Here is a 57,671-nt window from a genome sequence, read left to right as displayed (position 1 = left end):
GATCGTAGAACGGCGTCCCGACTGCGATGAGTTGACAACCCACACGGGCAGCGGCGTCGGCGGTGACGGCACGCGACTCACAGAGTTGATCACGAAGATCACGAATATGGTTTCCGATCGACGTGGACGTCTCCACCTGACAGCGCGTGAGTTCGAGTTGCAGCGAGATACCGAGTTCCCGCCCGGCGGCAGCAACCTCGGAGTTGCGCAGAGTGGGATGTCCAGTCTGCGGATCACAGAGCAAGAACTCCTCTTCGACACCGAGAGTCGGTGTACCTACCGAGAATATGTCGGGAGTCGGCTTCGCGTTCATAGGGCTTCCTCGCACCGGTTTTCATCCACATCCGATACTTCGAGCGTACGACCTTCTACCCCTTTCGGCACTACTCCAACCGTTTCATCCAGTGGCCGATCGGGTAGTTGCCCTGTGAACCGACGACGAGCGAAGAATCGCAAGTCTTCATGAGCTCAGGATGGAGTGTGCCGTGACAAACGCGAGCGAAAGTTCACCGGTAGATGACGAACACACAAATCGATCGCACGTAGGGGAGGCAATCAGCGACGGTCGCAACTATCCCGGATACCTGCTGATCGGGCTGGGCCTGGCAACACTCGGATTGACCTTGGTGGCAGCAGGTTACGGATTTCGTGGTTGGGCAGTCATTGCCGGCGTCGTGTGCGTGGTGTCCTTCATCGTCGGAACACTGGCCATCTTGATGGAACACCGACGGGTCAAACGACTGGAAGGTCAGGAACTCTTCGATCAAGAAGGGCACTGAACCGACCGCTCGAGTCGTATTCTGCACAAGCAGAATACGACTCGAGCAGAACACAGCTCAGTGAGTGCGGAGTTGCTCGATCAGCTCACCCTTGTTCAGCTTCGAATAGCCGTGCAGATCGAGTTCCTTGGCACGTTTCTTCAGCTCGTCGACTGTCCACTCCTCGTACGGCGAGGATTGTCCGCCGGACTTGGCGACATTCGACCGCCCTCGATTGGCGGCCGCATTGGAGATTCGGGCCGCCTTCTCCTTGGAATCGCCCTTCTCGCGTAGCTCTTCGTAGAGTTCTTGATCCTTGAGTTGAGGTTGTGAGTCCTTGCGAGCCACTGTTTCGTCCCTTCACTCGTCTTCACTCCGACGGTGTGGCCGAACTGGCAATTCGGCCACACCGCAGGTTCGAACGTACGTCGGCACTCAGGATGTAGGCGGCACCTCGAAACGCCCCCACACGCGGTGCGTCTTCAGAAGCTGAGCCAGCGAGGCGAGCGCTCCTTCCGCGTCTGCATCGACGACGACTCCCAATGCAGACTCGTCGATACCGGCCGCAGCCAGCGCACTCATGCTCTCTCCCCAACCACCAATTGCCTTGCTGTGACGATACATTTCGTTCAGCAGAGTCTCCACCCGTGGATCCAACTTGCCCTCGCCGATCCGAGAAACGTCGCCGCTCAGCAGGATTGCATCGAATTCGATCGAACGAGCTGTGAGGTACGTTCGCTGCACCGTCACCGCGTCGTCACCGTCCCCGATGGTTCCGCCGTGCGGGCCGAGGATCAGCGGCACCATGCCGGCGTCGAAGATCTTGTCTCGAACGGCGACAACCGTTTCGAGATCGGAGTTCTCATCGACCAGTAGTGCGATGATCCTTCCGTCTACCGGCCATTCCGCACCGACCTGGGACAGTGCAGGGCTGAGCTCCGGATCACTCAACGGCTCGGTCGGTTCGGGTACCGGAAGGCCAAGCCCCCCTGCGACGATCGACACGAGACCCGCATCGATGTTCGCCAAGATGCCCAGATTCCGGGTCTTGATGTTCTCCTCGTAGCACTTGCCCAATTCGAAGGTATACGCCTGCGCGACGTGCTCCTGTTCGACAGGGGAGAGACTTCGATAGAAGAGTCGAGCTTGCGAGAAGTGATCGTCGAACGACGCCGGCGCCTGCCTCACCTTTCGCCCTGAAACTTGCTCGGGCACCTCGATATAGGCCGCGCTGTCCGCCGAGGCCAAGAACGGGCACCCACCGTCCAACGAATTGGGATGGTACGGCGCGACTCCGGTATGCACACCGTCCTGATGAAAGCCGTCGCGAAGCATGTCGTTGACAGGCGCGTGAGGACGGTTGATCGGGATCTGATCGAAATTGGGGCCACCGAGTCGCGTGATCTGGGTGTCGAGGTACGAGAACAAACGTGCCTGCAGGAGACGATCGTTGGTGATGTCGACACCCGGAACCAAGTGGCCCGGATGGAATGCAACCTGCTCGGTCTCGGCGAAGAAGTTCGTCGGATTGGCGTCGAGTGTCATCGTTCCGATGACCTGAACCGGCGCGAGTTCTTCGGGCACGATCTTGGTGGGATCCAATAGATCTATGCCTTCGAACATTTCGTCTTCGGTATCAGGGAACACCTGCACGCCCAGATCCCAGGACGGATACGCACCCGCCTCGATGGCGTCGGCAAGATCGCGTCGATGGAAATCCGGATCCACACCGCCGGCGATCTGCGCTTCCTCCCACACGAGTGAATGCACTCCGGCGGCCGGCTTCCAGTGGAATTTCACCAGATTCGTCTCGCCCTCGGCATTCACGAGCCTGAACGTGTGAATACCGAAGCCCTCCATCATGCGATAGGAGCGCGGGATGCCGCGATCGGACATGTTCCACAATGTGTGCGCCGTGGCCTCGGTGTGCAGCGACACGAAATCCCAGAAAGTATCGTGCGCGCTCTGCGCCTGCGGAATCTCGCGGTCCGGGTGGGGCTTCGCGGCATGGATGATGTCCGGGAATTTGATGCCGTCCTGAATGAAGAACACCGGGATGTTGTTGCCCACCAGGTCGAAGACACCTTCGTCGGTGTAGAACTTGGTGGCGAAACCGCGTGTGTCGCGTACGGTGTCCGCCGAACCTCGTGAACCCAGCACCGTCGAGAACCGCACGAACACCGGGGTTCGAGCACCGGAAGCGAACACCGATGCTTTACAGATGTTTTCGGCCGCGCCATTCGCCAGGAACGTTCCGTGTGCAGCCGCCCCGCGGGCGTGGACGACGCGCTCCGGAATTCGCTCGTGATCGAAGTGTGTGATCTTCTCACGCAGGTGGTGGTCTTGAAGAAGAGTCGGGCCGCGCTCGCCGGCAGTGAGTGAGTGGTCGGTCTCGTAGAGACGTGTACCGGTTGCGGTGGTGAGGTACTCCCCCCGCTGGCCGCGACCGTTTCCCTTCACCTTCTCCTCGGCACCCGCGACGGTACGCACCTCCGGCTGCCGCTGGTCATCTTTGGGCGGCAACGGCTGTCGAGGCTTGACCGGCTCTTTCAGGTCGGGCGCTTTCGGGGCCGGTGCACCTGGAACGGACTGAGATGAAGGCATCGAACAGCTCCTCTTGATCGTCATGCTGGGCGCAAGAATCTTGTTACGCCTTATGTAAGTAGAGATTTCAAACTGAACGCGGAGCCACGACTCACCCCCGGGCTGGGATCAATCCCAGGCCGAGGGTGACGAGTGCGTCAGGGCTATTGCTCGGACTTCTGTCGCGCTTCGTCCGCGGCCGCTTCTGCGCGAGCCTTCTCGGCTTCTGCCTCTTTCTTCGCGACTTCTCGCTGGCTTTCGGCCTTGTCCTGCTGGGCGCGGCCCTCTCGGGTCAAACTGTCGTTTCCGGAAACCGCACCCACGGCTTCCTTGGCCTTACCCTTGACGTCCTCTACGACGCCTTTGATTCCCTCGCTGGGACCGCTCTTGTCATCTGGCACGTTGACCCTCCAATACGTTTCGGATTGTTGCTCAGGGATCCCACCCAGGTAGGACTCCCACACAGAAGGCCCTACCCCGTCGAAATTCGCATAAACATCCGTGCACCGACACGGCGCAACGCGTACAAGAAGCGGCCACCGAGAGGAGTGCCGTTCACTCTCGTGTGTTATTCAGTGCTCATGAGCCAGTTACAGACCGATCCCCCCGTGGGCGGAACGCTGTCCACGATTCGCGCGCTTGCGCCCAACCTGGCTCCGAGCGAGCGACGCGTCGCGGACATCTGCATAGCCCGGCCCAAGGAGTTCGCCTGGTGGTCGGCGGCAGATGTGGCCGAGCACGCGTCCACGTCGACAGCAACGGTTATTCGAGCGTGTCAGAATCTCGGATTCAAAGGCTTTCAGCATCTGCGGATGCTGCTGCTCAGAGATCTCGGCGCTACGGAATCACGCGTGCAGGATGCATCGCACACCAAGGACAGCATCGGGCTGATGCAAGCGGTATTCGGCGAAGTGGCGGCCGATCTCGGCGGAGCACTCACACCACTGGATCGCGATGCTTTCGACCAGGCCGTCGAAGCCATCGCCGACGCCGACCGCGTACTCGTTGTGGGAAACGGGGTATCCGGGCCGTCGGCATCCGCGGTGGCTGTGCGGTTCATCCTGAACGGACGGACCGCGGAAGCACCCACCGATGCAGTGATGCAGCAGCTGACAGCCCGCCACCTCACCTCTCGAGACGTCTGTCTGGCGATCAGTGACAGTGGACTCAACTCGTTGACCCTCCAACCGGCCAATGCCGCGAAAGAGGCCGGCGCCACCGTCATCGGCGTGACCGGATACGCACGTTCCCCACTGGTGGAACTGGCCGACATGGGCCTGGTTCTCGGTGGCGGAACCGGGCCGTGGGGCGCGCACGGCGCTTCGGCAACCGTCATCCAGCTGACCTTTCTGATCGGCCTCCAGATCGCCGTCAGTGAACGACGCGGCGGGTCGGCGGAAGCTGCCGCCCAGACCCTCGAGCATGTGATCGGAATCCTCAATCACGGTTCCACTAGCTGAAATTCGGATCCTCCCTACGTTCCGGCCCGAATAGTTGCCCTGAGAATTACGGACATTTACGACGGCGTTCGATCGCCGTTCACCTTCGACTGGCTAACTTCCGATGTAACGAAAATTCCCAATTCGATGCGATTGGGTAACGTCATTTCATCGGGAGAAGCCAATGGGCAGGATTCGAATAGAGAATCTGAGTCGGAAGTTCGCAGATGTCACCGCAGTCGACAACATCGACATCGATGTTCGTGACGGCGATTTCCTGGTCCTCCTCGGGCCCAGTGGCTGCGGTAAGACGACACTGCTGAGGATGCTCGCCGGCCTGCTGGAACCGACCAGCGGCCGGATATTGCTCGACGACGAAGACATCACCACCGCTCCCGCGCGTCGACGCGACGTCGCCATGGTGTTCCAGAACTATGCGCTCTACCCGCACCTCTCCGTGGCAAAGAACCTCGGATTCCCCTTGAAGGTGAAGAAGATCGACAAAGCCTCCGCAGTAGCGCGTGTCGAGGAGGTAGCACAGCAGCTCGAGATCGCACATCTGCTGGAGCGCAAGCCGAAGGAATTGTCTGGTGGCCAGCGCCAGCGAGTGGCGGTGGGACGCGCGATCGTTCGAAATCCGAAGGCGTTCTTGATGGACGAACCTCTGTCGAATCTCGACGCGAAGCTCAGAACGGCGACCCGTCGTGAGCTCACCGACCTCCACCGACGGTTGGGCGCCACCTTCGTCTACGTCACCCACGACCAGGTCGAGGCAATGACAATGGCGACGCGTATCGCACTGCTCAACCATGGCAGGCTCGAGCAACTCGGCACCCCGGAGGATGTCTACGATCGTCCGGCATCGGTGTTCGTCGCAGGATTTCTGGGCAGTCCAGCCATGAATCTTGTTGATGCGAAAGCATTCTCGACTGACGGGCAAGTGAGGATTTCGACAGAAGGAATCGAAGCCTCACTCTGGTCAGGGGAGACCGATTCGCGCGACGTCGTTCTCGGCATTCGTCCCGAACACCTCACACCGATACATCCAGGCACGGATTCCGGAACCAGTGCGCGTATCACCGTCGACGTCACTTCGGTCGAGAACCTCGGAAGCGAGCAAGTGGCCTACTGTCTGGTCGGGTCGACCACGATCTGCGTGCGCGCTCCGCGACCGATCGCACTTCACGAGGGTCGGCCCGCGGTGCTGTCCGCCGAACTGCGCCATCTTCACCTCTTCGACCGATCCAGCGGACGGCGACTCGAATGGCTGGACATACCAGCAACATTGGATCTTGATTCATCCGTTCTCAGCTGAACCTTCAACTCATCCTCTGACACTGCATTCCACCACCAGGAGATTTGTCATGCGCAAAACACGATGGAAGATCGCCACAGCATTGGCGGCATCCCTCGCCCTTGCCGGATGTGCCACGGGAGGTGCCACCACCGGCGGCTCCGATTCCGCAGTACAGGTTCCGGAACTCGACCCGAATCAGCAGGTCGACATCGTCTTCGAGTCCTACAACCTTGCACAGGCAGGTTTGTGGACAGACACCGTCACCGGTCTCATCTCCGACTTCGAGGCCGCCCACCCGAACATTCACGTCAAAGCTCAGCCGCCGCAGAGCGGTGGTGCGGCCGGTTCCGGCACCGCGAGCAGCGTGCAAACACAGATGCTCGCCGGTTCGCCACCCGATGTCGCTCAATTGACCTTCGACACACTTGATTTCGCCGTCACAGCGCTGAAAGCAAGAAATCTCGACGAACTCGTCGGCAAGGACGCAGTGCAGGCGAACTTCGGCGGCGACCATCCCTTCCACCCCAGAGCTGCAACACTCGGCGACTGGAATGGGGAAACCTACGGCGTTCCGTACGTGTTCTCCACCCCGACATTGTTTTACAACTCCACCGCACTGACCGAGGCCGGGCTCCCGGCCGATACCGATCTCTCCACCTGGAGCAAGGTTGCCGCTGCCGCAAAGGCAGTGACCGCCAAGACAGGAAAGCCGTCGCTCGGAGTGAGCTGTTCGGTCAAGGGTGGCAGCTGGTGTATGCAGGCACTCTTCAAATCGGCCGGAGGGGGTGTGTTGTCCGAAGATCGCAAGACCATCGAATTCGGTGAGCCTGCCTCAGTGTCGGCAGTCACCATGCTTCGTGGACTCTACGAGGACGGAGTCTTGGTGAACGCGGATTCGGCCACACAGTACGAAGGTTTCGCAAAGGGCGACATCGCGATCGATCTCAACACGTCTGCGCTGCAAGGCATGTTTGTCAGTTCTGCGGCCAAGGCGGGTTGGGATCTGCGCGCTACCGCAATGCCTGCCTTCGACGATCACGCAGCGGTTCCCACCAATTCAGGTTCGGTCCTCTCCGTCTTCTCGCAAGACCCGGCAAAGGCCCGCGCTGCTTGGGAACTGATCAAATTCATGACCAGCGATCACGCGTACACACAGATCTCCACCAAGATCGGATACCTGCCTCTCCGCTCTTCGCTGACACAGGATCCTGCTGCACTCAAGCCATGGGCCGACAGCAATCCGCTACTGGCGCCCAACCTCAAGCAGCTCGACTCGCTTCAGCCGTGGCAGTCGTACCCCGGTAACAGCTACGTCCAGGTCGACGACATTCTCGCGCAAGCCATCGAGGAATCCGTGTTCTACGGCAAGGACCCGAAAGCGACCATGCAAGCCGCGCAGCAACGGGCTCAGGACTTGATCGGTTGACACGGCCCATTCCAATTCCAGCGAACATCACTTCCGAATCGGGAACAACTATGACTACAGCTCTTCCGGTTCAGCGGGCCAATCGTCGGCTCGACCTGAACGGCACCTACAACTTTCGCGACGTGGGCGGATACGCTACCCGCGACGGCCTCAGCACCAAGTGGAACAAGCTCTTTCGGGCGGACGCTCTTCATCGACTCGATCAAGCTGACCGCGAGATTCTCCGCGCCCGTGGGCTGGCCTTCGTCATCGACCTGCGCGAGCAGGAAGAGTTGGACACAGCACCGAATGCTCTCGGAGGACTGGACCTCCAGCAATTCCACCTGCCCATCTTCGAGAGCGAAATTAACTCTCGAGAAACAAGTTTGGACCTTGCAGCAATCTACGCGAAGGTCATCGATCAATGCGGTGTCCGACTGGTTCGAGCTGTACGCGCAATAGCAGAGTCCGACGACAGCGCAGTACTCGTGCACTGCACGGCAGGCAAAGACCGTACCGGCCTCGTCGTTGCACTCGCTCTGGGAGCGGTCGGCGTTGACTACCGCGACATCGTCGCGGACTATTCGCTCTCGGAGGTCATGTTGGCCGGCGAGTGGGCATCGGCGATGGCCGTCAAGATGCGCGAATACGGCATCGGCGACGGGGAGAACCTCGCCCAGCTCGTCGGGGCAAGCCCGGCTGCGCTCATGCGGGCAAGCCTGCAATCCATCGACGATTCGTACGGAAGTGCCTCCGATTACCTTCTTGCCCACGGAATGAGCTCCGCAGAACTCGACCGCCTACATCTTGCACTGGTCAACTGACACACACTTGAAGGAGAATTTTTCATGTCCCAGTACGGCGAACCCGATCACTACATCTTGCACCTCAGCGATACTCACTTCGTCACCGACGGAGATCTTCTCCACGATTCCGTGGACAGCGATGCCAATCTGGCACGCATCTTCGAGCGACTGGAACGGACTGGCCAGCGTCCTGAGGCTATCGTCTTCACCGGCGATCTGGCCGACATGGGGGAACCCGAGGCATACGTGCGACTGCGCCGGATCGTCGAACCGGCCGCCGAACAGCTAGGCGCAAAGGTGATTTGGGTCATGGGGAATCACGACGCACGCCCGGCATTCCGTAGCGGCCTGCTGGATACCGCTCCGACCCAGGAATCCGTCGACTCGGTGGTCGACGTGAACGGCCTCCGCATCGTCGTGTTGGACAGCACTGTTCCCGGAAGCCATCACGGCCTGATCACCGACGAACAGCTCGCTTGGCTCGAAGAGGTTCTGGCTGTACCCGCACCACACGGAACCCTTCTCGCGCTGCACCATCCGCCAGTCCCGTCGGTTCTGGATGTGCTCACTTTGGTGGAACTGAAGGAGCAGAACAGACTTGCCACGGTACTCGAGGGAACCGATGTTCGCGGTATCCTCGCTGGCCACCTGCACTACTCGACCACCTGTACCTTCGCCGGAATTCCCGTCTCGGTTGCCTCAGCGACCTGCTACACACAGGATCTTCTTGCGAACAAGGGCAGCATGCGCGGCCGCGACGGTGCACAGGCATTCAACATGGTCCATGTGTTCCGAGATCGGGTTCTGCACACGGTAGTTCCGGTAGAGGAGTCGGCAACTGTATACGAAGTGAGCGCGGAGTATCTTGCGGAGGCGATCTCCAAGCTGGTTCCTGCGAGCAATTCGTCCAGTCCCTCTGCTGCACTGGCGAATTGAGTTTCGAACATGTTTGTCGAAGTTCCAAGCACCGGCGGGTCGGAGCGTGCCGTAGCGGCGCGCCCGGCCCGTTCCGGGTGGGCGCCCCGCGCCTTGGTGCCTTACCTGTACCTGCTGCCGGCTGTGGTGCTGTTGATCGCGTGGATCTACAAGCCACTCGGCGAGACTGTCAATCTGTCCTTCTACAAGTGGAACATGGTTCCCACCACTCCCAAAGTGGCTGTAGGACTGGATAATTACACGCGTGTTCTGTCGTTGCCCGAGTTGCATCAGGCACTACGAAACACCGTGGTCTACACACTCGCCTTCATGGTGTTCTCGCTGTTGCTGCCGATCGTCATCGCGTTGGTGTCCAAGCGGATATCCGGACGGTCCAAGACGATCTATCAAGCTCTGATCTTTGTCCCGTTCCTGGTGACACCGATCGCGGGCAGTGCCGTCTGGCGTTGGCTCTTCAATCCCGACGGCGGCGCAATCCCACGGGTGGCCGCAACGTGGGGAATAGAGATGGGCAACATCTTTCGTGATCCGAAATTCGCACTGCTAGGCGTCGTCGTGATCGTCGGATGGCAAATGCTCGGGTTCGGTGTCCTGGTCATCTCGGCTGGGCTTGCCGGCATCAACCCGGACTACGCTTCGGCAGCGTCACTCGACGGCGCATCCGAGGCGACGATCACCCGAAAGATAACGCTGCCACTGCTCTCCCCGACACTGGTCTTCCTCGCCCTCATGACGATTCTGCTGGGTGCGCAGTGGGCGTACCCCGTGATCGACATTCTCACCCAGGGTGGACCGAGCGGTGCGTCCACGAACATCTACTACCTGTTGTACCAGTTCGGTTTCCAGAACTTCGACGCCGGACTGTCAGCAGCCGCAGGCACTCTCTTCTTCATCGGCTTCGGAATCATCGCCGTCATCTTCGTCCGCCTGTCGGACCGACTGAGCTTCTACGACAATTAGGAACTGACATGGCATTTGTTCTGGTCGACGCACCCAGCCAGACGCATGGTCCCGGTGCAACTCCGGCGGTGGAACACCTCGACACACGGAGCAAGAGCAATGACGGACCGGTCCGGTCCCGCTCTCGAACGCGGCGAGTGCTCGGGCATGTTGTCCTCGCGGCCGTGACCGTGTTCAGCATTTTCCCGATCTACTGGCTGTTCACCACGGCCTTTCGTCGCCCCGACGATTCTCTGTCGGCGAGTCCCCTCCCCTCGCCTTTCAGCCTCGAGAACTTCCGCTACGTGTGGAACACGATCCCGATGGCGTCGATGATGGTGAACACCTTCACCATGGCTTTGGCCATGTCGGTCAGCCAGCTGTTCGTCGCAATCCTTGCCGCGTACGGGTTCGCGCGGTGGAACTTCTTCGGCAAACAAGCGTTGTTTCTGCTCTTCGTCGGGTCGTGGCTGGTTCCGTTTCAGGTCACGATGATCCCCAACTACCTTCTCATTTCCCAGATGGGCTTGCTCAACACCGTCGCAGGCATCGTGATCCCGAACTTGTGCTCGGCTTTCGGAGTTCTGCTGATGCGTCAGCATATGGAGGCATTTCCACGGGAGTTACTGGACGCCAGTCAGATCGACGGACAGAACTCGTGGGCAACGCTGTGGAAGGTTGTGTTGCCCAACATGAAGCCCGCTCTCGCTGCACTCGGCATCATGCTGTTCATCTCGGCCTGGAACGAGTACCTTTGGCCCGCGCTGATCATGCGTCAGTCGAATTCCGTGCTGCAGATCGGTATCCGTAGCTTCCTCGGCGCCGAGGGGAACAACTGGGGTGCGATCATGGCGGCGTCCGGACTCGCGTGTCTGCCGATCTTCCTGATCTATCTCTTCCTTCAGCGCTACGTGCGCGACGCGTTTGTTCAGTCCGGCCTCAAGTAGCGATCACCCGTTCTCAGAAACTGTTTACCGGGCACAGGAATTGGCGGGACTCGTTCCAGAAGGGGAAGAGGTCGGTGGTGGTGGCCGTGGGGTGGTCGATCTCGGCGAGAGTGTAGAAATCGAGAATCGTCCGCCCGGCGGTTGCGCTGACCTCGCACGCCTGCAAGCTCAGTTTCGCCTCCGCCACGAAGCCGATACTGCGGGCGAAAGGTCCGAGGGTCCCGGCATTGACAAAACCCTCGAGGTTTTGTCCCCACTGGTTGTAGTCCGACTGCAAAGCAAAGCTGCATGTTTCACCGAACAACTCGGTGCAGGTTGTCGGCTTCCCACCGATCGTGTGAACCGTATCGGCGAGCTCGTGCGAAGTACCTTCGCGCGGTGATCCGGAAAGGAGAAGCAAGACGGCGACGGCCAAGGCAACCACCAGAAGGATGCTCGCGGCCGTTGCCAGTATCGCCTTCACAATCCCTCGATCCACGTAAGTTCATGAGGGGAACCGATTTTGGAACACCGGTCACTGGATTTGTACCCGTGGCACTCGGGGTCCAAACATCGACCAGGCGCGGAGCCGTGCACCAGTCTGGGGGTTGCGAGAGGATCTGTGGGAAAAAGCGGGGGAGGATCGACACTCCCTTCCACTATCAATGTATATCTCACCGGGGGCCTTGCGGCAAGGCCCGGGTAGTGCCGCAGAATGGCTCTTCCGATCCCGCACGACCTACTACGGGATCGGAACAGTCAGCGGAAGTGAGGGCACGTGCCAATCCAGGGATACGAAGAAGAACTGCGTTCCGAGCGGAACTATGTGGAGGGGCTCTACGCACGCCTCGATGCGGAGCGCGCCCGAGTCAAGGGCAGGTACAGCACCGCTCTGCGCGGAAACGGCGAAGCACTCATGGAACGCGATGCAGAGGTGCGCGCGCTTGCCAAAGAGGTGAAGAGGCTGGACGTAGCCGACAACGGCCTGTGCTTCGGCCGGTTGGACTCGCTGACTGGTGAGACTTCGTACATCGGCCGAATCGGCCTTCTCGATGCGGACAACGACTACGAACCGGTGCTGCTCGATTGGCGGGCGCCGGCATCTCGCCCGTTCTACGTTGCCACCGCTGCCAACCCGGAGAACATGCGTCGACGCCGTCAGTTCCACACACGCAGTCGACACGTGGTCGATTTCACCGACGAGGTACTCGGGCGCCCTGACGGCGCAGAACACGACACCCACAGCGATTCCGCCTTGCTCGCAGCAGTCAATGCACCCCGCGGTGAGGGAATGCGGGACATCGTGGCGACCATCCAGGCCGAACAGGACGACATCGTCCGACTCGAACACCCCGGGGTGCTGGTGATCGAAGGTGGCCCCGGTACCGGGAAAACCGTCGTCGCCTTGCACCGCGTCGCCTACCTGCTCTACACCCAGCGAGAGCGAATGGAACGTCACGGCGTCCTCGTGGTCGGGCCGAACCCGGCATTCCTGAACCACATCGGCCGCGTACTGCCCTCACTGGGCGAGTCCGACGTGGTGTTCATGACCACCGGTGATCTCGTTCCCGGCTTACGCGTCACCGCCGAGGACGCTCCTGAGGCCGCTGGGCTCAAAGGCTCGCTGAAGATCCTGGACGTTCTCGGCGCAGCGATTGCCGATCATCAGCGATTGCCCGAGAACCCGTTGTTGATCGAATTGGCGGACGTCACAGTGCGAATCGACGCCGAAACTGCGGAGTGGGCCCGAGAAGAAGCTCGTTCGAGCGGACTCCCCCACAACGACGCTCGGACTGTGTTCACCGAAATCGTCACCTGGGCACTGACCGAGCGGGCGATAGCGCGGATCGGCAAGGGGTGGTTGACACGCAGTGACCGTGAAGCCTGGGAGCAAGTGCGGACGGACCTGACCGCAGAGTTGGCGGAGAATGACGCATTTGCCGCCGCGCTCGACGCACTCTGGCCGATCCTCACACCGAAAGAGGTACTGACACAGCTGTTTACTTCGTTGGAACGTCTGCACAAGGCAGGCGCAGACGAGACACTGTTGCGCCGAGAGGGTGATGCCTGGACGGTGTCCGACGTTCCTCTCCTCGACGAGTTGGTGGACATGCTCGGCCGGGACAAGCCCGTCGACCAGAGTGCCGAACGTGAACGCCGCGACGAGGCCGCGTATGCAGCGGGCGTGCTGGACATGATGATCAGCCGCGAGGATCTGATGGACGACGAGGACCACCTTCTCGCCCAGGACATGCTGTACGCCGAGGACCTGGCGGATCGTTTCGTCGAACGCGATACCCGGGAGCTCGCCGAACGCGCTGCTGCTGACCGAGACTGGACGTACAGGCATATCGTGGTCGACGAGGCACAAGAGCTGTCCGAGATGGACTGGCGAGTCCTGATGCGCCGCTGCCCGGACCGGTCTTTCACGGTGGTAGGTGATCTCGCGCAACGACGTTCACCCGCAGGTGCTCGCTCGTGGGCGACGATGATGGAGCCGTACGTCCCCGGCCGCTGGATCTACCGATCCCTGACGGTGAACTATCGCACCCCCGCCGAGATCATGAGCGTCGCCGCCGCCTTGCTCGCCGAGTTCGCGCCAGACGTCCAGCCACCCGAGTCCGTCCGCGCCTGCGGGGTCCAACCGTGGTCCAGACAAATATCCGCCGACGAACTAGCCTCCGCCATCGACGAATTCAATCAGGACGAGGCCGGACGCGAGGGTACGAGCGTCGTCATCGGACCTGCGAGTGTGCCCGGCGCTGTGCCGGTTTCGGAAACGAAGGGCCTGGAGTTCGATGCCGTGCTCGTCGTGGAACCGGAGCGAATCATCGCCGACGGCCCACGCGGTACGTCTGAACTCTATGTCGCCCTCACCCGCGCAACCCAACGTCTCGGCGTCTTACACGAGGGGCCATTGCCGCACGCATTGACCGGGCTCGTCCGGGTCGGGACGGCCAGATCACCGCAATCGTTCGCGGCGAGCGATCGTGCTGTGTAGGCCTTCGGCAGCAGCGCGCACGTAGGACACCTGACTCTCGGGGACGAAGCGACTGGTGGGACCGGTGACACTGATGGCCGCGACGGGTTTGTCATTGGTTCCGAATACCGGCGCCGCAACGCACGCGAGACCCGGCGCTGATTCCTCGCGCTCGAACGCAATACCGGTCTCGACCACTCGGTTCAGTTGGGTGTTGAGAATGCCGGGCGCAACAATTGTGTGCGGGGTTCGGCGCGTCATCGGCTCCGACAGCACCTCGCGGCGAAACTCGTTGTCGGAGAATGCCAGGAGCGCCTTGCCGATTGCGGTGCAATACAGCGGTATCCGGCCACCGGTCCGGGACGGCGAGTTGGCTTGCCGGTGTCCGCCGATCTTCGCGACGTATACGACGTCGTGGCCGTCACGGACCCCCAGGTGGACTGTCTCGTGGGTCCGCTCGTACAGGTCCTGGAGGAACGGCATCGCCATCTCCAGGAGGCTCCGTTCGAGAGAGGCGAGCATGCCGAGTTCGAAGAGGCCGCCGCTGAGCCGGTAGCCACCGTCGATACGGTCGAGTAGCCGGTTCGCGACCAGTTCGTTGGCCAGGCGGTGCACCGTCGCCTTGTGCAGGCCCGTCCGCTGGACCAGGGTGGCGAGAGGCAACACGTGGTCGTCGGCCCGGAAGGCGCGCAGGATCGTCACCGCCTTGCCGAGCACGGTGTCGAGGTTTGCGCTGCCAGTCACCTCCCCAGCGTATCGCTGAGTGAGACAGTTCCCTGGCGCAATCTCGGTGCCGCGGCGAAAGTAGTGGCCATGAGCCAGCCCACGAATACCAGTACAGCTAGCGAGACCGACATCGCAGCTGCTGCGGACCGCCTCGCAGCCGCCATCGCGAGCGGCACTCCCTGCGCGCCCGTGCGCGATCTGATCGGCGCCGACGACCTCGTCGCCGCCTATGCCGTCCAGCGCCGCGTCGACGAAATCCGTCGGCAGGCGGGGGCCGTGGTCGTAGGCCGCAAGATCGGCCTGACCTCGGTGGCAGTCCAGCAGCAGCTCGGTGTCGACCAGCCCGACCTCGGCGTGCTGTACGCCGACATGGAGTTCCCCGCCGGCGGCGCCATCCCCATGAGCCGTTTGATCCAGCCCAAGGTCGAAGCGGAAGTTGCCTTCGTGCTCGGTGCCGACCTCGTGGACGGACCGCTGGACAGTGCGCAGGTGCGCGGTGCGATCGACTACGCCGTCGCCGCGATCGAGATCTGCGACAGCCGCATCGAGTCGTGGGACATCAAGTTCGGTGACACCGTCGCCGACAATGCGTCCTCGGGCGTGTACGTCCTGGGAACCGAACGACGCACCCTCGACGAGGTGGAACCCGCCGGCGTCGTCATGTCGATGTCCGTCGACGGCACCGAGGTGTCCACCGGCGTCGGAACCGCCTGCCTGGGCGATCCGATCGAAGCCGTCGTCTGGCTCGCCCGCACTGCACGTGAGTTGGGGCAGCCGCTGACCGCAGGGCAGGTGATCCTGTCCGGCGCTCTCGGCCCCATGGCACCGGTCACCGCAGGCAACGTAGTCACCGTGACCGTCTCCGGGCTCGGTTCCGTCACCACCAGTTTCTCCAGCGAAGAGGACAACGCATGAGCAAGGTCAAGGTCGCGATCATCGGATCGGGCAACATCGGCACGGATCTGATGATCAAGGTGCTGCGCAACTCCGACTACCTGGAGATGGGCGCGATGGTCGGTATCGACCCCGCGTCGGACGGCCTCGCTCGCGCCGCGCGTCTGAACGTGCCAATCACGGCAGAAGGCGTCGAAGGCCTTGTCGGTCTGCCGAACTTCGACGAGATCGAGATCGTCTTCGACGCCACCTCGGCAAAGGCTCACGTGGCCAACAACGCGCGGCTGGCTCCCCTCGGCAAGCGCATGATCGACCTGACGCCTGCCGCGATCGGACCGTACGTCGTACCGGCTGTCAACGCGGACGAGCACTTGGACGCACCCAACGTCAACATGGTGACGTGTGGCGGCCAGGCCACCATCCCGATGGTTGCCGCTGTTTCTCGGGTCGTCCCGGTGGCGTATGCGGAGATCGTCGCGTCCATCGCCTCCAAGTCGGCCGGCCCCGGAACGCGCGCCAACATCGACGAGTTCACCGAGACCACGTCCGAGGCGATCGTGGCAGTCGGCGGCGCTCGTCGCGGCAAGGCCATCATCATCCTCAACCCCGCTGAGCCGCCGCTCATCATGCGCGACACGGTCTTCTGCCTCGTCGACGCACCGGACCCGGCTGTTCACGACGAGATCCGTCAGTCGATCGAGAAGATGGTCGGCGACGTCTCCGCGTATGTCCCCGGCTACCGACTCAAGCAGGAAGTCCAGATCACCGAGATCCCGGCCGACCAGCCCGTCGAGACGTTGCTCGTCGACGGCAATCGCCCCACCCACCAGGTGTCGGTGTTCCTCGAGGTCGAGGGCGCGGCACACTACCTGCCTGCGTACGCCGGCAATCTCGACATCATGACGTCCGCCGGAATGCAGATCGCGGAGCGCATCGCCCAGCAGAAGGAAGCAACCAAGTGAGCAACCGCAAGATCTTCGTCCAGGACGTCACCCTTCGTGACGGCATGCACGCTGTCCGCCACCGCATTTCGCCCACCGACGTCAAGCGGATCGTCACAGCTCTAGACGCTGCCGGCGTCGACGCGATCGAAGTAGCACACGGTGACGGCCTCGCCGGCGGCTCGCTCAACTACGGCCCCGGCTCGAACACCGACTGGGAATGGATCGAAGCAGCGGCCGAGGTACTCGAGCACGCTCGTCTCACCACGCTGCTACTTCCGGGTGTCGGCACGATCAGTGAACTCAAGAATGCCTACGACCTCGGTGTGCGCTCGGTTCGCGTTGCCACGCACTGCACCGAGGCCGACGTCTCCGCGCAGCACATCGAAACCGCCCGCGAGATCGGCATGGACGTCTCGGGCTTCCTGATGATGAGCCACATGGCGCCTGCCGAGGAACTGGCCAAGCAGGCCAAGTTGATGGAATCGTATGGCGCGCACTGCGTCTACGTCACCGACTCGGGTGGACGTCTGGTGATGAACGACGTCGCGGATCGTGTTCGTGCATACCGCGACATCCTCGACGAGGGCACCGAAATCGGTATCCACGCCCATGAGAATCTCTCGCTCTCGGTTGCCAATTCCGTTGTTGCAGTGCAGAACGGCGTCACCCGCGTCGATGCTTCGCTTGCCGGTCACGGCGCCGGTGCCGGCAACTGCCCCCTCGAGGCCTTCATCGCCGTCGCCAACATCGAGGAGTGGGAGCACGGCTGCGACCTGTTCGCCCTGCAGGATGCCGCCGACGACATCGTCCGACCGCTGCAGGACCGGCCGGTCCGCGTCGATCGCGAAACCCTCACTCTCGGCTACGCCGGCGTGTACTCGAGCTTCCTGCGCCACGCCGAAGCTGCGTCGGAGCGCTACGGAATCGACGTTCGCACACTGCTGCTCGAAGCTGGACGCCGCCGTCTGGTGGGCGGTCAGGAGGACATGATCGTCGACATCGCGCTCACCCTCGCAGCGCAGGCGACAAAGGAAGCAGTCTGACGCGCTGCCGAGTTCGCTGACACCCGAGTCCCGCTCCCGCCTCCGGACGGGGGCGGGACTTCTCAGTTCCGCTGAGAACATTTCGCCTCGCTGTCATACGCGCGATCAGCCTGAACCCGCCGGCAGAGTACTCGAACAGTTGATCGGGCCCTTCCCACCGCGCCTCCGACTGCCGGAACTGAACCTTCTCCGCTGCAGTCGAATTCAGAGAGACTCGTCATCCGAGTAAGATCCGTCTACCGCGAGGAATTCGGTACGGATTCAGTTTCCGAGCACGGGGAGGTCCGCTCAACGTTCATCGCGCCCCACTGCTCGTTGGGACGCGGACGGTAGGCTTCGTCGGCATTCCGGTCCACATACCCAAGTGCGCGGTGTGTGGTGGACAAGTACTTCCAGGGTTGAGGATGGACGCTACCGGCAAGTGCTCCGCCTTCTGTGAGTTAGTTCAGACAGGGGCGTACCCGGCGATTCGGATGATCGCGTCGACTGTCGCGGTTCTCGTGCCACCGGGCCAGAAGGCTTTGAATTCCTCCGATTTGGTCAACATGCAGCGACGTTGGGTACATGCGGTGAATGCGGCGCGGCTCGCAGTGGGCCGTTATGTCACCAGATACGACGCCCGATTGCGGCACTCGACTTGCAGCTGCCGCAATCTGTCGACCAGACAGAGCTTGCTCAGGCGATCAACCGCCTAATCGATTACTCCGCGCCCAACGCCCAGGTCACGTTCCATCCTGCGCAGAGGAGAGCATTGCAGCGATCCACACGCCGGCCTCCGCTGACAGATCGGTAACCGATCCTTCTTCAGGTTCGTCCAGTGCATCGGACGCGAGCTGTCGGATTGCGTATACCGCGCCCACATATGCACTGAGGGGTGCGCGCGGGTTACCGGGAGAGCGCTCGCGCTCTGACTTCAATGCCTGCGCCATGCCCACCAGCGCCGCTCGGCGTTGTACACGTGCGCGTCGCCCAACAGTGTCCATCTCCACCTGGAATGCCCTCGCCACCACAGGATCTGCATTCAAAGCACTCAAGTAACCGTCGACCACCACTGCGATGGTTCGATGATCCCAGGCGAAGGATGCGGTCGGCAGGACATCACGAATGCGGTTGAGCAATACTTCGATGAACCGACCGTAGGCAGCGAACACGCACGCATCTTTGTCGGGGAAACATTCGTAGAAGGCCGCGGGTGAGACCTTCGCGCGCTTGGCTATCCGACGGACTGCCACGCCCTGATATCCGGACTCCGCCATCAACTCAGTTGTCGCGATCATGAGCCGCTCACGCTGAGCGGAAAGGACCTTGTCCCTACTCAACTCGTGCCTGCCTCGAGGCAGGTCCGCCGGAGCACTGAAGAAGACACCCTCCGTGATTCTCGAAGTCAAGACCACACCTTCCCCTGCCGCAGACACGAACCGATCCAGTGAGAGTAGCCAATGAAGGATGAGGGAAAACGATGAGGGATGACCGGATGCCAGGCACACCGTGCGTACTGACGTGCTCGTTCACGTCAGCGCAACGATTGGTGAAACAGCCAGTTCAGATCTTTGAGGGGAAGGTTCCTAGGTTGACGACATCAACCTAATCGAGTTGATGATGTCAGGCTTAGTGCCGGAATTTTGTCACGCGCATCTGTGAACTCATGCTGAGTGTGGCGATGGAGTCCGGCCACACAGTTACGTCGATCACGCTGGGTTACCTAGCCGCCAGGAGTTCGGAACACATTATGGCGCAACAAATTCAGGATAGAATTGACGCATCCTGAGTGCTGCCTACGTTTGTGTTGCACCGCCACGTGCGTGACGTATGCGCCATTAGCTGGTGGCCTCGGATATTCTCGACGATCCCGAAGGGGGCATTCTGCGTTGGGTCCGATGCAGCACCCTTGATCGAGGTTTACTCCTCGTGAAGTCGAACGAACTTTGATATCGGATTTCCACCTCGCCGCCTGTTCGGCGTCGACTCCACTGCCATCCGATAGTGACACAGGCCACCCCGACACTGTATAAAAGAATCGCACGTAACTTTTATAGCTCGAAAGCCGGAGACCCCATGATCCTTGACCGTGCGATACCGACTCTCGCGACCGCCGCCACACTCGCCGACACGTGCCTCGCCACGTCAGGCGCAGTGCTGTCGTCCAGTTCGTCGGGTTCGTTCGCCCGTGTCGTGGCCTACCCCGAGTCCGCGTCTACGTACAGGACACGGGGTCATCGTGACAGCTCGAGCTCGCAGGACTCCCAGCGCTGGAGATGCAGGGGACCAGCCTTGACCGTCACGCGGACTCAGTAGCGATCGTCAACCCGAGATAGTAAGGACCCCAAGATGAACGACGAAACACATAGCAAAGCACTCAGTCGCCGCCGCATGATGCAGATGGCTGGGGCGGCAGCCGCCGGTATCGGACTACCATTGGCCACGCATAATTCGGCTGCGGCCGATCTGATTCCCAAAGCATCAACTCCAGGCACCTCGCCCGGCGACGTGTTCTCTGAGAACGCCCTGATGAGTGACGTAGAGACGATGACGTCCTTTGGCTGGCGTCGTCCGGGATCTCCCGCAGTTCGCGACGCGGCGCGATGGGTGCGCGAGTCATTCGAGCAATCCGGGCTCCAGACCCACACCGAGGAATGGGATTTCGATGTGTACTACCCGAGCGTGTGGCACGCGAAGGTAACCAATGCGGCGTCCCCTGCCCCGGCGTTGCCGTGGGAAACGAACTCGTACCCGATCTGGTACACCAGTGCAGGACAGGTCGAGGCCGAGGTTGTCCACGTCGGTGCCGGAACTGCGCGCGACTTCGACCGTGTCGACGTCAGAGGCAAGATCGCAATGGTCGAATCCGTATATCTGATCAATGTGATGAACACCGATGGAATGCTCGATGCATACGAGTCAGCCGTCGCCCACGGCGCCGTCGGCTACATCAGAACTGCCGATGCTCCGAACAATCTGACGCGGCTGACGCACGGAAAAGGTATCGACAAGAACACCTTTCGACAGAGAAAGGAAGCGTCGATCCCAGGGCTTGTCCTGGGATCGGATGACTTCAACGCAATCCGCACCGCTCTCGGTGGCGGACCGGTGACCATGTCGCTCGAGATTCGGACCGAGAATCCCCCCTTCGGTGGAACCCGCTCCGTTACCGGGGGATCGTTGGGCCCTGGAACTCACGAGCTGCGCGCAGTCATGGAAGACGTCGTGGGTGTACTTCCCGGGGTCAGTGACGAAATTGTTCTCATTGGCGCGCATTACGACAGCACCTACGGCGGCGCAATGGATAACGGCACCGGTGTTGCGGGCATGTTGGCGCTGATGCGTCATTACGCAGCGAAAGCCAGGAGCGAGCGTCCGAGAACATTGGTGTTTCTCGCGGCAGGAGGTCACGACTGCGGGGACTTCGACCTCACGCACTTTATGCAAACCCATCTAGAGGACATGCTGCCGCGCGTGATCACGTTCGCATGGCTTGACCACCTCGCCGCCGCGGGCACCATTCGTGTGACCCAGTCCTCGGTCGATATCCCCACCGGGCTGGACGAGATCAGGGGCGTACTCGGCTCTTTCAATCCTGTGTTGCTGAACCTCGTACTTCAGGAGTGCGTTCAGAATGGAGTCGTCCCGCCCATTCCGCTCCCGATCAAGTCATCTCTGGCGCGAGTCCCCGATTTCGTCCCGAGCTTTGACATAACGACAGCGCATTCGCGGTATCACACGATCGAAGACACGATCGACCGGATCCCTCCGGCCTCACTTCGGCAAATGACCCTCGTCCTGAGAGACGTTGTAGACGCGCTGCACACTGTCGATAGTGATCTGATCCGAAACGCTCAACCCGTCGGCGGTGACGGCAACTCGACACCTGTTCGAGGCGCAGTGCGTGGATGTTGCTGAGACGAATCAAGAACCTCGACGGGCTATGACACTGAGCCGACACCGCGCCGTGGACGCAGATCAATCACCCTGTTCGGCAATCTCATCGGCTCAGCTGGACGAAGCCCGTCGCGGCCAGAGCGATTGCGGGCGAGGGTCTCCGACAATGTCGCGCCCCGTGCCCTGACCGAACTGGAGATCCTCGAAATCATCGGTCGGTTCGTTACCGCGTCGGCGGTGGCCGAAACCGCCGAGTTCGACGGAGTAAAGATCCATGCCGCGCCCGGCTACCTCGTCGTCACCCAGTTCCTGTCGCAGCCGGCCTCGCTGATCGAAGCAACCGTCCCATCTGCCGAGGAATGCCACGTGGTCGTCGTCACACTCTACCGCTGCGGCGAGTAGTCGGTCGGTGCTTCGTTTCCAGGATTGGCGTCCATAGCCTTGAGTCCCAGCGGCAACGTCGACGCGTGCGACCAGAGAGGCTGGTCACTCTCGATGTGAAACCAATTACCCTCCGCTTCAGACAGATTCAACTTCGGCGAGACCTATCGTCTTCACCGGGAACTCTATTCCTTGTTACAGCGTCACCGGCCGGTCGAACCGTCGATCAGTTCGCGGAGGATGTCAGCGTGGCCGGCATGGCGTCCGGTCTCTTCGATCATGTGCACGAGCGCCCAGCGGACACTGGGAGCGGGTCGTTTCGCCCCCGGTCGCGGGATGGGCGCGGCAAGATCTGTGCATCCGTCGAGAACTGCGTTGGCACGCTCGACCGTCTCGCGATAGCGACTGACGACACCGTCCACGCTGTCTTCCGATGACGGCTGAAACGTCGCTTTCCAATCCGTCACGTTTTCTGCGAGAAACATCGATCGTTCGACAAAGATCAAGTGATTGACCAGCCCGAGCAAGGTTGTCCCCGACGGAACAATTGTGGTGCACACCTGAGGTTCCGGAGCACCCTCGACCTTGGCAGCGATCGAATCACGCAAGTAGTCGAGAAACGCGCGTGGCGTATCGACCTCGCTGTTTCCGGCCCGGGGCGGTGGGGCATCACGGCGGCTGCGACGCGACGCTGCCATGGTGGTTCTCCTTCCTCGGTGAAGAACGACATAGAGGCTTCATTCCTGGGTGGGCAGAACCGATCCTTCCGAATTCACTCCGATCCCGCATCAAATTTTGCTGTTGCGGCAAGGGCCGGCTTCATCGCCGGTATCACCGCGCCGAATGCAGGTCGTGCACAAGTTGGGGCCTCCGCAACTTGCCGACCTCGAAAGGCCACCGCCGCAGCGGATAGGCGAGACGAGCCACGAAATAATTGGCGTACTCGGCGACGCCGAAAGCCCACACCGCCACGACTCCCACAGCCGCGCCGGAGTGATCTGGTAGCCAGATGACAACGCCGAGAAGAGCTATCGCCAACAAGAGAACATCGAGGACCCGAAACACGCGGTAGAGCGCTGCGAGGCGGACCGGCATCGGTGCCTGCTCGACCCAGCCTCGCGCAAGCAGCCAGTAGACACCTGCTTGTACGAGTATCACAAGCAGTGGGGCCAGCGCCGACCACAACGCAGCGGAGTCTTTCGGACCTTCGAGCCGAGGCATCACGACGCCGACAGCCACAGCGGCAAATACGGCCGCGGCCGCCAGTTCGCCAAGACCGAGGCTCAGGTACCTGCGTCGCAAACTCATTCGCCGTTGATCCACCACGCAAGAAACCCTATCCGCCGATCACTCCGCAGCGGGTGCGCAGCAGCTGCAGGGCTTTGCCTAAGATCGATCGAAAGGCAGTCACGTGTAAAGAGGTTGGTGTGTGATGGTGCGATTGGCCATGGTTACGTTCGATGCAACGGATGCCCGATCACTTGCCACCTGGTGGTCGGAGCGATTCGGCGAGGCGAGTACCGAAGGTGACGAAGATTTCCTGACGGTGACGGCCCCGGACCTCCCACTCACTCTCGGTTTCCAACGGATCGATCAGGCTCGCAGCCAAAGGAATACGGTTCACCTCGACTTCGACCACGAACCGCAGGATCCTCCGCGGGACGAGGTCGTCGCGACGTTTGTCGCGGCAGGAGCAGCCCACATCGAGCGCCATGAGTCGGGCGGATCAATTTGGGACGTGTTGGCGGATCCGGCGGGAAACCTTTTCTGCGTGGGTGATCCGCATTAGGGTCTGTCCGACAACCAGTCCGAGATCGAGTCCACTGCTCATTCGGCAAAGCCTGAAAGTGCGTCACCCGATCAGCAGTACATACATTCGTTCGCATACAGTCGGATGTGTCCCAGCGGCACCCCAGACTGGAATGTCCGCTGTGTCAAATCTGCCGATAGGGGGCTGGACGGGTGGGATCGTCTGATTTGCTGGGTCTGACGGCCTCGCTGTCGTCGTCGACGCTTGTCCTCGCGTTCGTTGCCGGGATTCTTCCGCGAGTCGTCGGTGATGAACCGAATCCCGTTGTCGGCATACGCACGAAGGCGACGATCTCGAGCCCCGAGGCGTGGCAATTGGCCCATCGGATTGCGTGGCCCCTTCTACGCCGGACGGTGTGGACAGCCGTAGTGGGACTGTGCATGCAGGTCGCCATCGGTGTCGTGACAGGTTTCGGATCTGTGGTGTCGGCTGTCGCCTCAACAGTCGTGTTTCTAGCGGTGCTCCTTGTCCTGCTCTGTGCAGCGTTGAAGGGCAACGCCGCGGCAAAATCGTTGCGGCGCTGACCACCCGGGCCCGCATTTGTCAGAGGTGCCCTAGTTCTCCGATTTCAGTTCCCGATACGCGGTCGTTCGCGCCGGCGTGGTCCACGGTCCCGCATCTCGAGGATCGCGGCTGCCGTGGACGCGACCGTCTTGTCGTTGTCGCGTGTCAGCCGGGCGAGCGCTTCCCGGGCCGCCGCGCCGGGAATCTCAGCGAGTGCCTGCGTGATTCGCAACCTCGTCGGGGCGTCGTCAGTGCCGTCGAGTCTTGCCTGCACGGCATCGACGACCTCACCGCTGGTCGGTGAGTGCTCCGCGAGAAGACCGAGCACCTCTCCGGCCTCGACGTCGCGTCGCCCGTCGGCGACCATCTCGAGGAGAGCGGGCATCGAGACGGCCTCTCCGCGAGATCCGAGGGTGAGAGCGGCATCAGCGCGGACTATCGCGTCCGAATCATCGAGAGCTCCCTTCAGCGCCCGAGTTGCTTCCTCGGTGTGGATCCCGGAGATGGCCGACGTCGCGCGGCGTCGAACCTCGACGTCCTCCGATTCGAGGCCCTTCGTGAGACCTGCAAGGCCCGCACCTTCGGTCCTCGCCAACGCCCACTGCAACGCTCCGGCCACGTTGGCATCCTTCTCCGACAGGATGGCCTCGACGAGTGCGTCGACGGGCAACGCCGCATTCAGCTCCTGCGACAGGATCGCTTGCTGACGATGGGCAGCGAACTCGGATTCGAGTGCACGCAACAGTGAGACCATGCGCAGGACGTCGTCCCACTCCGAAGGGGCGCTGGCATCGACCCTTTCGAGTTTGGTCAGCAATTCCTCCTCCGCCGCGATCCGTTGCCGAGTGTGTTGCATGAGTTCACCCACCAAATCGGCCGGCGCGAAGTCGGGTTCGTCCAGTGCACGCTTGGCCTCGTTCAACGAGAGCCCCAACGTCCTCAAGCTCTCGACGTGGAAGAGTCGACGGATGTCGTCGGCGGAGTACTCCCGGTAACCGCCGGACGTGCGGCCCGTCGGCTTCACCAGTCCCAAGGTGTCGTAGTGACGCAGCATCCGTGTGCTGACACCACAACGCCGCGAGACCTCGCCGATCAACATCCGTCTCCCCTTCCTACGCGTCCGGGCCGATTGCCGCGACGCGCTTCGCCAACTCGTGTGAGAGTGCGAACCCACCGTCGGGGTCGTGCCAGAGTTGCTTTGTGGCATCAGCATGCGCCCGGACACGCGGATTCGGGCTCATTCCGGCCGCGTCGAGCACCGGGAGTACAGCCTCGCCGAGCCCGGTCAAAGCACGGCTCAGACTGAGCTGCATCTGCAGTTCACCCCGCCCGAGTTCGGTCGCCAGATCCGCTGCGAATGCACCCTCGACTCCTGCCGGCACGAGTGCCACTGCGGCGCGCCACGCACTGCGCGCGACCTCGTCGTCCTGGTCGTGCACCAGCGCAGAGACCTCGGGCCACGCGATCGGATCGCCGATCTTGGACAAGGTGTGGAGCGCCTGACTGCGGGCTTGCGAACCATCGGACCCGAGCTCACGGATCAGCCTCGGCACCGTAATTTCGGCCGGCAAGCGGCACAATGCCCAGGTCAGCATGTCGCGGACGAAGAAGTCCGGCTCGACGGCGCACCGATCGATCAGGGCATCCGTCAGCTCAGGGTCCGGGCGCGTGCCGACAGCGAGCGCGGCGCGCAGCCGAACCGAGGGATCAGCCGCGGCCAATGCGTCGACGAGGTGAGCATTCTGTCCACCATGGTTGGTTGTGTTCACGACAACCACCTCCTTCGTCGACCATTGGAGTCCTTGTCACTGTGTCAAGGTCAAGCGTCGCTGTCTCCGACACGGGAAATATCGCCTCGGATCACACGCCGGTTGTCGATCCTGGCCGAAAGATCATCAACACGACGACAACGACCCAGAGCAGATTGAAGATCCCCGTCGCTGTGCCCAGTCGACGGGTGAGCCGCGTTGCGACATCCACAACGGACCCGGTTCCTTCGATCGCCGCCATTGTCAGCCGTTGGGCGGGAAGCACGACCGCGGTGAGTATCACGGCGGCAACGACGGTGAGTGCGATCGAGGTGAGGATCCACAGGTCACCGAGCACTCCGAGATTGACGGCGGTGGCGACACCGAGCATCGGAACGACAACGCCGATCGTGGCATACACCCGAACGATGCGATGCAGCATGCCCGTCGTCGCAACACTGGCGCTGTCCGGATCGGCGAGCGCGGCGCGGCTCGCCACCGGGAACATACTCGCCGCCACAGCGACGGGGCCGATGGCAAGAATGGCCGCAATCACGTGGAGGGACAGCAGGATTCCGGTCATGGGATTTCTCGCGTTTCGGTACGCACAAGCGTATTCACGCAGCGTCCGGGGCGAAGGTGATTACAGGCTCGGCGCCCTTGGCCGACCACACCGTTCCACGACGCTCGTAGTCGAAGAGCGCTTCGACCTCGAGACTTATCCGGGGCCCGAGGCATCGTTCCAACAGGTACAGGCCAAGGTCGAGACCGGATGTCACACCGCCGGCGGTGATCAGGTCACCGTCGTCGACGATTCGCGCCTGGATCGGAATAACGCCGCCGGCCGCCAGTGCGTCCACGGCAAGATGGTGTGTCACGGCGCGGCGCCCTTCGAGAAGCCCCGCCATCGCCAGCGCCAAAGATCCTCCACAGACGGTCGCAACAAGAACACCAGGATCGTCGAGTGCACGCCGCATCATGACAGGCAGTTCGGTTTCCGTTGTGGCCGCGAGTCTTTCCGGCAAACTGGTGCCCGGCTGGTCCGCATCGGGTTCGAAGAGACCCGATGCTCCGGGAACGATGATCAGATCCGCGTGTTCGACATCGAGGGTTGCAGTGGCGGTCATAGCGAGTTCACCACTTCCGCTCAGGACGGTCCCAGGCCCCTCCGCACTGACGAGTTCGACACTCAACGCCCCACCGCTGGCGAGACCCCCGGCGTAGAGCACCTCGTACGGACCCACGACATCCATGGGATCGAATCCGTCGAACAACACGATCTGCGCGTGCACTGCAACCTCCGATTTTGTGCGACGCGCTCCTGTGCGCTTCGCTGTTCCTACGACAGTAGGAGGAAGTTGACCCCTGCGGCGACGGCTGAAAGCCAACCTTCGACGGCTTTCAGCCAACCTCACATATTCTGTGAAATACCAGTTGAGAGGATATTTCACGACACGAGATCACAGAATCTCGCGCCACATACGCTACGTTTCAGACATGCATGACGTTGCAGTTCTCGCGTTGCCCGGAGTGGTGCCGATGGACCTGGCAGCACCCCTCGAAGTCTTCGGACGATGCAGGCTTCCCTCAGGCGCACCGGCCTACCGGACCGCCGTGTGCGCGCTCACCGAGGAGGTGGAGACCGGAACGTTCACGATGCGCGTACCGCACGGACTGTCACGTCTCGCCCAGGCCAGCACGATCATCATCCCGGGCACCGCCGATCTCGATGTGCCGATCGACCCCGAGATCATCGAAGCCCTCAGAACTGCCGCGGATCGCGGCACGCGCATCGCCTCACTGTGCGTCGGCGCATTCACCCTCGCCGACACAGGCCTGCTCGACGGACTTCGCGCGACGACGCACTGGGCGGCTGCGTCGGAGTTGGCCCGCCGGCACCCGGCTGTCGACGTCGACGCTGCCGTTCTCTACGTAGACAACGGGCACGTCCTGACTTCCGCCGGCGCCGCGGCCGCACTCGACCTGTGTCTGTACATGGTGCGTCAGGACTACGGGTCTGCCGTCGCCGCCGACACGGCACGTCTGAGCGTGATGCCGCTCGAACGTGCCGGAGGGCAAGCACAATTCATCGTTCACGAGCCTCCCGTACCCAGCGGGACAACCCTTCGACCACTACTGAACTGGATGGAAGAGAACCTCGGGGAGCAACTCGACATCACGACAATCGCGGCCAAGGCAACGATGAGCACTCGCACGCTCAACCGCCGATTCCAGGAACAAATCGGTACGACGCCGTTGCAGTGGCTCCATCACGCGCGGCTCCGCCAAGCGCAATTTCTGCTCGAGACTACCGACCACTCGATCGAACGTGTTGCGGGACAAGTCGGATTCAATGCCGTCACGACATTCCGCGAACGCTTCCGAGACCTGGTCGGTACTAGTCCACAGCGATACCGGACGCAGTTTCGAACTTCCCGCTAGCGGGCCGGGTCAGCCCTTGACGTTGCCGGCAGCGGTGTTCAGAACTGTGGCGACGTCGTCGAGGATGTACGGGATGGTCAGGACCGTCAGTCCGCCGAACGCGAAGTTCTTGTCGACGCTGAAGTCCTTGGTGGATGCCGTACGCCCATCGACGATCACCGGCTGAGCTGCCACCAGTGGCTCGGCGAGAAACGCGTTCAGAGAGTCCTTGTCGTAGGCCACCACGAACAGCACGTCAGACGCAATCAGCGGCGCCTGCTCAGTGCTCAGCTCGAAGTACACGGCCTCCGGATCCTTGGCGGGATCGGCCTGCTGGACCGTCGGCTCGTTCTTCAGACCCAGCTGCTCGAGGAACTCGACACGCACGTCGGCGTTCTTACTCACCGCGAACGTGCTCGGGCTGTTCGGGAGTGCGATGGTGACGGTCTTACCTTGCAACGCAGGGTTCTTCGCAGCCGTCGCGCTGATCGCGGCGTTGGTCTTGTCGATGAGCGTGCCGGCCTCGGCCTGTTTACCCAGCGCCTGACCGGCGATGGTCACCTGGTCCTGCCACGACGCGGTCCACGGCTCGTCCGGGAAGGAAACCACCGGCGCGATCTTCGACAGTGCGTCGAATTCCTGCTGAGTGAGCCCGGAGTACGGGGCGAAGATGAGATCTGGTTCAGCCTTGGCGAACTGCTCGACAGGTGCTTCGCCCGTTCCGTCACCCGACAACAAGGTGGGCTGCTCGCCACCGAGCTTGTCGAGTGCCTCGGCGTCCCACTTCAGAATGCCCTGCGCGTCGGCCCCGTACTGAGGTCCGGAAAACGTGGGCATCGCGACCGGGACGACCCCGAGCGCCAGAAGGGCATCCTGGTTGGACCAACCCCAGGTAGCAACCCGCTTGGGCTCGTCCTTGATCTCGGCCGTGCCGAGAGCCGACGTGATCGTCACCGGAAACGCGGCATTCGCCGCGGACGAAGTCTCGGTGCCACCACCGTCGTCGTTGCTGCTGCAGGCCGCCATTCCAGTTACGAGGCCGCATGCCGCCAGGACAGCTACCATCCCGCGGACACGGCTGCGCCGCTCCGATGACGCTCGACCCGGAATCCTTGTCACTGAAGCACCTCTCGACCGATTGACCTGCTCAGACACCTCCAGCGGGTGACGACGCCAAACGTAGCACAAAGGTTACCCTTGCCTCAGTTCCAATAGGGTCAAGAACCGCACGCCGGCCCCGCGACAAGCGATCGAGCTACTTTACAGACTGACGCCGCACCATCTCCGAGATCCAGATCGGCGCAAACGGCGAGGTACAGTTCGGCGGAGTCGGGTAATCCTCGAGCACTCGCAGACGCTCACCGATGTCGATTGCGCGGGCCCGGAACTCGGCATGTTCGATCCCGATCTGAGCCAGGCAGTGGTTCATCGCCCATTGCAGGCGATCAGGAGCATCCTTCATCTCCGCCTCGATGACGTCGAGCGATCCTGAAAGATCAAGTCCCTCAGGCTTCTTCGCTACGCGCTCGGTAGTCAGAGCCCACCCGGCGCTAGCGACCACAGGATCAGGGTCAGCGGTCCAGGCCACCCGCAACTCCTCGGCATGCGGGTTCTTCTTCACCACGTAATTGACGAGCCAGTCCTGCACCTTGGGAGTGCGGGCCTCTCGCAACATGACATCCAACTCGTCACGCTCGAACGCCTTCGGGCGGCAGATCAAAAGGGCCAACAATCGCGCCGCGGTATCGCCCGTCGCCCAAAGCTGTTGTGCGAGTTCCTGCTGAGTCTTCAATCGCTTCGCAACAGCGCGCAGTTTTGTGAGGTTCACACCGTGATCGTCACCGTGTTTCTTGTTCACCGCGCGCGCCTTCGGATCCTCGAGCGCAGCCAGCTCGTCCATCACCGCGGCAACCGTCGTTTCAGCCACGTCGTCCTCCAGTCACTACTTCTGCGATTCACCTACAAGCAAAGCACGAGAAGGCGAGCGACCCACGTTTGAAACTTCGACCACTGGGTACATGTCTGCTCCTGAGGTGGCGGCACGTCACCATGAAGACAGGACGAACCTTGCATATGCGACGCGCCGCGGGTGCTGAGAACGTGGACGAAACCGCACGCGGAGATGAAGACGGCGGTAAGAGCGTTCTCACTCGGGCCATAACCGGCCCACTCCTTTTCGTGTTCATCCTCGGAGACGTTCTGGGTGCCGGCATCTACGCATTGGTGGGCGTCATCGCCGGTGAAGTTGGTGGAGCCGTCTGGGTACCACTGCTCGTAGCGCTCGTCATGGCATTGCTGACAGCAACGTCGTATGCCGAACTGGTCACCAAATATCCGCGGGCGGGCGGTGCAGCAGTATTCGCCCAACGGGCGTATCGGAAACCACTGATCTCGTTCCTTGTCGGCTTCTCGATGCTGGCGGCCGGCGTAACCAGTGCGGCGGGACTCGCCCTCGCATTCTCGGGCGACTATCTCAAAGCCTTCATCGACGTCCCAACCGTTCCAGCGGCGCTCGTCTTCCTGCTCCTGGTGGGACTTCTCAATGCCAGAGGCATCAAGGAGTCGATGCGCGCCAACGTCGTCATGACAGTCGTGGAGGTCACCGGGCTCGTCCTCGTTGTCGTCCTCGCTTGCATAGTTCTCGGGCGCGGCGACGGAACCCTGAGCCGCGTCGTGGAGTTCGACGACAGCCGATCGCCTGCACTCGCGGTGCTGGCTGCGGCACTCCTCGCGTACTACTCTTTTGTCGGCTTCGAAACGTCCGCGAACGTCGCCGAAGAAGTGAAGAACGTGAGCAAGGTCTACCCACGCGCACTGTTCGGAGCATTACTGACAGCCGGCGCCGCCTATGTCCTTGTCGGCCTGGCTGTCTCGGTGGTCCTGCCCGCCGACGAACTTGCCGCATCCTCCGGGCCACTGCTGGAAGTTGTGTCAGCTGCCGACGTCGGCGTTCCGCCTCGCCTGTTCAGCCTGATCGCGTTGGTCGCCGTCGCCAACGGCGCACTGCTGACAATGATCATGGCGAGCAGGCTGACATACGGGATGGCATCGGAAGGCTTGCTCCCGAGCGTCTTCGCTCGGGTACTGCCGCAGCGACGGACCCCCTGGGTGGCGATTATCGCGACCACAGCAGTTGCCATGGCTCTCTGCGTCACCGGATCGCTGTCAGCCCTGGCGGAGACGGTGGTACTCCTGCTGCTTTTCGTATTCATCAGCACCAACATCGCCGTCCTGGTTCTGCGCCGTGACGCAGTGCAACACAAACACTTCCGAACGCCGATCATCTTCCCGATCCTCGCTCTCGGTACGTGCGTTGCGTTGCTCACCCAGCAGAGCGCTGCGACGTGGTTACGCGCATCATTACTCTTGGCCGTCGGAGTAGTGCTGTACGCCCTCTCCCACCGCCGATCCACGAAGTGAGGTGCGATGTACAGGAGCCGGTGTGATGACCGACAGTTCTGACGCGTCAGATGTAATTCAGCGTCGAGAGCGAAAGATCAACAGGCGAACCCTGACGTACGGCTTGTCAGTCGTTCTGGCTACCGCGGTTTTGGTTATCGCGATCGTGTGGTTGGGCTCCCGGCGGGGCGAATGCTTCGGTACCGACACCTTGCTGTGCTCACAGAAGGATCGCCGACTGGCGGTCTTCGTCCCGAGCCTGATGTTGCTGCTCGGGACCGTGGGTGCGTTCTTGCGAGCCTCCCTGCGATTGCACCGCCTGCGGCGCCTCTACATTCGGCCGTACATGGCGTGGGCCTTGGCGGGCCTCACCCTGACGTATCTGACCGGAGCTTACTTCTTGATCGGGGTTTAGATTCTCTGAATACGTCTGTTCAGCAACCAGATTGAGTCGACAGCCGCAAATCAGAATCGCGGATCGTCGATCGCACTGAGGACTACTTCCCGCACTGACGTCGAAGACGACAAACTCGAGATCGAGCGCACCGTATCCACAACGTCATGTACCGGGACCAGAGATCCCTCTCCCCTGGCGGCAGCGACGTCTCGGGGCACGTCGAGTCCGTCTTCTGTATTGAGATATCCGAGATGAAGGACAGTCACTGCGAGTCTGTCCTTCCGGTAGCCCTCTCTCAACGCGTCGGCAATGCCGTTGATCGCGAACTTCGATGCACCGAACGCAACCTCCGGCCTACCGCTTCGCGGGAGTCCCGAGGTGGACCCGGTCAAGATGATCCGAGGTCGAGGACGGCCGATCATTCTCGGGATCAGGCGCTTGAGCAGGAGAATTGTGGCCGTGATGTTGGCGTTGATCATTTCGAGCATTTCCATGTCCGATTGTTCTGCGAATGCATAGTCAGTGGTGAAGGCGTCCCCTTCCCAAATCCCGACGTTGCAAATCAGGGTGTCTACACCTCCGACAAGCTCCTGATCGATCGAGTTCGCCGCCGTAACAGGGTCGGTCAGGTCTACTTCGATCCACTCGGAGACGTCGAACCCGTCAGGGCGCCGCCGAGAGATGCCGAGAACTTCGTGGCCGTCGCTCCTCAGTCCCTCGATCAAAGCACGACCGAGACCTCGGCTCGCACCGACAACAACCGCCCTCGCCACAATTACACCCTTCGTCGCTCGCTCATTCCATCCTAACGATCCGGTGGTCGCCGATAGTCAGGTCGTCACGTTCGAGTGATCGCGAAAAGTGTCGAAGAGTGTACGTGGCTCCCTCCCGAGCACCTCGTGCACACCGTTGGAAATGTAATCGTCACGACCTTTGGATATCGCAACGAACAGGTTTGTCAGCGACTGCACGAAAGATTCAGGAATTCCCATACGGGTTGCGTCGGATTTCCATTCGAGAACGGAGATCGATTCGAATCTCCCCGCATCCGTGCCAGTTACATCAGCGAGGACCCGGAGGGCTTCCTCGAACGAGTAGGACTTCGGACCCGTCAGCGGCAAAGGACCGCTCGGCGAAGGGTCGTCCATCGAAAGGATGGAGGAGGCCACTTCTGCGATGTCTCGGTAATCGATGAACGGCTCCGAACCGGTTCCCGCCGGGAGCCTCAATGTGCCGGTGGCCTGAAGTTGTCCCGCGAACATACCCGTCGTGAAATTCTGCGCGAACCAACTCGGTTGAAGGAAAGTGCTCTTCACCGCCGACTGGGCAAACGCGAATTCGGCCCCGACAGCTATGCCGTCACCACTGACGGATGGGTTTCGAGCGGTCAGAACAACTGCGTGCTCCACGCCGCAATTCTCCAAAAGGTCTACGAAGGCAACAAAATCCACCACTCTTTCGGGCAGCACCACGTACGCGCGCGAGACGCCTTCGACTGCTTGCCGCCACGTGTCCTGCCTGAACCAGTCGAAGGGCGTGGACCGAGACGAACGGGAGGCTCGCCGTACCGCGTGTCCTTCGCTCTCCAGTGAATCCGCCACTATCCGACCAGTTTGGCCAGTACTTCCGAGTACCAAAATCTCTCTACTTTTTGCCATGGTTGAACGCTAGTTTCGTCGTCGGTCAGCGCACCATGCTCGAGGGTTCAGGATCCATGTGATTGCGTTTCGCCCCTCCAACTCTCCATTTGCCTAGTATCAGGAGATGCTCAGTCCCGTAGACAGCGCACTCTCGGCATTTCGTATCGTGAGCTTCGATATCGCGAACACCGGCATCGCCAACACCGGCATCGAGGACTTCGATGCGTCTGCAGAGTCGTCGACATTCGAGGTGCGATTCTCCCGAAAGTTCCTTATTTTCAGCAATACTGAACTATCACTCGAGATAACATCTACCACTTCACGCGGAGAAGTTACAGCGCTCCACGCTGGTGAGGTCGGCATCCTGTGCCTGCCCGCTGACCGTGACTTTCGCCTGTCCGAACCACATCGCGATTCGGATCGAACGGAAAGGTCCAGCCACCCACCCGTCCTCGTATTCTCCTTCGAGTCGGCAGGAAATCTGTATTCGATTCTGGAGCATCATCTTCCGAATCTTTTGACGTCGAGAACCTCAGAGGTGAGCTCGGTATCCCATGTCCTGCAGTCGCTTGCCCGGGAACACGACAACTGGGCCGATGGGAAAGGATTCCCATCCACGGCGGTCAGACTCCTCGAATCGATTGTCTGCCTGATGCTCGCGGAGTGGTCTGCCGGTTGGAATGTGGGGAACCTGTCGCACGATCCCCGTCAATCGATCAGTGCCGTATTGCGCGAGGTCTACTCGAATCCCGGGAAGAAATGGACCCTGCCGGCGATGAGCGCCATTGCCGGCATGTCGCGATCCATGTTCGTCTCTGAATTCAAAAGTTCCGTCGGTGAACCCCCGATGCAACATCTACGCCGGTGGAGGCTGGCCTTGGTCGCGGATTCGCTGATCGCCGATCCATCGCTCACATTGGATCGTTTGGCAAAGAAGACCGGATATTCGGATGCGTTCAATCTCAGTACCGCGTTCAAGACGCATTACGGGGTGTCACCTTCTCAGTACCCCTCTCGAGCTCGAACCGAATAATCCCTACCTGCACATCACCCGTTTCGAGTGAGTAGCGATGCGCCGGGAGCAGCCAGGCTGTGGGGAGCGTCAACGCGCCCGAATGGTCTCACGATGCCGCCGAACTGACGCCGAAGTTATTCGCTCGAGAGCGACGTCGTCCTCGCGAATTGCGCTTCCGACTTGAAGGCCGTCTACGCCTGAGGCTCAGCGTAGCCCGCCGAGTCGGGCGACTATCATGGACGCGTGCAGGAGGTGAGCGACGAGACTCGAAACTACGGCGGTCGACCGGTATCGGCTCGGCGTGCCGAAAGGCGGCTGCAGTTCATTTGGGCTGCGCTGGAAGTCTTCTCGGACAAGGGCTACGCCTCGAGTTCGGTCGCGGACATCTGTACCACTGCGAGCCTTGCACGACGACAGTTCTACGACGAGTTCGACAGCCGCGAAGATCTGTTGATCGCACTGTACGACCAGATCCAAAGCGATGCGCGGGACGCGATGCTGACTGCGATCGCTGACGAAAAGCCCGACACACTAGCCGATCTCGCAGAGACGGCGATGACAGCGTTCGTCGAGTCGATCGGCAGCGATCCTCGGCGAGCTCAGATCTCGTACGTAGACATCGTCGGGGTCAGCCTGCGAGTGGAAGCACATCGAGTAGAGCGCCGCACAGAATGGGCCGTGTTCTTCAAAACGACAGTTCAAAATGCCGTGGGTGAGGATTTCGTTCCCCCCGGAGGATACGAAATGGCGTCGACAGCATTCATCGGCGCACTCATAGCTCTCGTGCATCAGTGGAGCACTACGCCCACCCGCCCGCCCGTCGACGGTCTTGTCAAAGTCATGTCCACGATTCTGAGCGCTCTGATCGGCACCGACACCTCGTCCAGCTGATTCGACCGCGGCGCGCCACACGCTGCAGCGTCTTCCTCGGAACCCTTCTGCCTTCCGGCCCTTCTCCCGCAGGCCGGAATCTTCCTCAGCGGCGGCGCGCGGTGCGGGGCCCCATACAGACTCCAACTGTGGCGAACACCGATGCGAGACGACCATTGCGAGTCCCGTCACATGTGCGCTACCTTGAGGGAAAGTTAGACAACAATGTCTTACACGGAAGATCTGAGAAGAAATGCACAAAGCTGCGCTGCTCCGTCTCACGACAGTGGGCTTCCTCGCTGTCGGAGCATTTTCCATGAATCTCGCTCTTGCACAAGCGGAATCGCAAGATTTCTATCAACCACCCACGACATTGCCGGCAGGGGAGGGCACGATGATCAAGTCCGAGCCTACCCCTCTGCTCGGTCAGCTACCCGGCATCCCTGGCACTTGGCCGGGCAATGGCGAGAAGATCATGTACACCTCCACTCTCGTGGACGGAACTCCCGTGGCCACCACGGGCGCAGCCATCACGCCGGCGTTTCCCTGGCGCGGGCCCGGTGAACGACCTACCGTGGTCGTCGCTCCGGGTACGTTCGGCCAGGGCGATCAATGCGCCGGTTCGAAGAACCTTGCGTGGGCCTTCAATATTCAGATCAGCCCTCAGTTGAGCTTGCCCGTCAACTACAACGTCGCCGACGCCGGCTTGCTGCTCACCGCAGGGTTTCGAGTAGTCATGCCCGACTACATCGGACTTGGCACTCCCGGGATTCACACCTACGTCAACAGGGTCGAGCAGGGCAACGCCGTCGTCGATGCCGCGCGCGCCTCGAATCAACTGTGGAATCTGCCTGACTCCACGCCGATCGCGTTCTGGGGCTACTCCCAGGGCGGCGGGGCGAGCGCATCCGCTGCAGAAATCGTCGGCGAGCGGGCACCAGAGCTGAACATGCTCGGTACCTACGCGGGGGCAGCCGATCCCGATCTGCGCGAAGTTCTCCGCAAGGCAGACGGGTCACTACTCACCGGAGCGATCGGGTACACCCTAAACAGCCTGATGGCGAGATACCCCGAGCTAGGTCCGATCTTCGACAAGCGGCTCAACGAGGAGGGAAAACAATGGCTTACGACCAGTGCGACGCAATGCGTGCCGGATACCGGGCTGACATCGTTGGGTACTCGTAGTACCGATTACACCGTCGACGGAAAATCCTTCTCTCAGATCCTCTCCGAAGAGCCGGAACTCGCGGCAGTAGTCGACGATCAACAGATCGGACGCACGACCCCCTCTGCCCCGGTATACCTGCACACGTCCACCAACGACGACATCGTTCCCGCTGATTCCGTTGCAGCACTGAGAGACAGATGGTGCGCATTGGGAGCGGAAGTCGAATACACACAAGACGACATCACGCCGCCATTACTACCGGGGTCAACTCTCAGCCATGATTTCGGAACGGCGACCGGAATGCCGCTAGCGGCAAAGTTCCTGTGGGACCGAATCAACAAGGCACCGGTCAACTCAGCGTGCAGTGCCTGACGGGCTGACCGAGAACGCCGATGGCCTGGCCACTGCCGAAAACAAGGAACACCAACCGAAGGGAACGGCATGACTGACGTAACTGTTGTTTTGGTACACGGTTTTTGGGGCGGCGCGGCCCACTGGGGCAAAGTCATCGTCGATTTGCACGCCAGGGGATATTCGAATCTCCGCGCCGTCGAACTGCCTCTGACATCACTCGCTGACGATGCCGAACGCACGCGCAAGATGGTCGAGCAGATTCAAGGCCCTGTTCTGCTGGTCGGTCACTCCTATGGCGGTGCAGTCATCACCGAAATGGGGGACCTCCCCAACGTCGTCGGGCTGGTGTACATCGCAGCGTTTGCACCCGATGCCGGCGAAAGCCCGGGCGGTATCACCCAACAGAACCCACCCGCCGCTGCCGCAAATCTGACACCGGACTCCGACGGATACCTGTGGATCATTCAGGAAAAGTATCGCGAAAGCTTCTGTCAGGATCTCGACGTCAATGACTCACTGATCATGGCAGTTACCCAAAAAGCACCATTGGCAAGTACTTTCGGTGACGCGGTTACTGCACCGGCGTGGAAGGTCAAGCCGAGCTGGTACCAGGTCTCCAGTGAAGATCGAATGATCCATCCCGACAACGAGCGCATGATGGCTGGGCGGATGAACCCCCGCAAACTCGTCGAGCTGCCAGCTGGGCACGCATCCTTGGCGTCGCAGCCGTCAGCGGTAACCGACTTGATCGTCGACGCGCTCAGCGACATTCAAGTCTGACAACCCGATCACTCATCCCCCGAGCGGCAGGTCCCGGCCCGCTCGGGGGTATCGGACCGAACCGGTACGCCACACGGAGAGCAGAGAATTGCTGAGCGAGCATGGATACAGCGTTTTCTGCATCAGATTGAACGCTCTTTTCGCAACCCGCCAACCTGGATTGACCAATGCACGAGTCTGCGACGCACTTCGCCAGCAGGGGTATCGCATATCGACGCCCTACCTTTCTCAACTTCGCACCGGGGTTCGCCGCGCCCCGTCAGCGACTGTGATGCATGGCCTCGCACAGTTCTTCGGTGTCACAACCAGCCACTTCTTCGACAGCCGAGGCGATTCAGGAACTGAAGACTCGCGACACTCGGATGCCTTGCTCATTGCCCAGTTGTCGGATGAACCGGTGAAGCATCTTCTCGGACTGACAAACGCTTTGTCGTTTGATTCCCAGGAGATGCTGATTTCGTTAGTTGATCGGTTACGGGGATCCGACAGACTGGCGAGCCGCAAGTCAAGATCGCAGTGAATGTCGACTCTGCAGCGTCCAAGCCCACGCATCGATAGGCCCCCGCCCAGGCAGGCAAGGCAAGGCAAGCGAACGCAAGGACATGTTTCGTGGTCTGACCAACATGTTCAGCAGGTGTGTAGATCGGCAGGCTAGGTGGATGACCTCTCCCATGCCCTTCGGGGCCCTGACGGCCCCGAACAGCGCAACTCGAACGCACAGCAGAATGTCGCATGCTTCCGAGCGAGGTGTAGCCGGCGAGCCGTCGAGGATTCACTCGCGAGTGAATCGGCGCACGCTGTTCGCAGGGGCGGCGGCACTCGCAGCCGCAGTCACACCCGCTGCCCCTGCAACTGCTACCGCAGTCACCGGCGTCTCTTCAGCTTCCCCCGCGCGACCGGACTACCTTCTCGTTCACGGTGGCAGCCATGGAGGTTGGTGTTGGCGCAAACTCGCGCCGATGTTGCAACGCGGCGAAAACCGAGTGATCACTCCGACGATCACCGGCGTAGGTGACCGATCCCATCTCCTCCATGCAGAGTTGAGCTACGACGCCGCTGTCAACGACATCATTCGGACGATTGAAGCAGAGGAGCTCACAGACTTCGTACTGGTCGGCCACAGCATCGGTGGTGCTTACATAACCTCGGTGGCTGACCGGATGCCTGAGAAGATCCGTCGATTGGTCTACCTCGACGCTGTCGTCATCGAAAACGGTGAGACAGTGCTGTCCACAATGCCACTCGGCAGTCAGGAGGTACTCCGAACGCTTGTCGCTGCCACCGGCGGGCACGCTGTACCCGCCCCGACAGATCCCACGATGTTCGGTCTCACCGATCGAAATGACATCGATTGGGCGAAAAGGCAACTCACTGCGCACCCATGGTCGACCTGGAGTGACACAGTCACTCTCACCGGTCCGGCTGGAGCTGGACTTCCACGGCACTACATCGACTTCACCGAGCCCGCCTTCCCCGACATCCAAGCGTCGAAGCAGCGGGTGCTGAACAACTCGCGCGAGTGGCAACTCGATCGGATCAACACCGGGCACGACGGGATGATCTCCGCTCCCCGAGCAGTCGCCAAGCAGATATTGTCCTACGACCGCTGACTCGATCAGCGGCGAAACTATCGACGATTCAGATTGGACGCCACTCGAAATGCAGCGCGAAAACATTGCTCCACAACTCATTACGGGTAGGTTCGGATACAACGCCGCGGTCAGAATCAGCGCACCTTCGGAGTTTCTCTTCGTATCGGGGCATGAGGGACGAGGCAGCGTGGACACACGCGGAGGCGTCGGCGACTTCAGAGCCCAAGTTGCAACGACTTTTGTCAACATCGACCGCACCCTCGAAGTTGCGGGCTTCAGTTTCAGAGACGTAGTACAGATCCGCATCTTTGTCAGAGACATAGCTGCTGCAACCTCGAACTACGATGTTGTTCTCGATGCCCTCGAAACCTACCAATGCTCACCAGCCAGCTTGATGGCTGAGACTACCGGGCTGTCCGACCCGGCAATGCTGGTCGAGATCGAAGCTGTGGCAGTCCGCTAGGGCACCTCGAACGAAATTGACGGATATCTCCAATTCCGCAGAGCGGTACTCATATTCGATCTCACGGATGAATTTCTTTTCGGCAAGCGAACGTAATGGAGGAATAGTCGTGGCGCAGCAATACACTTTCGTTCTCGTGCATGGAGCTTGGCATACCGGGGAGCACTGGGCACCAGTGGCGAAACACCTGCTTGCAGTCGGCCATCGCGTGTACACGCCCACGGTCTCGGGGTTCGGGGTATCACAGATGAGTGTCCGACACGCGGACGGTGTCGAGTCGATCGTTCGGTACATCACCGAGCGAGACATCACGGATTTCATTCTGGTGGGACACAGCTTCGGCGGCACGGTCATTTCCAAGGTCGCAGAGGTATTTCCTGACCGCATTCGACGACTTGTGTATTGGAACGCCTTTGTTCCAGCGAATGGCAACAGCATCAACGACGAGTCCCCTGCTCACTATCGAGAGATGGTGCGCGAAGGAGCGGTGGATGGAATGTTCTCCTTGCCTTGGAACGTGTGGCGAGAAGCGTTCTTGAACGACGCCGATCACGAGACAGCCATGAGCGCCTACGAGTCTCTATGTCCGACACCGGTCACTATGTTGGAAGACAAACTTGATCTCACGAAGTTCTACGAACTCGTCAACTCCGGGACGATGAGGACTTCCTACCTGAACTGCACGGAAGACACCGCAATGCCCCACGGCGAGTTCGCTTGGCATCCACGATTTTCGAGCAGACTCGGCCTGTGCAGGATCGTTCAGATGGCAGGAAGCCACGAAGCGATTTTCACTACACCAGCGACCCTCGCCGAGAAGCTGGTCGAAGCCGGGCGCGACTGACTCGTTCTGTGGGTGCCGATGTGCCGCTCCGAGACTACGGAGTGGCACCAACGCCGGCGTCCACCAATGACGCAGCGGGATCCGAAGTCTCCGTCATCAAAGCGATGCATATTTCTGTCAGTCGGTCTGCGAGGTCCGCACGGCGCCGAACGCTTCCGATACGGATAGCGTTGCCGATCAACGTCATTGCTGCACTCACGGTGAACTTCGCCTCGGTGGCATCCAAGCCGGGGCGAACTTCACTGAGCGCTCTAACCCACAGCTCCAGGTAGTCCCGCTGAGCTTGGACACATGCCTTTCGGGTGTTGTCGGGAAGCTCGGCGAGTTCCGTCGCCATCAAACCGATGAGGTGTCCGTCTTCCAGGGCAAACGCGATATGAACACCCAAGAGAATGTCGAGCGTCTGGCTCGAATCGCCTACTTGCGACAGGGCCTGCCTCACGGCAAGGTCACGTCGGTCGAAACCACGGGTGATTGCCGTGGACAGAATGTCGAGCTTTGTATCGAAATGGTTGTACACGTTCTGGCCTGTCGTCCCGCAGGCCGCGCCGATGTCCTCGTTGCTCACCGTTCGATACCCGCGTTCGTCGAACAGTTGAATCGCCGCAGTCAGTAGTTGTTCGCGTCGCGAAACGGGTATGGAGATGACCTCTGTGCGCGCAGCGGGAACGTCGGGGTCCGCAGACCCGATGGGGGACAGGGAAACACGCGCCGAAAGGTCGAACAGCAGTGCCTCCATCTGGCGGGGAGGCATCGAGATTCGGTGACTTGACGAACTGCTGAACACTGCAAGGATCGAGTACGCCAGCAGCCGACTGTCGGAGTCGGAAAGGTCAGACCTGTGCGCTTGCACCAGCTCCGAGATGCGAGAGGTACTGAACCGCAACTTCTTACGCAGCATCTCTCGTTGGTCGTCGTCCAGATACCTGGCTTCACGCTGCCACAACAGCGGCAGCCCGCGGCGCTCGACCGACGTTGCCGACAGCGTTGTCAGCAACGTGTACAGATCCGTTGCACCGCCGACAGATTCATTGAGAGACTCGATCCCGGCCAGAACCGCGTGATAGAGCAGGCTGTTCTTGTTTCGATAATGGCGATAGAGCGCGGACGTCGTGATGTCCACACGAGCGGTGACATCCGAAACAGAAATGTTGTGATACCCGTGCTCCCGGAACAGCTCGCTTGCTGCTGTCAATATCTGTTGCTTACGGTCGCGGGGTCGACGGACGGCAGTCATCGGTTCCCTTTCACGTGGCACGCCGCCATCCTATCGTCGATTCGGTCATTGCGTCAGATTCACAAAGCGAGTGTACTCGCATGAAGACGACTCATAACCAGAAAAGTCCAGTTACCTACTATTCTGCACACTCGGGAACCTCAGGTAGCTACTTTCGACTCGTAGCTTTCCAGACGATCTCCTTGTCACGCTCGGGGTTGGCGAAAATCAAGGTTCCGAACGCAAACAGGACCGCAACCAATCCGAAGGCCTGGAACGCAGTGGCATAGCCCGCAGCCGGAGTATCGGCAGCGTCGACGATCCGCCCGGTCACGTAAGGGCCGATCAAACCCCCGATTCCCATCATTGCCATGAAAACTCCGAGCGTTCCGGCTGTCTGCCGGGGCGGACATATTTCGGAGATCGTGGCGATGATCAGCGGATAGCCGGACGCGAGGAACCCGTATCCGACCGAGACGATCGCGACCGCCAGCGCGGGGGCCGACACGTAGGGCAGGAACACCATGATCATTCCGCTGACGAGCACACCCACCGAGGGAACGATTATTCGAATCAGGCGGGACGTGGCGCCGCGAGAAGTCAGACGATCTCCGGAAGAGGAGAGGATCAACATCAAGATCAGGCCCGCAATGCTGGGGAATGCGAACATCGAACCAGCCTGCAGTCGGCTGTATCCCAGGCCCACTTCGAAGTACGACGGAAGCCAGGTCAGCACAACCGCGACGATGGCGTATATCGCCATCACCAGCATTGTGCAGCTGATGAACGTCCGCGTTCGGAAGATGCGTATCCACGGCACCGCCGGCTCGTCGGTCTCGGCTGCACCGGCTCCCGCCTCTTCTCGTCGCTTTCCACTACGGATATAGGGACCCTGCGACCACAGGGGCAGCCAGAGCACGCACCACAACACGCCGAGCACCGCCATGCAAACCACGGCCGCACGCCACCCCCACGTGACCGTCACGAAGGCAAGCGCGGGAGCCACGGCAATCTTCGCCAGCGAGGCCGACCCGGCGAGAAGCGCACCTGGAAGTCCACGTTTCGCCGGCGGATGCCAGGAGAACGCGGCGGTGTGCGTCAGGGGCCCGCTCGGCCCCTCAGCCAAACCCAACAGCATCCGACTGACCACCAGCACAGCAAAACTCGCCGTGATGACCATCGGGAGCATTGCCGCCGACCAGAGCAAGGCCAACACCGCCAGCGCCCATCTCAGTGTCGTTATTCGGGCAATCGCTCCGGAAAAGAAACCGCCGATCGTGAAGGTGAGGAAGAACAAGCTACCCACGAGACCGATCTGGGATGCTGTCAACCCCAACTCCTTGGACAACGGTTGGGCAATGATGCCCAAAACCGCTTTGTCGCCCCAGTTGATGACGGTCAGGAAGACCAGCAGCGAGGTCAAACCCCAAGCACGGCGACGTGATTCGGGCGGTGCGGGCACTGCTGTCCCCGAAGATGCTTGTTGGTGTGTTGCCACTTGACGAGGCGTTGCCTTGGGTGTGGTCCGGGGTGTTGTCACTGTCGGATCCTTCGAGGAGACGGTTTGATCAACGGGCACTGCCAACGCAGTGCAGGGGCAGACTTGTCGCTTGGTTTGGTGACACTTCGAGTTCACATCGATGTTTGGAATCGAGATCCATCACGCTCTTCTTCCGCAGAGAAGACACGTCAGTTGGCCATTCCTTGAGAGAAAACCACCGAATAGCACTGCCAGATAAGCAGAAACAGACAGTTCGATGCCCGCCTCCCTCAGGTCGAAATTTTCCGTTCAGCCATCCGTGCGCGGGCATTTCTCATGCAATGTCGCTTCAGGGAATTACTTGGGATTCACTTTGAGCTATTTTCCCTACTGTGTCAAGGGTCACTTCGAACTACCGACGACACTGGTGACCTTGCCGAAAGGCCAGTTCCCTCGAAACCCAACCGCACGATGCCCCAACACGTGCGGTGACAATCGACAGCTTCCGGCACCCCAGAGTGTCCGTCACTCGCCACCTACGCCCCATCCTGCCAAGGTTGCACGCAACTGTGAACGCATTGGAATAGCGCTTGACCAGCTGTGACAGCGAAGATGCTTGACATACATACTTTTAAGGCCTAAAAGTGAATCATCAGTAATTGCGAATGAAACTCCCGGAGCCACGACGCCTCGGGATATCGCAGCGCCGGAGCAACCACCGGCCTGGACTACCGCCAATTACGTTTCGCTACAACACTCTTCACTCGAAAGGGAACACCGTGGGAAATGGGATCGCGGGAACTGGGACCGTGGGTAACCTGGAGGGAAAGGTCGCTCTCGTATCCGGGTCGGGACGTGGGATCGGTCGAGAAATCGCACTCAAATTCGCCCGCGAGGGTGCAGCGGTGACAATCAACGACTTGGATCCCGAAGCTGCTGCACAGACCGAGCACGACATCAAGGCGGCCGGCGGGCAAGCAGTCAGCGTAGTGGGTTCAGTGTCCGAGGACGGTTTCGCGGAGCGATTCGTCAGCACTGCGGTCGAGACCTTCGGTGGTATGGACATCATCGTCAACAACGCCGGATATACCTGGGACTCGGTGATTCAGAAGATGACCGACGAGCAGTGGGACACCATCGTGGACGTGAATCTCAAAGCGCCGTTCCGCATCCTGCGTGCGGCGCAACCTTTCATCAAAGCCAACCCGACCGAATACCACCGCAAGGTGGTGAACGTGTCGTCGGTGTCGGGGTACTACGGGAACGCCGGCCAATCCAACTACGCCGCCGCCAAAGCCGGACTGATCGGACTGACCAAGACTCTTGCCAAGGAATGGGGTCGGTACAGGGTCAACGTCAACGCAGTGGCCTTCGGACTGATCATCACGAGAATGACCGAGGTGTCCGCGGACGCGAACGCGACGTTGACGATCGACGGCCGCGAGATTCGCGTCGGCGTCAACCCTGATCGCTTGGCCGTCGCGTCGAAGATGATCCCATTCGGCCGAGGCGGCAATCCGGTGGAAGCCGCGGGGGCGGTGTACCTGCTGTGCACTCCCGAATCGGACTACATCAACAGCCAGTGCCTCGTCGTCGACGCCGGACGCGTCTGACCCAAAACACGTCATCTCACCACAAATCTTCAGGAGCGCATCATGAAACGTACCGTCTATGCCCCCGAGCACGAGGCATTCCGCGAGACCATCCGGACCTTCATCGCCAAGCAGGTGACGCCGAACTACCCGGAGTGGGAGAACGCGAATCAGGTACCGCGTGAGTTGTTCAACCAGCTTGCAGAACTCGGCGCGACGAGTTTCGACATCCCCGAGGAGTTCGGTGGCGCCGGGCCCACCAGCTTCAAATTCCAAGCTGTCATCCAAGAGGAAACAGCTCGTGCAGCAGTAAGTTTCGGACACTACGGAGTGAGCATCGGCATCGTGCTGCCGTACCTGCTGCGCCTTGCCGACGACGAGCAGAAGCAGCGGTGGCTTCCAGGCGTGGCGAGCGGCGAGACCATGCTCTGCATCGCCATGACCGAGCCGGGAACCGGATCGGATCTGGCAGGCATCAAGACCACGGCGCGCCTGTCCGAAGACGGCACCCACTACATCCTCAACGGTGCCAAGACCTTCATCACCGGTGCCCGCAACTCGGAACTCTGCGTCGTAGCCGCTCGAACCTCCGCGCCGTCCGAGGAGGACCGACGCTTCGGACTCAGCCTCCTGGTAGTTCCCACCGACAGTGTCGGCTTCAATTTCGGACGCAAGCTCGACAAGATCGGTATGAAGTCTTCCGACACCAACGAACTCTCGTTCACCGATGTTCGAGTTCCGGTCGAGAATCTCCTCGGCGAGCAGGACAAGGGATTCTCCTACCTCGGCCAAAACCTCCCCCGCGAACGACTTTCCATCGGTGTCGGCCAGACCGCATGTGCGGCCGCGGCGATCGAGTTCGCGTCGGAGTACGTCCGCCAGCGTCAAGTCTTCGGTAAACCTGTTGCATCCTTCCAGAACACCAAGTTCGTTCTTGCCGAATGTGCTACCGAAGTCGCTGCCGCGCAGGCACTGGCGGACAAGGGACTCGATCTCGACGACTCCGGAGAACTCACCGCCGCCGATGCTGCACGCATCAAGCTGTTCTGCACCGAGATGGCAGGCCGCGTGATCGACAAGTGCCTACAACTGCACGGCGGCTACGGGTACATCCTCGAATATCCGATCGCTCGCCTGTACGCCGACACGAGAGTCTCGCGCATTTACGGCGGTACCAGCGAAGTCATGAAGACCATCATCGCCAAGGACATCGGTCTCTGATCTCCAACCGACTCGGACACAGGAGCTTTCATGCGTGATGCAGTCATTGTCGATGCGGTACGGACACCGATCGGCAAACGTGGTGGCGGGTTGTCCACCACGCATGCAGTCAATCTGTCAGCGCACGTTCTGCGCACGCTGGCAGAGCGAACCGGGCTGGACCCCGCAATCGTCGACGACGTGATCTGGGGTTGCGTCGGAACCCTCGGCATGCAGGCCGGCTGTATCGCCCGGTCGGCAGTACTCGGTGCAGGATGGCCCGAACATGTCCCTGGCGTGACAGTCGACCGTCAATGCGGCTCTTCGCAGCAGGCCGTACACCAGGCGGCAGCGGGCGTGATCTCGGGCCAGTACGACGTCGCAGTCGCGGGCGGAGTCGAGATGATGAGCGTCATCCCGCTCGGCGCGGCTGCGCGTGCCGGCGACTACGGGCCGATGCACGGTCCACTAGTGCTGGGGCGCTACGACATCGAGCGATTCAACCAAGGACTCGGCGCTCAGATGATCGCCGACGAGTACGGCATCAGTCGCGCCGACATGGATCGACACGGCCTCGACTCGCATGCCCGAGCTGCTGCCGCTGTCGACGCCGGCCGTTTCGCCGGCCAGATCGCTCCGGTCGCGGTCACCGACGCCGAAGGCGCCACCCGGATCATCGAGGCGGACGAAGGTATCCGTCGCGGCGGGACCATGGAACGCCTCGCCGAGCTGCCGGCAGCGTTCGAGGGAACCGAGATCACGGCGGGAAACGCTTCCCAGGTTTCCGACGGGTCCGCCGCGCTCCTCGTGACGACCAGTGACGTTGCGCGTGAACACGGTTGGACACCGATCGCCCGCATTCACACTGCGGTCGTGACCGGTACCGATCCGGTGAGCATCCTCAAGGGCCCGATCCCGGCAACGGCGTTGGCGCTGAAGAAGTCCGGGTTGACGCTCTCCGACATCGGCACGTTCGAGATCAACGAAGCATTCGCCGCCGTGTCGCTGGCCTGGTTGCGCGAGACCGGAGCCGACTATTCGCTGATGAACCCCAACGGCGGCGCCATGGCCATCGGGCATCCCGTGGGAGGCTCCGGCGCGCGGTTGATGACCACGATGGTGCACCACATGCGTGACGAGGGAATCCGTTACGGCTTGCAGTCGATGTGTGAGGGCGGCGGCATGGCCAATGCCACCATCCTCGAGTTGCTCTGAATGCGCCTCACACACAACGAATCAACCACCAATCCACGAAGACCAGTAATCACAAGGGAGCACCGATGAGTCGCAAAGTACTAGTCGCCGGGGTCGGAATGATCCCGTTCACGAAGCCAGGGCGCAGCGAGCACTACTACGAGATGGGCGCGAAGGCCATTGTCAACGCACTCGCGGACGCCGGAATCGGATTCGACAAGATCGGGCAGGCCTACGCCGGCTACGTGTACGGGGATTCGACGAGTGGCCAACGCGCCATCTACGGCGCGGGTATGACCGGAATTCCGGTTGTCAACGTCAACAACAACTGCGCGAGTGGCTCGTCCGCGCTGTGGTTGGCCAGACAAGCCGTCGAGTCGGGCGTCGTCGAATGCGCACTCGCCGTTGGCTTCGAGCAGATGCAGCCTGGCGCTTTGGTCAACCACTGGGGAGACCGCCCGGCTCCGATGGAGCGACACGCGGAAGTCCTCGACCGCACCTACGGCATCGACCCCGCCAACCCGTCCATGGCGATGCAGTACTTCGGTGCCGCTGCGCAGGAGTACTCCAAGCGGTACGGGGTCTCGCCGGATCTGTTCGCGAAGATCTCGGTCAAATCCCGCAAGCACGCTGCCAACAACCCGTACGCGGTTTTCCGTGAGCCGGTCACCGAGCAGGAAGTGCTCGAATCAAAGGCACTGTACGGCGGGCTGACTCGTTTGCAGGCCTGCCCGCCCACCTGCGGAGCCGGCGCCGCCATCGTATGCAGCGAAGATTTCGCGCGTGCCCACGGCCTCACACCGGGCGTGGCGATCGCAGCTCAAGAGTTGGTCACCGACTTTCCCAGCGTCTTCACCGACGACGACGTCTTCAAAGTGGTCGGTGCGGACATCACTCGAGTTGCTTCGCAACGGATTTACGAAAAGGCCGGAGTGGATCCACGCGACATCCAGGTCGTGGAATTGCACGACTGCTTCTCGGTCAACGAGGTGCTCTCCTACGAGGCCCTCGGATTGGTCGACGAAGGGTGCTCCGAGAAGTTCATCCTCGACGGCGACAACACCTACGGCGGCCGGATTGTAGTGAACCCCAGCGGTGGTCTGCTGTCCAAGGGGCATCCGCTCGGCGCCACCGGCTTGGCGCAGTGTGCGGAACTGGTGTGGCAGTTGCGCGGCACCGCCGACGCACGACAGGTCGACGGAGCAAAGCTTGCACTGCAGCACAATCTCGGTCTCGGCGGCGCCGGCGTCATCACGCTCTACGAAAAGGTTGCTTAGCAACCACTTCCGCCAACACGTCAACACCGCCGCGCCGTAGCTCGGCGCGAAGAACGAAAGGAAACATCATGGGACAACTCGACGGACGCGTTGCCATCGTCACCGGGGCCGGCGCAGGCCTCGGTCGCGAACACGCATTACTCATGGCAGCCGAAGGCGCCAGCATCGTGGTCAACGACCTGCGCGGAGCACAGCAGGTGGCAGACGAAATCGTCGCTGCCGGCGGCTCGGCCATCGCGGTAGAGGGCTCGATCGCGGAAATGGCCGTCGGTGAGAAGCTAACCGACGCAGCAGTATCCACCTTCGGAAACTTGCACTCGGTGGTCAACAACGCCGGTATCATCCGTGACGCGATGCTGTGGAACATGACCGAGGAAGAGTTCGACTCGGTCATCGCTGTACACCTCAAGGGAACCTTCTCTGCTACCCGCGCCGCCGTGAGATATTGGCGCGACCAGTCGAAGGCAGGCGTGCAGGAGACACGCAACCTGGTCAACACCAGTTCCGGATCCGGACTGCACGGCAACTACGGGCAGTGGAATTACTCCGCCGCCAAGGCCGGTCTGGCCATCCAGGCAGTCAACGCCGCTCGCGAATTCGAGCGATTCGGCGTCAAGGCCAATGCCATCGCTCCCGTGGCGCGCACCGAACCTGTCAAAGCCACGCCCGGCATCAAGGATTTGGTCGGTGAGCCCGTCGACGAGTCAGTCTTCGATCGCTACAACCCCGCCAACTGCTCGTCACTCGTGGCCTACCTGTCGAGCGCCGAGTGCGCGTTCAACGGACAGGTTTTTGCCGTCTACGGCGGCTATGTGGGTCTCTACGGCGGCTACTCGATCGCCGACGAAATTCGTGAGGACCGGCAGCTCGACATCGGAGAACTGACAAAGCTTCTCGGCGACGACGCCTTCCTCAAGTCGGTCGAGACCCGGCGCGCCGGCATCCCGAAGATCGAAGGAGAAACCAAGTGAGTTACACGTTTCCGCTCGACTACAGCAAGGTCCAGGAATTCGTCCGGGCCGTGAAGGCAAACCCAGAACAGCATGCCGGCGAGGATGCGGTGATCCCGCCGACCATGCTCACCAGCGGCCGAATGATCTGGGAGCCCGCAGACCAATCCGGTTTCGCCAAGCTCGGATTCGACCGTCGTCGCATCCTCCACGGTGAGGAGGAGTACATCTTCCACGGCCCACTTCCACGAGCCGGCCAGAAGCTGACCGCCGAGACAACTGTCGGTGACCGCTTCGAAAAGCCCGGAAAGCGCGGTGGTGTGATGACCTTCGCGAAGATGATCACCGAGTTCCGTGACGAGTCCGGAGAACTGATCGCGACGCAGAACAGCACGATCATCGAGACCGCCACAACGGGCGGCAAGGAGGAGGGGAAATGACGACCACGACCGAAACCGTCGTAGCCGGACAACAGGCCGAGAGCAAGACTTTCCCTCCACTGACTCGCACCGACTTCGTCAAGTATCAGGGTGCCTCGGGTGATTTCCATCCGTTGCACCACGACGACACGTTCGCCCGTGAGACCGGCTTCCCGTCCGTGTTCTCCGTCGGCATGCTTCAGGCAGGCATGCTGGCCAGCTACGTCACCGACTGGCTGGGTGTCGAGAACCTGCGTCGGTTCAAGATTCGATTCGCCGACAAGGTCTGGCCCGGTGACGAACTCACCTGCTCTGCTGTCGTCGTCGACACCTACGAGGCCGAGGACGGTCGACGTGCTCGTGTCGAACTTGTCTGCGCTCGTCAGAACGGCGTCAAGGCCCTCGTCGGAGACGCGGAATTCCTGATCGATTAACTCGAGGTCGGGGTGTCGATTCGTCGGCATCTCGACTATCCGCCGTCAGCACCACCCGACTCGAGGAGCACGCCAGCCCATGCATCTGACCCACCTTCTGCACAGGGCGGTTCAACAACAGCCGCACCGACCCTTGACCGTCTGCGAGCATCGCGAGCGCAACGCCCCACAGATCGCGAAGCGAGTCGCCAGACTCGCCGGAGCCCTGCGAGAGCGTGGCGTGGGTCCGGGCGACCGGGTCAGCATCCTGGCGTTCAACTCCGACCGTTACTTCGAGTCGTTGATGGCGACGTGGTGGATCGGCGCTGTCGTCAATCTCGTAAACCGTCACGGTTCCGTCCGTGAAGTCACCGACGCGGTCACCGGAGTCGGCAGCGCTTTTGTACTCGTCGACGAGGAATGCCGGCTACTGGTGACCGGACTCGACGCCACTGTCACGCTCGTCTACATGGGCGACGAGCCGGCTCCCGCCGGAATGGCTGGTTTCGAAGACCTGATCGTCGAAGGCCCCGAGGTCGAGGACGTGCGTGCCGGCGGCGACACCTTGGCCGCGCTGATCTACACCGGCGGAACCACCGGCACTCCCAAAGCCGTCATGCACTCTCATCGCAGTCTCTCCACCGCCCTGCTCGGCGGTACCGGCTTTGCCCGGTCCTGCGAGATCGGTGGCATAACTCTGGTGATGGCTCCTCTGTTCCACATTGCCGCATTGCTCGGCATGATGGCCCAGACCGTGGTCGGCGGCACAGTCGTGTTCGCCAACCGCTTCGACGCCGGCGACGTGCTCGGCCTGATCGCGGGCCGTCGGGTCACCACGATGACCGCGATCCCGAGCATGTTGCAGATGCTCTACAACCATCCGGCCTTTTCGGACACGGACGTCACCAGCGTCAAATCGATTGTGTACGGAGCCGCCCCGATGCCCGCGGCCATCCTGGAACGCGCGATGTCGCGCTTCCCCAACGCGAACTTCGTCCAGGGGTACGGCATGACGGAGACCGCGGTCATCGTCTCCCTGCTCGGATCGGATCACCGGGCCGGTGGTCCTCGCCTGCGCTCGGCGGGCCGTGCAAGCCTGCACGCCGAAATCATCATCGCCGACCGGGAAGGCAACGAGGTGCCACGGGGCACTGTCGGAGAGATCGTCACCCGCGGCGAGCACATCATGCTCGGATACTGGAATCGTCCGGAGGAGACCGCCGAAGCGCTACGCGGGGGCTGGCTGCACACCGGAGACCTCGCGTACATGGACGACGAGGGGTACATCTTCATCGTCGATCGCGCCAAGGACATGATCATCACCGGCGGCGAGAACGTCTATTCGGCCGAGGTGGAGGACGCCGTCGCCAACCACCCCGCTGTGTTGCGCTGCGCCGTCATCGGCCTGCCCGACGCTCAGTGGGGCGAGCGCGTGCATGCAGTGGTGGTCCTCAACCCACAACTGCATGCCACCGCCGAAGAAATTCGCGAGCACGTCAAAACCCAAATCGCAGGGTACAAAGCACCGCGCACGGTTGCCTTCGTCGAAGCACTGACGACCACGGCCACCGGTAAGACCGACAAACGTTCACTGCGCAGCCTCTACACCTAGCCAACCCCGCGTCGTCCGCGGAACAAGGAGACTTCCCATGAAGCGCACAATCTTCGACGATCAGCACGATGCCTTTCGCGAGGTGTTCCGGGGTTTTCTACACAGGGAGGTCGTCCCTGAATTCGCGAAGTGGGAGGAACAAGGTTACGCGCCACGCGAGTTCTACCGCAAGCTCGGAGAATTGGGAGTCATGGGCTTCGACATCCCGGAGGAATACGGCGGCGCGGGGGCGACGAGCTACCGCTATCTGATGATCATCGGAGAGGAAGCCGCGCTGGCCGGTGTCTCATTGGGTAACTACCACGCGAGCGCCGGAATCGTTCTGCCCTACTTGCTCACTCTCGCAAACGAGGATCAGAAGAAGCGCTGGCTGCCCGCCTGTGCGAGTGGGCAGGCCGTGCTTGCCGTGGCGATGACCGAGCCGGGGACGGGTTCGGATCTGGCCGCCATTCGCACCACCGCGAAGCTCTCCGACGACGGAGAAAGCTACATCCTCAACGGCGCAAAGACCTTTATCACCAACGCCTCTCAGGCGACACACATGGTCGTGGTCGCCCGCACCGGCGACCCAGGTGAGAATCGCAGAGGCGGGCTCTCGCTGTTTGTCGTCGACACCGAATCCACCGGCTTCGAAGTTGGTCGCCGATTGGACAAGATCGGTTTGAAATTCAGCGATACCTGCGAGGTCTCGTTCACCAACGTCCGGGTACCGGTCACCGATGTACTCGGCGAGGAAGGAGCGGCCTTCAGCTACCTCGGACAGAACCTGCCCCGCGAACGCCTCGCCATGGCGGCCGGAGGGTGCGCCACCGCAGCCGCTGCCATCGCCCACGCGGTTTCCTACACCAGCGACCGACGAGTCTTCGGAAAATCGGTCGCAGACTTCCAGAACACCAAATTCGTTCTTGCCGAATGCGCTACGGATCTCGCCGCAGGTCAGACAATGGTCGATCACGCCGTCGCACTCGAAGACGCCGGCGAATTGAGTGCCGTCGACGCTGCGATCTGCAAGCTCTTCTGTACCGAGATGGCAGGCCGCGTGATCGACAAGTGTCTACAACTGCACGGCGGCTACGGGTACATCCTCGAATACCCGATCGCACGGTTGTACGCGGACACGAGGGTGTCGCGAATCTACGGCGGCACCAGCGAAGTCATGAAAACGATCATCGCGAAATCCCTGAGCCGGTAGGAGCCCCGATGGACGAACTGTTGCAGCTCACTCACGCAGGCACTGCATACGGCGGGGCACCCGAATTTCGCGGAACCTGCTGTGCCGGTGGCCCAGATCGCGCCTACGGCGGCCATGTCGTCGCGCAGGCCCTGCTCGCTGCGCACCGCACCGTCGACCCTGTACGGTACGTGAACTCGCTTCACGCGTACTTCCTGTCCATGGGTCGACCGGGCGCCGAGGTGCAGTACCGAGTGCGAATCCTCCGAGACGGTGGCACCTATGCACTACGAGAGGTGACCGCCTTCCAGGGCGGCAATGCGCTGCTCTCACTGACCGCATCCTTCAAGAAGGAGGAACTCGGACCCGATCGCCATATTGCGATGCCCCACGTTCCCACACCGGAATCAATTCCGGCACAGAGCGAATCCGTTGATCGATTCTGGTCGGGCATCACGTCCTCGGCCATTCGCCAGGCAGTGCAGGTGCGCCCGATCAGCGGAGATTCGGCCGACGACGACGCTGCCGACCACGGTGGTGGCAGGGACCGCCGCATGTGGATTCGCATCGCAGGTGAAGTATCGAGCGATCACGGGATGCACGCCGCCGCACTTGCGTTCTGCTCGGACCTCACGCTGGCGCGAACCGCCGCCCTCGGTCATCTCGATCTGATCGGCGGGGGAAGTCCGTCCCAGAAGCTCTTTCTCACTTCACTCGATCACGCCGTGTGGTTCCACCGCCCTTGCCGAACCGACGAATGGTTGCTGTTCGTTCAACGCAGCCCTACGTCGGGGGACGGACGGGGTCTGTCCAGTGGCGAATTCTGGACCCGCACCGGGGTTTTGGTTGCCACGGTCACTCAGGAAGTTCTCATTCGCGAAAAGCACGCTCCCACTTTCGACACGCGGCCGAAGCTCGCCGCGACCATGCAGGCAGGTTAACTACGTCAGGAGTAGATGTGCACGGAATGCCCTTCATGCCAGTATCTCTCGAGTATCCCGACGTTGCGTTCGACGCTGTTCTCGCCGGTTCGGCACGCGCCTACGGAGATCGTATTGCCCTACGGGACGGCGACCAGGCTCTCACTTTCATCGAACTCCACGATCACGCGCTCCGCATAGCGCAAGGACTGTCCGACAGGGGCATTCGACCTGGCGATCGTGTAGTTCTCCTGATGCCCAATTCCCTGTGGTACCCGGTCGCCTACTTCGGAATTCTGTGTGCCGGCGCCGTGGCATGCCCGGTCAACCACACTCAGCCGACGGAAACACTGCGAGAATTGTTGGCAGAGTTCTCGCCTCGTGCCGCGGTGGTTCACCCGTCCAGTGTGGCGGCATTCCGTGCGGCACAGAACTCGGGGCTCGAATTCACCGTCGTCGCTCCCCCGACCGCGGCGGCCCCGGCGAACTGCCCGTCGCAAGACAGCGCAATCAGTGACGTCGATCTCTCTCATCTTCTCGAGTCGCCGGCCCTCACCCGAAAACTGGCGAGTTCACAAGGCGTCGCACATCTTCAGCTCACCGGCGGCACCACAGGCCGCTCGAAGGGCGTTCAGGTTCTGCACCGCAATCTGGTGGCCAGCACGATACAGACCACAGCGTGGCGTAGCTCGTCTCTTCCGGAAAGCGACGAAGCCGGTGGCATTCGGATGGTTCCGGTACCCACTGCTGTACACGAGAATTCGGAGCGAATGGGCGAGGGCGTCATTGCCGTCGTCGCACCGTATTTTCACGGACTGGCTCTCGTCGGACAGTGCAATCACGTACTTGCCGGTACCACCACCCTCGTACTCGGCAGGTTCGATCCTCACGAGTACCTCGCAACCATCGAGCGCCACAAGATCGACAGACTGATCGGCGCACCGGCGTTCTACCACCTACTCCTCGAGGCCTCGACCAAATCGACTCACGATTTGAGTTCGGTGCGTTCGGTGTTCTCAGGTGCTGCACCCATCGACACGACCACGTTGCGTCGCATGGGCGAGACATTCTCGAACGCGAAGGTCATCGAGGGTTACGGACTCAGCGAGGCGACAACCATTCTCACCAATCAACTCAACAACCCAGATGCGCGATCACCGATCGGCAGCGTAGGCCTACCGGTCTTCGACACGCGAATATCATTGCGAGACATGGAAACCGAAGAGGAAGTCACAGCCGGTGAAGTCGGCGAGATCTGGGCGAGTGGACCGCAAGTCACCGCCGGGTACTTCGCCGCACCCGAACTGACCGCGCTCCAATTTCGTGACGGTTGGCTCAAGACCGGCGACTTGGGCAGATTCGACAGCGATGGAAATCTGTATGTCGTCGGCAGGAGCAAAGACATGATCATCTACAAGGGGTACAACGTATATCCGGTTCAGCTCGAGGAGGTGCTGTGCTCCCACCCCGGCGTCGCGCAGAGTGCGGTGATCGGCAGGCCCAATGACGAAGTCGGGCAGATCCCGGTGGCCTTCGTCGTAAGATCGCCGGGCGCGGCCAGGGTTTCGGCATCCGAACTCGTGGAATACGTGAGTGAGAAGGTGGCTCCCTACCAGCGCATCCATGCAGTCGAGTTCATCGAGGCGCTACCTTTGACTCCAACGGGAAAGGTGCAGAAGTCGCGGCTCTAGCTCCACCCGGTTGCGGCCAGGGTAGTCAGGTGAGCGGTTTTCCACCCGTCACGCCGATGACTTCCCCAGTGGTGTAACTGGATTCGCCAGAGGCGAGAAATACATAGGCGGGAGCAAGCTCGGCCGGCTGACCTGCCCGCCCGAGCGGAACGTCGTCCCCGAACGTCTCGAACTTCTCCTTGGGCATCGTCGCCGGAATCAGTGGCGTCCAAATCGGTCCAGGTGCAACGGCATTGACCCTGATTCCCTTCCGTGCGACATCGGCGGCCAGCCCCTTGGTGAAGTCGATGATGCCCGCCTTTGTCGTGGCGTAATCGAGCAACTCGGGCGACGGGGACGCACCTTGGATGGACGAGGTATTCACGATCGTCGATCCGGGCTCCATCTGCGCGATCGCTGCTTTGGAGAGCCAAAATAGTGCGTAGAGGTTGGTTTTCATCACACGGTCGAATTGTTCGGTGGTGATATCGGCGATGCCGCCCATCTGCACCATCTGAAACGCGGCGTTGTTCACCAAGATGTCCAGTCCGCCGAGTTCACGCACCGCGGTTTCGACCAAAGCAGAACAATGTTCCTCGCTTCGGAGATCTCCCGGCACCGAGACGGCTTTGCGACCTGCCTCCTCGACCCAGCGAGCGGTTTCCCGAGCGTCCTGTTCTTCCTCGTCGAGATAACTCAGGACAACGTCCGCGCCTTCTCTGGCAAATGCAATCGCGACCGCACGTCCGATGCCCGAATCCGCTCCGGTGACAATCGCACGCCTTCCTTCGAGTCGACCGCTTCCTCGATAGGTGTTTTCACCGTGGTCGGGAGGAGAAATCATGTCTGCGGTGAGACCGGGGTGTGCGATCTCCGCCTGCCGCTCACGCACAGGAGCGGGGAACCGCGTGGTCGGGTCCTGCATTGCGTACTGGTCCGGCATATCGATACTCCTCGGGTGACGCAGTTTCTCGCGGGCTTCTGGATGGATGCACTGCACATGCCTCCTTCCCGCCGAATAGAAATCGAAACCTCGGGGTGGCCGGGATCTCACTCGTCCTGGCGCCGACGATCTCGGTGCGTCGAGCCCACTTGTTCGTTGTGGTTACTACGCGGTAGGTCGGGGTAGCCCGCGTATCGGCGGTGGCTCCGCGACCCGCGGAGCACTCGTCGAGCAGAAGCTGAACATCACGTAAAGCACGCACCGACGAAGGGACGACCCCGATATGAGCAACTCCGAAACCACGTCCGCCTTGATCACCCAGTTACGCATCCTCCTCGGACTGACGCACACCGAGATCCAGGTCGCCGAAACGCGCGTCGCACAGGCCAGAACCGAAGCGGTTCGACGCGAACTCACGGAAAACGCAGAGAACGGCCGTGAAAGGGCGAGTTCCATCGAGTCCACGATTCGCGATCTGGGTGGCGTTCCGGAATTGGTCGGTCCGTTCCTCGGACGCGCGACAGCCGGAGTGAAAGCGATGGTCGAACAGGCTCAGCCCTTCGACGAAGCTGTACTGGGCGACCTTGCGCTCGAACATCAACTCCTCGACCGCTCCCGCTACCTCAAGGCCCTGGCCACTGCCGGCGGCGATCAGACCGTCGCGGCGTTGGCCGAC

58 protein-coding genes (2 of these 58 running past the window's edge) are annotated in these 57,671 nt (G+C 61.2%); 38 read left to right on the top strand and 20 right to left on the bottom strand.

Going from position 1 to position 57,671, the window contains the following annotated elements; all coding sequences use genetic code 11:
• Positions 1-313, bottom strand: the start of a protein-coding gene (locus QRN54_RS03575; RefSeq protein WP_064073391.1) for a glutamate--cysteine ligase 2. Its footprint begins 836 nt before the window's first position; 313 of the gene's 1,149 nt are visible here — the first part of the coding sequence; the start codon lies at positions 311-313; its stop codon lies beyond the left edge, outside the window.
• Positions 314-473: 160 nt separating this feature from the next.
• On the opposite strand from QRN54_RS03575, the gene QRN54_RS03570 reads away from it, so the two are divergent.
• Entirely contained in the window at positions 474-779 is a 306-nt protein-coding gene (locus QRN54_RS03570) for a hypothetical protein (RefSeq protein ID WP_007735689.1), read from the top strand.
• Between the two features lie 57 nt (positions 780-836).
• On the opposite strand, the gene QRN54_RS03565 is transcribed toward QRN54_RS03570, so the two are convergent.
• The 3 genes from QRN54_RS03565 to mbp1 form a co-directional block, all read right to left on the bottom strand.
• Positions 837-1,106 (bottom strand): DUF7218 family protein, encoded by a 270-nt coding sequence (locus tag QRN54_RS03565; RefSeq protein WP_003943161.1) that lies wholly within the window; start codon positions 1,104-1,106, stop codon positions 837-839.
• 87 nt (positions 1,107-1,193) lie between these two features.
• Positions 1,194-3,362, bottom strand: coding sequence for a catalase (locus tag QRN54_RS03560; protein ID WP_081558630.1), 2,169 nt, complete (start codon positions 3,360-3,362; stop codon positions 1,194-1,196).
• Positions 3,363-3,505: 143 nt separating this feature from the next.
• Positions 3,506-3,742 carry a microaggregate-binding protein 1 gene (gene mbp1 / locus QRN54_RS03555; protein ID WP_003943084.1) on the bottom strand — a complete coding sequence of 79 codons (237 nt, stop codon included), beginning with the start codon at positions 3,740-3,742 and terminating at the stop codon, positions 3,506-3,508.
• A gap of 180 nt (positions 3,743-3,922) precedes the next feature.
• Between mbp1 and QRN54_RS03550 the strand changes: the two genes are divergently transcribed.
• From QRN54_RS03550 to QRN54_RS03520, 7 genes are all read left to right on the top strand, one after another.
• Entirely contained in the window at positions 3,923-4,801 is an 879-nt protein-coding gene (locus QRN54_RS03550; RefSeq protein ID WP_285181594.1) for a MurR/RpiR family transcriptional regulator, read from the top strand.
• A gap of 163 nt (positions 4,802-4,964) precedes the next feature.
• Positions 4,965-6,095: an ABC transporter ATP-binding protein gene (locus tag QRN54_RS03545; protein WP_285181593.1), complete on the top strand. Its 1,131-nt coding sequence runs from the start codon at positions 4,965-4,967 to the stop codon at positions 6,093-6,095.
• A gap of 49 nt (positions 6,096-6,144) precedes the next feature.
• The gene (locus QRN54_RS03540) at positions 6,145-7,503 is read left to right on the top strand and encodes an extracellular solute-binding protein (RefSeq protein ID WP_285181592.1); all 1,359 of its coding nucleotides are present in this window, start codon (positions 6,145-6,147) and stop codon (positions 7,501-7,503) included.
• Positions 7,504-7,553: 50 nt separating this feature from the next.
• Positions 7,554-8,306, top strand: a complete 753-nt coding sequence (locus tag QRN54_RS03535; RefSeq protein WP_285181591.1) for a tyrosine-protein phosphatase — start codon at positions 7,554-7,556, stop codon at positions 8,304-8,306.
• Between the two features lie 24 nt (positions 8,307-8,330).
• Positions 8,331-9,224 (top strand): phosphodiesterase, encoded by an 894-nt coding sequence (locus QRN54_RS03530; protein WP_285181590.1) that lies wholly within the window; start codon positions 8,331-8,333, stop codon positions 9,222-9,224.
• A 9-nt stretch (positions 9,225-9,233) separates the two neighbouring features.
• Positions 9,234-10,184, top strand: coding sequence for a carbohydrate ABC transporter permease (locus QRN54_RS03525; RefSeq protein WP_285181589.1), 951 nt, complete (start codon positions 9,234-9,236; stop codon positions 10,182-10,184).
• Between the two features lie 8 nt (positions 10,185-10,192).
• Positions 10,193-11,110, top strand: a complete 918-nt coding sequence (locus QRN54_RS03520; protein WP_099697229.1) for a carbohydrate ABC transporter permease — start codon at positions 10,193-10,195, stop codon at positions 11,108-11,110.
• A gap of 13 nt (positions 11,111-11,123) precedes the next feature.
• On the opposite strand, the gene QRN54_RS03515 is transcribed toward QRN54_RS03520, so the two are convergent.
• A complete protein-coding gene (locus tag QRN54_RS03515) occupies positions 11,124-11,588 on the bottom strand; it encodes a hypothetical protein (protein WP_225320190.1) in 465 nt (154 codons plus the stop codon).
• 285 nt (positions 11,589-11,873) lie between these two features.
• Between QRN54_RS03515 and helR the strand changes: the two genes are divergently transcribed.
• Entirely contained in the window at positions 11,874-14,090 is a 2,217-nt protein-coding gene (gene helR, locus QRN54_RS03510) for an RNA polymerase recycling motor ATPase HelR (protein WP_442971952.1), read from the top strand.
• Here the strand turns inward: helR and QRN54_RS03505 are convergent.
• Complete coding sequence (locus QRN54_RS03505) at positions 14,052-14,813, bottom strand: IclR family transcriptional regulator (RefSeq protein WP_003942865.1); 762 nt, start codon at positions 14,811-14,813, stop codon at positions 14,052-14,054. The genes helR and QRN54_RS03505 overlap by 39 nt on opposite strands.
• 69 nt (positions 14,814-14,882) lie before the next feature.
• On the opposite strand from QRN54_RS03505, the gene QRN54_RS03500 reads away from it, so the two are divergent.
• Genes QRN54_RS03500 through dmpG form a run of 3 tightly spaced genes read left to right on the top strand, consistent with a single transcriptional unit; the run spans position 14,883 to position 17,676 of the window.
• Positions 14,883-15,710, top strand: a complete 828-nt coding sequence (locus QRN54_RS03500) for a 2-keto-4-pentenoate hydratase (protein ID WP_007735684.1) — start codon at positions 14,883-14,885, stop codon at positions 15,708-15,710.
• Positions 15,707-16,651 (top strand): acetaldehyde dehydrogenase (acetylating), encoded by a 945-nt coding sequence (locus QRN54_RS03495; RefSeq protein WP_003943168.1) that lies wholly within the window; start codon positions 15,707-15,709, stop codon positions 16,649-16,651. The genes QRN54_RS03500 and QRN54_RS03495 overlap by 4 nt, the downstream gene beginning before the upstream one ends.
• Entirely contained in the window at positions 16,648-17,676 is a 1,029-nt protein-coding gene (gene dmpG / locus QRN54_RS03490) for a 4-hydroxy-2-oxovalerate aldolase (protein WP_081558632.1), read from the top strand. Before QRN54_RS03495 ends, dmpG begins: the two co-directional genes overlap by 4 nt.
• A 722-nt stretch (positions 17,677-18,398) precedes the next feature.
• Here the strand turns inward: dmpG and QRN54_RS03485 are convergent.
• Entirely contained in the window at positions 18,399-19,064 is a 666-nt protein-coding gene (locus tag QRN54_RS03485; RefSeq protein WP_054782007.1) for a TetR/AcrR family transcriptional regulator, read from the bottom strand.
• A gap of 940 nt (positions 19,065-20,004) precedes the next feature.
• On the opposite strand from QRN54_RS03485, the gene QRN54_RS03480 reads away from it, so the two are divergent.
• Both QRN54_RS03480 and QRN54_RS03475 read left to right on the top strand, forming a co-directional pair.
• Positions 20,005-21,573, top strand: a complete 1,569-nt coding sequence (locus QRN54_RS03480; protein WP_064689083.1) for a M28 family peptidase — start codon at positions 20,005-20,007, stop codon at positions 21,571-21,573.
• 123 nt (positions 21,574-21,696) lie between these two features.
• The gene (locus QRN54_RS03475; RefSeq protein WP_285181588.1) at positions 21,697-21,954 is read left to right on the top strand and encodes an oxidoreductase; all 258 of its coding nucleotides are present in this window, start codon (positions 21,697-21,699) and stop codon (positions 21,952-21,954) included.
• 182 nt (positions 21,955-22,136) lie between these two features.
• Here the strand turns inward: QRN54_RS03475 and QRN54_RS03470 are convergent, their stop codons facing one another.
• Positions 22,137-22,631, bottom strand: a complete 495-nt coding sequence (locus tag QRN54_RS03470; RefSeq protein WP_058038445.1) for a DinB family protein — start codon at positions 22,629-22,631, stop codon at positions 22,137-22,139.
• A 133-nt stretch (positions 22,632-22,764) separates the two neighbouring features.
• Positions 22,765-23,241, bottom strand: a complete 477-nt coding sequence (locus tag QRN54_RS03465; protein WP_285181587.1) for a hypothetical protein — start codon at positions 23,239-23,241, stop codon at positions 22,765-22,767.
• A 139-nt stretch (positions 23,242-23,380) separates the two neighbouring features.
• Between QRN54_RS03465 and QRN54_RS03460 the strand changes: the two genes are divergently transcribed.
• Positions 23,381-23,722, top strand: a complete 342-nt coding sequence (locus QRN54_RS03460) for a VOC family protein (RefSeq protein WP_285181586.1) — start codon at positions 23,381-23,383, stop codon at positions 23,720-23,722.
• A 173-nt stretch (positions 23,723-23,895) separates the two neighbouring features.
• Complete coding sequence (locus tag QRN54_RS03455; protein WP_083058656.1) at positions 23,896-24,267, top strand: SdpI family protein; 372 nt, start codon at positions 23,896-23,898, stop codon at positions 24,265-24,267.
• A gap of 44 nt (positions 24,268-24,311) precedes the next feature.
• On the opposite strand, the gene QRN54_RS03450 is transcribed toward QRN54_RS03455, so the two are convergent.
• The 4 genes from QRN54_RS03450 to QRN54_RS03435 form a co-directional block, all read right to left on the bottom strand.
• Complete coding sequence (locus QRN54_RS03450) at positions 24,312-25,346, bottom strand: HEAT repeat domain-containing protein (protein ID WP_193594777.1); 1,035 nt, start codon at positions 25,344-25,346, stop codon at positions 24,312-24,314.
• A 13-nt stretch (positions 25,347-25,359) separates the two neighbouring features.
• Positions 25,360-26,025, bottom strand: coding sequence for a HEAT repeat domain-containing protein (locus tag QRN54_RS03445; protein WP_192712704.1), 666 nt, complete (start codon positions 26,023-26,025; stop codon positions 25,360-25,362).
• An 82-nt stretch (positions 26,026-26,107) separates the two neighbouring features.
• A complete protein-coding gene (locus QRN54_RS03440) occupies positions 26,108-26,578 on the bottom strand; it encodes a DUF2269 family protein (RefSeq protein ID WP_003943264.1) in 471 nt (156 codons plus the stop codon).
• Positions 26,579-26,612: 34 nt separating this feature from the next.
• Complete coding sequence (locus tag QRN54_RS03435; RefSeq protein ID WP_065351620.1) at positions 26,613-27,287, bottom strand: DJ-1/PfpI family protein; 675 nt, start codon at positions 27,285-27,287, stop codon at positions 26,613-26,615.
• Between the two features lie 205 nt (positions 27,288-27,492).
• Here QRN54_RS03435 and QRN54_RS03430 point away from each other — a divergent pair, with 205 nt between their 5' ends.
• Positions 27,493-28,437, top strand: a complete 945-nt coding sequence (locus tag QRN54_RS03430) for a GlxA family transcriptional regulator (protein ID WP_054826711.1) — start codon at positions 27,493-27,495, stop codon at positions 28,435-28,437.
• Between the two features lie 9 nt (positions 28,438-28,446).
• Here the strand turns inward: QRN54_RS03430 and QRN54_RS03425 are convergent, their stop codons facing one another.
• Both QRN54_RS03425 and QRN54_RS03420 read right to left on the bottom strand, forming a co-directional pair.
• Entirely contained in the window at positions 28,447-29,535 is a 1,089-nt protein-coding gene (locus QRN54_RS03425) for an iron-siderophore ABC transporter substrate-binding protein (protein WP_285181585.1), read from the bottom strand.
• A gap of 136 nt (positions 29,536-29,671) precedes the next feature.
• Complete coding sequence (locus tag QRN54_RS03420; protein ID WP_285181584.1) at positions 29,672-30,343, bottom strand: DNA alkylation repair protein; 672 nt, start codon at positions 30,341-30,343, stop codon at positions 29,672-29,674.
• 146 nt (positions 30,344-30,489) lie between these two features.
• Here QRN54_RS03420 and QRN54_RS03415 point away from each other — a divergent pair, with 146 nt between their 5' ends.
• Together QRN54_RS03415 and QRN54_RS03410 are read left to right on the top strand one after the other, a co-directional pair.
• Positions 30,490-31,836, top strand: a complete 1,347-nt coding sequence (locus QRN54_RS03415) for an APC family permease (RefSeq protein ID WP_198035674.1) — start codon at positions 30,490-30,492, stop codon at positions 31,834-31,836.
• A 25-nt stretch (positions 31,837-31,861) separates the two neighbouring features.
• Positions 31,862-32,230: a hypothetical protein gene (locus QRN54_RS03410; protein ID WP_058038451.1), complete on the top strand. Its 369-nt coding sequence runs from the start codon at positions 31,862-31,864 to the stop codon at positions 32,228-32,230.
• A gap of 50 nt (positions 32,231-32,280) precedes the next feature.
• Here the strand turns inward: QRN54_RS03410 and QRN54_RS03405 are convergent, their stop codons facing one another.
• A complete protein-coding gene (locus QRN54_RS03405; RefSeq protein WP_285181583.1) occupies positions 32,281-32,985 on the bottom strand; it encodes an SDR family NAD(P)-dependent oxidoreductase in 705 nt (234 codons plus the stop codon).
• 57 nt (positions 32,986-33,042) lie between these two features.
• Complete coding sequence (locus QRN54_RS03400; protein ID WP_285181582.1) at positions 33,043-33,813, bottom strand: Rossmann-fold NAD(P)-binding domain-containing protein; 771 nt, start codon at positions 33,811-33,813, stop codon at positions 33,043-33,045.
• A 163-nt stretch (positions 33,814-33,976) separates the two neighbouring features.
• Between QRN54_RS03400 and QRN54_RS03395 the strand changes: the two genes are divergently transcribed.
• The 7 genes from QRN54_RS03395 (at position 33,977) to QRN54_RS03365 (ending at position 40,938) form a co-directional block, all read left to right on the top strand.
• Positions 33,977-34,885, top strand: a complete 909-nt coding sequence (locus QRN54_RS03395) for a helix-turn-helix transcriptional regulator (protein ID WP_285181581.1) — start codon at positions 33,977-33,979, stop codon at positions 34,883-34,885.
• A gap of 225 nt (positions 34,886-35,110) precedes the next feature.
• Complete coding sequence (locus QRN54_RS03390; RefSeq protein WP_165638483.1) at positions 35,111-35,758, top strand: TetR/AcrR family transcriptional regulator; 648 nt, start codon at positions 35,111-35,113, stop codon at positions 35,756-35,758.
• 232 nt (positions 35,759-35,990) lie between these two features.
• Positions 35,991-37,277 (top strand): alpha/beta hydrolase, encoded by a 1,287-nt coding sequence (locus tag QRN54_RS03385; RefSeq protein ID WP_285181580.1) that lies wholly within the window; start codon positions 35,991-35,993, stop codon positions 37,275-37,277.
• 69 nt (positions 37,278-37,346) lie between these two features.
• A complete protein-coding gene (locus QRN54_RS03380) occupies positions 37,347-38,039 on the top strand; it encodes an alpha/beta hydrolase (protein ID WP_007735651.1) in 693 nt (230 codons plus the stop codon).
• A gap of 782 nt (positions 38,040-38,821) precedes the next feature.
• On the top strand, positions 38,822-39,649 hold the full coding sequence (locus QRN54_RS03375) for an alpha/beta hydrolase (protein WP_285181579.1): 828 nt from the start codon (positions 38,822-38,824) through the stop codon (positions 39,647-39,649).
• A 49-nt stretch (positions 39,650-39,698) separates the two neighbouring features.
• Complete coding sequence (locus QRN54_RS03370; RefSeq protein WP_003943219.1) at positions 39,699-40,094, top strand: RidA family protein; 396 nt, start codon at positions 39,699-39,701, stop codon at positions 40,092-40,094.
• 67 nt (positions 40,095-40,161) lie between these two features.
• On the top strand, positions 40,162-40,938 hold the full coding sequence (locus QRN54_RS03365; protein ID WP_285181577.1) for an alpha/beta fold hydrolase: 777 nt from the start codon (positions 40,162-40,164) through the stop codon (positions 40,936-40,938).
• 34 nt (positions 40,939-40,972) lie between these two features.
• On the opposite strand, the gene QRN54_RS03360 is transcribed toward QRN54_RS03365, so the two are convergent.
• Together QRN54_RS03360 and QRN54_RS03355 are read right to left on the bottom strand one after the other, a co-directional pair.
• The gene (locus tag QRN54_RS03360) at positions 40,973-42,196 is read right to left on the bottom strand and encodes a TetR/AcrR family transcriptional regulator (protein WP_238565268.1); all 1,224 of its coding nucleotides are present in this window, start codon (positions 42,194-42,196) and stop codon (positions 40,973-40,975) included.
• A gap of 127 nt (positions 42,197-42,323) precedes the next feature.
• Positions 42,324-43,694: an MFS transporter gene (locus QRN54_RS03355; protein ID WP_372510007.1), complete on the bottom strand. Its 1,371-nt coding sequence runs from the start codon at positions 43,692-43,694 to the stop codon at positions 42,324-42,326.
• A 749-nt stretch (positions 43,695-44,443) separates the two neighbouring features.
• Here QRN54_RS03355 and QRN54_RS03350 point away from each other — a divergent pair.
• The 11 genes from QRN54_RS03350 (at position 44,444) to QRN54_RS03300 (ending at position 56,073) form a co-directional block, all read left to right on the top strand.
• The gene (locus QRN54_RS03350) at positions 44,444-45,247 is read left to right on the top strand and encodes an SDR family NAD(P)-dependent oxidoreductase (protein ID WP_209448100.1); all 804 of its coding nucleotides are present in this window, start codon (positions 44,444-44,446) and stop codon (positions 45,245-45,247) included.
• A 42-nt stretch (positions 45,248-45,289) separates the two neighbouring features.
• A complete protein-coding gene (locus QRN54_RS03345; RefSeq protein ID WP_003943151.1) occupies positions 45,290-46,447 on the top strand; it encodes an acyl-CoA dehydrogenase family protein in 1,158 nt (385 codons plus the stop codon).
• A gap of 30 nt (positions 46,448-46,477) precedes the next feature.
• Positions 46,478-47,641, top strand: coding sequence for a thiolase family protein (locus QRN54_RS03340; RefSeq protein WP_256082918.1), 1,164 nt, complete (start codon positions 46,478-46,480; stop codon positions 47,639-47,641).
• Positions 47,642-47,706: 65 nt separating this feature from the next.
• Positions 47,707-48,897 (top strand): lipid-transfer protein, encoded by a 1,191-nt coding sequence (locus tag QRN54_RS03335; RefSeq protein WP_003943007.1) that lies wholly within the window; start codon positions 47,707-47,709, stop codon positions 48,895-48,897.
• Between the two features lie 68 nt (positions 48,898-48,965).
• Entirely contained in the window at positions 48,966-49,868 is a 903-nt protein-coding gene (locus tag QRN54_RS03330; RefSeq protein WP_003943051.1) for an SDR family NAD(P)-dependent oxidoreductase, read from the top strand.
• Entirely contained in the window at positions 49,865-50,287 is a 423-nt protein-coding gene (locus QRN54_RS03325; protein WP_007735631.1) for an FAS1-like dehydratase domain-containing protein, read from the top strand. The genes QRN54_RS03330 and QRN54_RS03325 overlap by 4 nt, the downstream gene beginning before the upstream one ends.
• On the top strand, positions 50,284-50,700 hold the full coding sequence (locus QRN54_RS03320; protein ID WP_003943245.1) for a MaoC/PaaZ C-terminal domain-containing protein: 417 nt from the start codon (positions 50,284-50,286) through the stop codon (positions 50,698-50,700). Before QRN54_RS03325 ends, QRN54_RS03320 begins: the two co-directional genes overlap by 4 nt.
• Before the next feature lie 79 nt (positions 50,701-50,779).
• On the top strand, positions 50,780-52,291 hold the full coding sequence (locus QRN54_RS03315) for a long-chain-fatty-acid--CoA ligase (protein WP_192712697.1): 1,512 nt from the start codon (positions 50,780-50,782) through the stop codon (positions 52,289-52,291).
• A gap of 37 nt (positions 52,292-52,328) precedes the next feature.
• Complete coding sequence (locus QRN54_RS03310; protein ID WP_285181576.1) at positions 52,329-53,483, top strand: acyl-CoA dehydrogenase family protein; 1,155 nt, start codon at positions 52,329-52,331, stop codon at positions 53,481-53,483.
• An 8-nt stretch (positions 53,484-53,491) separates the two neighbouring features.
• A complete protein-coding gene (locus QRN54_RS03305; RefSeq protein ID WP_003942886.1) occupies positions 53,492-54,403 on the top strand; it encodes an acyl-CoA thioesterase in 912 nt (303 codons plus the stop codon).
• A gap of 35 nt (positions 54,404-54,438) precedes the next feature.
• Positions 54,439-56,073: a class I adenylate-forming enzyme family protein gene (locus tag QRN54_RS03300; protein ID WP_285181575.1), complete on the top strand. Its 1,635-nt coding sequence runs from the start codon at positions 54,439-54,441 to the stop codon at positions 56,071-56,073.
• Positions 56,074-56,098: 25 nt separating this feature from the next.
• On the opposite strand, the gene QRN54_RS03295 is transcribed toward QRN54_RS03300, so the two are convergent.
• Positions 56,099-56,995, bottom strand: a complete 897-nt coding sequence (locus tag QRN54_RS03295) for an SDR family oxidoreductase (RefSeq protein WP_007735622.1) — start codon at positions 56,993-56,995, stop codon at positions 56,099-56,101.
• A 283-nt stretch (positions 56,996-57,278) separates the two neighbouring features.
• Here QRN54_RS03295 and QRN54_RS03290 point away from each other — a divergent pair, with 283 nt between their 5' ends.
• Positions 57,279-57,671: the 5' end (the start) of a DUF8129 domain-containing protein gene (locus QRN54_RS03290; RefSeq protein ID WP_042448142.1), read on the top strand. It continues 573 nt past the right edge of the window; only the first 393 of its 966 coding nucleotides appear in the window; its start codon is at positions 57,279-57,281; the stop codon falls past the right edge of the window.

This window comes from Rhodococcus sp. MEB032 (assembly GCF_030208925.1).
Lineage (GTDB): Bacteria > Actinomycetota > Actinomycetes > Mycobacteriales > Mycobacteriaceae > Rhodococcus_F > Rhodococcus_F qingshengii.
Note: the sequence above shows the minus strand (reverse complement) of the source record. Positions and strands in the feature narration are given on the sequence as shown.

Excerpts from the sequence above, each read along its gene's own strand:
- QRN54_RS03570 (WP_007735689.1), top strand. The coding sequence starts at position 474 with ATGGAGTGTGCCGTGACAAACGCGAGCGAAAGTTCACCGGTAGATGAC.
- QRN54_RS03560 (WP_081558630.1), bottom strand. The coding sequence starts at position 3,362 with ATGCCTTCATCTCAGTCCGTTCCAGGTGCACCGGCCCCGAAAGCGCCC.
- QRN54_RS03550 (WP_285181594.1), top strand. The coding sequence starts at position 3,923 with ATGAGCCAGTTACAGACCGATCCCCCCGTGGGCGGAACGCTGTCCACG.
- QRN54_RS03545 (WP_285181593.1), top strand. The coding sequence starts at position 4,965 with ATGGGCAGGATTCGAATAGAGAATCTGAGTCGGAAGTTCGCAGATGTC.
- QRN54_RS03540 (WP_285181592.1), top strand. The coding sequence starts at position 6,145 with ATGCGCAAAACACGATGGAAGATCGCCACAGCATTGGCGGCATCCCTC.
- QRN54_RS03535 (WP_285181591.1), top strand. The coding sequence starts at position 7,554 with ATGACTACAGCTCTTCCGGTTCAGCGGGCCAATCGTCGGCTCGACCTG.
- QRN54_RS03530 (WP_285181590.1), top strand. The coding sequence starts at position 8,331 with ATGTCCCAGTACGGCGAACCCGATCACTACATCTTGCACCTCAGCGAT.
- QRN54_RS03525 (WP_285181589.1), top strand. The coding sequence starts at position 9,234 with ATGTTTGTCGAAGTTCCAAGCACCGGCGGGTCGGAGCGTGCCGTAGCG.
- QRN54_RS03520 (WP_099697229.1), top strand. The coding sequence starts at position 10,193 with ATGGCATTTGTTCTGGTCGACGCACCCAGCCAGACGCATGGTCCCGGT.
- QRN54_RS03500 (WP_007735684.1), top strand. The coding sequence starts at position 14,883 with ATGAGCCAGCCCACGAATACCAGTACAGCTAGCGAGACCGACATCGCA.
- QRN54_RS03495 (WP_003943168.1), top strand. The coding sequence starts at position 15,707 with ATGAGCAAGGTCAAGGTCGCGATCATCGGATCGGGCAACATCGGCACG.
- QRN54_RS03480 (WP_064689083.1), top strand. The coding sequence starts at position 20,005 with ATGAACGACGAAACACATAGCAAAGCACTCAGTCGCCGCCGCATGATG.
- QRN54_RS03470 (WP_058038445.1), bottom strand. The coding sequence starts at position 22,631 with ATGGCAGCGTCGCGTCGCAGCCGCCGTGATGCCCCACCGCCCCGGGCC.
- QRN54_RS03465 (WP_285181587.1), bottom strand. The coding sequence starts at position 23,241 with ATGAGTTTGCGACGCAGGTACCTGAGCCTCGGTCTTGGCGAACTGGCG.
- QRN54_RS03460 (WP_285181586.1), top strand. The coding sequence starts at position 23,381 with ATGGTTACGTTCGATGCAACGGATGCCCGATCACTTGCCACCTGGTGG.
- QRN54_RS03450 (WP_193594777.1), bottom strand. The coding sequence starts at position 25,346 with ATGTTGATCGGCGAGGTCTCGCGGCGTTGTGGTGTCAGCACACGGATG.
- QRN54_RS03440 (WP_003943264.1), bottom strand. The coding sequence starts at position 26,578 with ATGACCGGAATCCTGCTGTCCCTCCACGTGATTGCGGCCATTCTTGCC.
- QRN54_RS03430 (WP_054826711.1), top strand. The coding sequence starts at position 27,493 with ATGCATGACGTTGCAGTTCTCGCGTTGCCCGGAGTGGTGCCGATGGAC.
- QRN54_RS03415 (WP_198035674.1), top strand. The coding sequence starts at position 30,490 with ATGCGACGCGCCGCGGGTGCTGAGAACGTGGACGAAACCGCACGCGGA.
- QRN54_RS03410 (WP_058038451.1), top strand. The coding sequence starts at position 31,862 with ATGACCGACAGTTCTGACGCGTCAGATGTAATTCAGCGTCGAGAGCGA.
- QRN54_RS03395 (WP_285181581.1), top strand. The coding sequence starts at position 33,977 with ATGCTCAGTCCCGTAGACAGCGCACTCTCGGCATTTCGTATCGTGAGC.
- QRN54_RS03385 (WP_285181580.1), top strand. The coding sequence starts at position 35,991 with ATGCACAAAGCTGCGCTGCTCCGTCTCACGACAGTGGGCTTCCTCGCT.
- QRN54_RS03380 (WP_007735651.1), top strand. The coding sequence starts at position 37,347 with ATGACTGACGTAACTGTTGTTTTGGTACACGGTTTTTGGGGCGGCGCG.
- QRN54_RS03370 (WP_003943219.1), top strand. The coding sequence starts at position 39,699 with ATGCAGCGCGAAAACATTGCTCCACAACTCATTACGGGTAGGTTCGGA.
- QRN54_RS03365 (WP_285181577.1), top strand. The coding sequence starts at position 40,162 with ATGAATTTCTTTTCGGCAAGCGAACGTAATGGAGGAATAGTCGTGGCG.
- QRN54_RS03345 (WP_003943151.1), top strand. The coding sequence starts at position 45,290 with ATGAAACGTACCGTCTATGCCCCCGAGCACGAGGCATTCCGCGAGACC.
- QRN54_RS03340 (WP_256082918.1), top strand. The coding sequence starts at position 46,478 with ATGCGTGATGCAGTCATTGTCGATGCGGTACGGACACCGATCGGCAAA.
- QRN54_RS03335 (WP_003943007.1), top strand. The coding sequence starts at position 47,707 with ATGAGTCGCAAAGTACTAGTCGCCGGGGTCGGAATGATCCCGTTCACG.
- QRN54_RS03330 (WP_003943051.1), top strand. The coding sequence starts at position 48,966 with ATGGGACAACTCGACGGACGCGTTGCCATCGTCACCGGGGCCGGCGCA.
- QRN54_RS03320 (WP_003943245.1), top strand. The coding sequence starts at position 50,284 with ATGACGACCACGACCGAAACCGTCGTAGCCGGACAACAGGCCGAGAGC.
- QRN54_RS03315 (WP_192712697.1), top strand. The coding sequence starts at position 50,780 with ATGCATCTGACCCACCTTCTGCACAGGGCGGTTCAACAACAGCCGCAC.
- QRN54_RS03310 (WP_285181576.1), top strand. The coding sequence starts at position 52,329 with ATGAAGCGCACAATCTTCGACGATCAGCACGATGCCTTTCGCGAGGTG.
- QRN54_RS03305 (WP_003942886.1), top strand. The coding sequence starts at position 53,492 with ATGGACGAACTGTTGCAGCTCACTCACGCAGGCACTGCATACGGCGGG.
- QRN54_RS03300 (WP_285181575.1), top strand. The coding sequence starts at position 54,439 with ATGCCAGTATCTCTCGAGTATCCCGACGTTGCGTTCGACGCTGTTCTC.
- QRN54_RS03295 (WP_007735622.1), bottom strand. The coding sequence starts at position 56,995 with ATGCCGGACCAGTACGCAATGCAGGACCCGACCACGCGGTTCCCCGCT.